The organism is Blattabacterium cuenoti (assembly GCF_014251595.1).
Lineage (GTDB): Bacteria > Bacteroidota > Bacteroidia > Flavobacteriales > Blattabacteriaceae > Blattabacterium > Blattabacterium cuenoti_Q.
Genome location: NZ_CP059192.1, coordinates 588,009 through 630,991 on the forward strand (window position 1 = coordinate 588,009; position 42,983 = coordinate 630,991).

The window sequence follows — 42,983 nt, forward strand, 5'->3', positions numbered from 1 at the left end:
TTGATAGTAATTCTAAACGTCATACTTCTTTTTCATCTGTATATATTTATCCCATGATTAATGATCATATTAATATAGATATTAAAATATCAGATATACAATGGGAAACCTTTCGTTCTAGTGGAGCAGGAGGACAAAATGTTAATAAAGTAGAAACAGGAGTAAGATTACGTCATTATCCTACAGGAATTATTATAGAAAATACAGAATCTCGTTCTCAAACACAAAATAGACAAAAGGCTTTACAATTATTGAAATCTAGATTATTTGAAATGGAAAGAGTCAAAAGAAATGAAAAAAAAGAAAAAATAGAATCTCAAAAAAAAAAAATAGAATGGGGTTCTCAAATACGAAATTATATTATGCATCCTTATAAATTGGTGAAAGATCTAAGAACCGGTTATGAAACTACAAAAATACAATCTGTCATGGATGGGGAAATAGACCTATTTTTAAAAAAATTTTTAATATATAATTATAATAAAGAAAATAAAAATACAAATTAAATTTTCTTACTTCATATTCAATGAAAATCCGTTATGCTGATCTTATAGATCAAACTTTTGATTTTCCCACTGAGGAATTTTCTATAAAAAATAATTTTTTAGAATTTCATGGAATTCCATTAATAGATCTTATAAAAAGATATGGAACCCCATTAAAATTTACATATTTACCGAAAATATCTAATAATATACAAAAAGCTAAAAAATGGTTTGAAAAAGCTATTCGTTCCAACCAATACAAGAACAAATATACTTATTGTTATTGTACGAAAAGTTCTCATTTTTCTTTTGTATTAGAAGAAGCTTTGAAAAATAATATTAGTATTGAAACTTCATATGCGTATGATATAGAAATTGTAAAAAATCTTTATCAAAAAGGAAAAACCACTAAAAATATTGAAGTTATATGCAATGGATTTAAAACTGAAAACTATATTGAAAATATATCAAAACTTATAAATAACGGATTCTATAATACGATCCCAATATTAGATAATTCAGACGAATTAGAAAAATTAAGTTTAGTTATTAATTATCCTTTCAAATTAGGTATACGTATTGCTTCTGAAGAAGAACCTAAATTTGAATTTTATACTTCTAGATTAGGAATTGGATATAAAGATATTATTGTTTTTTATTTAAACAAAATAAAAAATAACCCTAAAGTCGAATTAAAAATGTTACACTTTTTTATTAATACAGGAATAAAAGATACTGCTTATTATTGGAACGAACTTTTCAAATGTTTACATATTTATGCTCAATTAAAAAAAATAGCCCCAGAATTAGAAATTCTAAATATAGGAGGAGGATTCCCCATTAAAACATCCATGTCTTTTAAATACGATTATGAATATATGATCAATGAAATTGTTTATCAGATCAAACAATTTTGTCAAGAAGAAAATATTTCAGAACCTCATATTTACACAGAATTTGGAGCTTATACAGTAGGAGAAAGTGGAGGTATTTTATATCAAATACTTAATCAAAAACGTCAAAATGATAGGGAAAAATGGAATATGATCGATAGTTCTTTTATGACGACACTTCCTGATACTTGGGCAATAAGCCGTAGATTTATTATGATGGCAATTAATCGTTGGAATGATTGTTATGAAAGAGTTTTTTTAGGAGGATTAACATGTGATAGCGATGATTATTATAATTCAGAACAACATATGAATGCAATATATCTTCCTTGTTTTCAACAAAAAATTCCGCTTTATATTGGATTTTTTAATACTGGAGCTTATCAAGATACAATCAGTGGGTATGGTGGGGTTCATCATTGTTTAATTCCTCAACCTATTCATGTATTGATAGATCATGATGAAAAAAATAATTTTGTATATAAAATATTTCGTCAATCACAAAGTCCGGAAGAAATTCTAAAAATATTAGGTTATTGAAATTTTATCATCAAAAAAAAACTTTTGCAGGAATCCCTGAAAAATATGCAACATTGGATAAATCTAAAATTGTACTTATTCCTGTTCCATATGATTATACTCAAACATGGAAAAAGGGATCTAAAAAAGGGCCTAAAGCTTTTTTATCTGCATCAGAACACATGGAATTATATGATATTGAAACTAATTCAGAAGTATATAGAAAAGGAATTTTTGTTGTTCCCTCTATTATAAATTCTTCAACATCTACAAAAAAAATGATTAAAATAGTATATAATCTTACAAAAAAATATCTTAATCAAGAAAAATTTATAACACTTATAGGAGGGGATCATTCAATATCAATCGGTACTATTAGAGCTATTGGAGAAAAATATACAAATTTAAGTATTCTTCATATGGATGCACATACCGATTTACGTCCTATATATAAAGGAAGCCCTTATAATCATGCTTGTTCTATGTATGAAGCTTCTCAAAAACATTCTTTAATACAAATAGGAATTCGTAGTATGGATATTACAGAAAAAAAATACATTCAAAAAGGAAATATATTTTATATGCATGAAATTCATAAAAATGATTTATGGATGAAAAAAGCTGTTTTTAAATTATCTGATACTGTATTTATCAGTATAGATATAGATGTTTTTGATCCTAGTATAGCGCCTTCGACAGGGACTCCAGAACCAGGAGGATTATATTGGTATACTACACTAAAATTTTTGAAAAAAGTTTTTAAAAATAAAAATGTAATAGGATTTGATATTGTTGAACTTTTACCTAATCAAAAAGAATCTTCGACAGATTTTCTAGCTGTAAAACTTTATTATAAATTACTATCATATAAATATATAAATATGAACTAATTAATATGAATCAAAAAATTATTATAGCTATAGATGGATATTCTTCATCTGGTAAAAGTACTTTAGCAAAAGCCATTTCTAAAAAATTAAAATATAAATATATAGATAGTGGAGCTATCTATAGAAGTATAGCTTTATTTGCAATTCGAAAAAAAATTTTTGATAGTGATTTATGGAATACACAAAATTTTATTTCTCTTTTAAAAGAAATAAATTTAAAATTTAAATGGAACAAAAAATATAATCGAACAGATATTTTTTTAAATGAAGAAAATATTCAATCTAAAATTAGATCAGAAAAAGTAACAACTAAAGTCAGTTTAATAGCTCAACTTCCGGAAGTTCGAGAAAAATTAACTTTTATGCAAAGAAATATTGGAAAAAATAAAGGAATTGTTATAGATGGAAGAGATGTAGGTAATTATGTATTTCCTAAATCAGAGTTAAAAATATTTATGAAAGGATCTATAGAAATTCGTTCTTATAGAAGATATCAAGATCTAAAAAAAAGAGGAGAAGAAGTATCTTATGAAGAAGTCAAAAAAAATCTAATATATAGAGATATAATGGATACTTCACGAAAGATTTCTCCATTAAAAAAGTCTGCAGATTCTATAGAAATAGACAACACATTCATGAGTATGGAAGAACAATTAAATCTTATCTTTCAATTAATTCATAAAAAAAAAAATAAATAACCATATTTATCATTATATGAATAAACTATTAAATGGAAAAATAGCTGTGGTTACAGGAGGTTCAGGAGATATAGGAAAATCTATAGTTAAAACTTTTGTACAACATGGAGCTAATGTTATTTTTACATTCTTTTCCTCAATAAAAGAAGCAAAAAAATTAGAATTTGAATTTAAAAATTTAGTTGAAGCATATAAAATAGATCTATCGGATTTTAATTCATCAAAAAATTTAGTTCAAAAGGTAATAAAAAAATACGGTAGTTTGGATATATTAGTGAATAATGCAGGTATTATAAAAGATAATTTTTTGCTTAAAATTTCTGAAAAGGATTGGGATTTTGTAATTAGAACCAATCTATATTCTATATATAATTTAACCAAACATGCTATTCATCCTATGATGAAACAAAAAAAAGGAAGTATTATTAATATGAGTTCTGTTGTAGGATTAACGGGAAATACTGGACAATCCAATTATTCTGCGTCTAAAGCAGGAATTATCGGATTTACAAAATCAATAGCCAGAGAATTAGGAAAAAAAAATATCCGTTGTAATGCCATAGCTCCTGGATATATTTTAACCAAAATGAATTCTCATTTTAGATCTAAAATTAAAGAAGATTGGATAAAAAACATTCCATTAAAAAGACCAGGAACTCCTCAAGATATTGCTAATTCTACTTTATTTCTTGCTTCAGATTTATCAAATTATATAACCGGTACTGTATTAAATGTCAGTGGAGGGTTAATTTAAATTGTAAATGTATTCAAATAAAAAAATTGTACAAAGCTTAGGTGAGATTTTGAAAGCTAAATCCATATTCAACATAATTATATCTCCAGGATCTAGAAACGCTCCAATCATTATTCATTTTACTCAACATAAAAATTTTAAGACTTACAGTATTGTAGACGAACGATGTGCTGGTTTTTTTGCTTTAGGAATGGCTCAACAAATTAGAAAACCTGTCGTCATTAGTTGTACATCTGGATCTGCTGTTGTTAATTATTATCCTGCAGTTACAGAGGCTTTTTATCAAAACATTCCACTTATTTTAGTGACGGCAGATAGACCAAAAGAGATTATAGATATGTTTGAAGGACAATCTATTCATCAAGAAAATATTTTTCATAAACATGTAGAAACTTCTGTTCAATTAACAGAAGATGAATCAGAATCCGGAATATGGTATAATGATCGATTAATCAATGAATCTATAAACAAGTGTTTATTAAAAAATAAACCTGTACATATTAATATTCCATTTTCAGAACCACTTTATAATACCACAAACCGTTTACAAGTAAAACCTAAAATTATCAAAACTATACCTGTTAAAAATTATGTGGAAATACATAATTACAAAAAAGAAAAATATATATGGAAAAAATATAAAAAAAAAATGATCTTATTAGGATTATATTATCCGGATAAAAATATGGAAAAAATATTAAGAAAATTAAGTTTGGACCCTTCTATTGTTGTTTTTACAGAGACAACATCTCATGTGTATGGAAAATTTTTTTTCTCAAGTATAGATCAACTTATTTTTAAGATGAATCCTAAAAAATGGATAAGGTTTAAACCTCATATTTTATTGACTATTGGAGTAAATATTATATCTAAAAGAATAAAATTTCTTTTAAGAAAATATCCTCCAATATATCATTGGCACATCGGTGAACATTACGAAAATTATCCGGATACCTATCATAAATTAACAACTTATTGGCCTATCAATCCCGAATCATTTTTTAAAATTTTTTATAATTATAATCATATACGGATTTCTACTTCAGATTATAGAAAAAAATGGGAAAAATTGAGAAGAGAAAAAATGAAAAAACATCAATTTTTTTTAAAAAAAGAAAAAAGTTTTTCAGATTTAAAAGTTCTTTTTTTTGTATTCAAATCCATACCCAACAATACTATATTACAGTTAGGAAATAGTATGATTATAAGGTATTATCAACTTTTTAATGAAAAGAAATATTCTATTAAATCTTATTGTAATCGTGGTACTTCAGGAATAGATGGATGTGTTTCAACCGCTGTCGGTTCTGCTGCTATCATAAAAAAAACTGTGACACTAATTGTTGGAGATATCAGTTTTTTTTATGATAGCAATGCTTTGTGGAATAATTATATTCCACAAAGCTTTCGTATTATACTTATTAATAATGGAGGAGGGAGTATTTTTAGATATATTTCAGAAAAAAAACTTTCTAAAGAAATATTCAATTTTTTCGAAACAAAACATATTTTTTCTGCAGAAAAAATATGCGAGATGTATCATTGGAAATATGAAAAAGTATACGATCAGTATGCTTTAAAAAAAAATTTATCATGTTTTTGGAAAACATCAAGTCAACCTTTCTTGTTGGAAATAAATACTCAAAAATCTAATAATGCTACAATTTTAAAAAAATATTTATCTTATATTTCCTGATATTTCCTAATTTTTTTTTTAAAAAATATAATATCCCATAAAGCTTTAATTCTCGCAAAAACTTCTCTGACTTGTATTTTACTATCAAAAGTAAGACTTTTCGCATTAAAACCAATGACATCTAAACCAAAACAATTCGCTATAAAAATAGCTCTTTCATTATGAAATTTTTGAGATATAATCGTAAATTTTTTTTGGTGAAAAATTTTATGAACCCTGACAATAGAATGTAAAGTACTAATTCCATAAAAATCTTCATATATAAAATAAGAAGGAACTCCTTTCTTAATTAATTCTTTTTTCATCATTTTGGGTTCATTATAATTTTTTTCTCTATTATCTCCACTTACAATAATATAACGTATTTTTTTATGATGAAAAAGGAAACAAGCTGCATCTATTCTATATTTAAAATAAGCATTAATTCCTCCTCCATGTAAATATTTAGAAGTACCTAAAACAACACCAAATGTGTTATATGGAATATAATTAATTGAATTATAACTTTTTCTTATTGACCAAAAACTTATTCCAAAATAACAGAATATAATGAATGAAATAAAAAGAAAAAATATACGTTTAATTTCTAATTAACACAATCTAAAAAGAATCATCCTCAATAACCCATTCTCCTTTTTCTAAAAAAAATTCTATCTGTTTAAATTTAATATTTTTTTTTTCTCCTGTAATTAAATGACGAATATTAATTCTGTTATTTCTGCCTAATTTTTTTCTATCTTTCATCAAAAGATTTGTTTTAAAATTATTTTTCTTTTTTGGAAAAAACAAAATATCTCCTCTCATAATAATGGATTTAAGTAAAAAAGAAATAATCCTTTTATTGATATCATAAATTCTTTCTTGAAACAAATTGAAAGCATTTTGTTTATAAACAATCAGAGGATCTTTTTGTTCAAAAACAGCATTTTGTACAGAATACCGCAAACTATCCATTTCACGTAAATGTTCTTTCCATTTTTCATCCATAAAACATAATATAGTCTTTTTTTCAAACATTGATAATAAAGATTTTCCTTTTGTATGAAAGAATTCTTTCAAATCTGATACAATAACTATGTTTTGATATCCATCTGTGAAAATGACCCGTATTTGATAAAATTCAAAATTTTTATCTACAATATTTGATAAAATAGGTTGGATATTATGATCAATTATTTTTCCCTTCTTTTTTTCATAAAAATTAATAATTATATCATGAAGTTTATTGATACAATCATGTTCTTTGTAAGATAGATATTGATCTTCTTGTATAGGAAATTCGATTCCAAAAATTTGAACAAATTCATATTCCAAATTTTTAAAATCATTGATAGATTTATTGACAGTAATCATAACATCTAATAAAATATAAACCATATTAGAAATATCTAAACTTAATTCACTTCCACATAATGCATTTTTTCGTTTTTTATAAATAAACTCTCTTTGTTTATTGATAACATCATCATAATCTAATAAACGTTTTCGTATACTGAAATTATTATCTTCTATTTTTTTTTGTGCTTTTTCAATAGATTTTGTTAACAAAGGATGTTGTATTATGTCCCCTTCTTGATGTCCAAATCTATCCATTAATTTAGAAAGTCTTTCTGAATCTATAAATAAACGAATTAAATTATCCTCTAAAGACACATAAAATTGAGAACTACCTGGATCTCCTTGACGTCCTGATCTTCCTCTTAATTGATTATCGATTCTCCTAGAATCATGTCTTTCCGTTCCTAAAACAGCTAGTCCTCCATTTTTAATAACTTCTTTTGATAGTTTAATATCTGTTCCACGTCCCGCCATATTAGTGGCTATAGTAACAGATCCAGATAACCCTGCTTTTGCTATGATTTCTGCTTCTTTTTCATGTAATTTTGCATTTAAAACATTATGTGGTATTTTCATAAATTTTAAAGCTCTACTTAAAAATTCCGAAACTTCAACAGAAGTCGTTCCAACAAGAACTGGTCGTTTTTCATTTTTGGATAAAAAAATAATTTTTTCTATAACTGCATTATATTTTTCTCGTTTTGTTTTAAAAACGAGATCTTGTAAATCTTTTCTTTGTATTTTTTTATGAGTAGGAATTACTACGACATCTAATTTATAAATATGCCAAAATTCTCCGGATTCTGTTTCTGCTGTTCCTGTCATTCCAGATATTTTCCTATACATTCTAAAGTAATTTTGTAAAGTTATGGTTGCAAAAGTCTGACTAGAAGATTCAATTTGAACATTCTCTTTCGCTTCTATAGCTTGATGTAATCCATCAGAATAACGCCTTCCTTCCATAATACGACCCGTTTGTTCATCTACTATTTTTACTTTTCCATCCAAAAGAACATAATCAACATCCCTTTCAAATAAAGTAAAAGCTTTAAGTAATTGATTTATAGTATGAATTCTTTGCGATTTGATATAAAAATTTTTCAAAAGATTTTCCTTTTCCTTCGTTTCTTTTTCTTTTGAAAAATTTTTTTTTTCTAATTCCGTTAATTCGACATTAACGTCTGGTAAAACAAAAAAACTTACATCCTCCACATTTTTTGATAAAAATTCAATTCCTTTATCTGTTAATTCTACAGTATTATTTTTCTCATCAATCACAAAATAAAGATCTTGATCCACTTTATACATCTCTCTTCCATATTCTTGATAATACTGACTTTCAGTTTTTTGTAAAATTAAACGAGTATTATTTTCACTCAAAAATTTTATTAAAGATTTTTTCTTAGGTAACCCACGATGTGCTTGAAATAATTTAAATCCACCTAATTTTTTATCTCCATTCTTGATTAAATTTTTTGCTTCATTCAAAAAACTATTAACTATCAGATTCTGTTTTTTCACTAAAATTTTGACTTTTTCTTTGAATAATTCAAATTCTTCTTTATTATCTTTTTTAGGATCAACAGGTCCTGATATAATTAAAGGAGTACGTGCTTCATCTATTAATACAGAATCTATTTCATCTATGATGGCATAATTTAATTCTCTTTGAACCAATTCATCTTTAGAACAAGCCATATTATCACGTAAATAATCAAAACCAAATTCATTATTGGTTCCATAAGTAATATCTGCTTGATAAGCTTTTTTACGCATTATGACATCAGAAGATGAATAATTATCAATACAATCAACTTTTAAACCATGAAATTCCATTAAGGGAGCCATCCAACTTGTATCTCTTTTAGATAAATAATTATTAACTGTAACAATATGTACACCTCTTCCAGATAAAGCATTTAAATAAGCCGATAAAGTCGCAACAAAAGTTTTACCTTCTCCTGTTGCCATTTCAGCTATTTTTCCTTGATGTAAAACCACACCTCCCATAAGCTGAACATCATAATGAACCATATCCCAAATTATGCTTTTTCCATACGCATCCCAGTTATTTTTCCAAACTGCTTGATTTCCGTCTAAATGAACATAAGATTTTATTTTTGATAACTCTTCATCAAAAGAAGTAGATTGAACTATAAGTCGTTTTTTTTCTTTTAAACGTCTTGCTGTTTCTTTAATGATTGCAAAAGCTTGAGGTAAAATATCTATCAATACTTTTTGTTCTATTTTGTAACATTCTTCTCTAATATTTTCTATATCTAAGTATATTTTTTCTAAAATACTAATAGGATAAAATTTTTCTTGTATTTTTTTCAAAAATTTTTTTTCCTGTTCATGTAACTTTTTTGTAGAATTTTGTATAATTTTTTTTAAATCTTGAGTTTGATTTCTCAATTCATCGTCAGATAATAAGAATATCTTATTCTCTTCTTTTCTGATTTGAACCAAAAATTTTATAACCTCTTTAAGGTCTCTATCATTTTTATTTACTAATAACTTATTTAAAATTTTTCTAATAAAACTCATTAAATTCAAAAATATATCAATCTACCATAGAAAAAAAAAAAATTTAAAGTTCATATTCATCTCTATTCCAATAAAAATCTTCATCATCACGTGGGTAATCTGCCCATATATCTTCTATCGATTCAAAAACTTCTCCTTCTCCATTTTCTAATTGTTGTAAATTTTCAACTACTTCTAAAGGAGCTCCAGTACGAATAGCAAAATCAATCAATTCTTCCTTTGTAGCAGGCCAAGGTGCATCTTCTAAATGAGAAGCTAATTCTAAAGTCCAATACATATATTGATATTTTAATTATTAAAAAAATAAAAATATTTTAATTATTAAAAAATAAAAAAATGATATTTATTTTTATATATTTGATTCTCAAAAATCAATGAACTTTTTTACAAAATTACAAGATAAAATTAGTGAATTTAAATTACAAATAAATTACATGAAAAAGTTTCCCAGAATTGTATTCATAGGTTCAACTCATTTTTCTCTTTATACCTTAAAAGAATTATATATAAAACAATACAACATTGTAGGGATTATTACAAGTCCTGATAATTTTTTTTTTTTAGAAAAAAAGGTAAAAAAGCATTTACCCCTGTAAAAATATATGCATTAGAAAATAATATTCCTTTTTTACAACCTAAAGATCTTAAAAATCATTCTTTTTTAGAGATTCTAAAAATTTGGAATCCCGATATACAAATTGTTGTTTCTTTTCGAATTTTACCTAAAGAAGTATGGAATTTACCCAAAATGGGGTCTTTTAATTTACATGCATCACTTCTTCCACAATATAGAGGAGCTGCTCCTATTAATTGGGCAATTATGAACGGAGAAAATAAAACGGGGTTAACTACTTTTTTTATAGAAGAAAAAATAGACTTTGGAAAAATTCTTTTGCAAAAAGAAATTCAAATAGGAAAAGAAGAAACTGCAGGAGAATTGGAAAATAAATTAAAAAAGATTAGCGGTTCTATAGTCGTTCAAACTTTAGAATACATTATAAAAAATAAAATTAAACCTATTTCTCAAAATAAACTTAATTTTTATTTATTAAAATATGCTCCTAAAATATCTACTAAAGATTGCAGAATACAATGGGAAAATCCTTCTATAGAATCTATATATAATAAAATTAGAGGATTAAGTCCTTATCCTACAGCATGGACTTTTTTATTTTTTAATAAAAAAAAATTCGTGAGATTTAAAATATTTTTTGTTAAAAAAAAACGAGAAAAACATACTTTTCCAATTGGTTTAATATTTATCATTTCGTCACATGAAATGAAAATTTCCGTAAAAGAAGGTTTTATATTTATTATTGAAGGACAAATAGAAGGAAAAAAAAGAATGCATATTAAAAATTTAATTCATGGATTGAAAGTAAGAGAAAATCTTTTTGTTCGATAAACTAATTTTCATTATATATCCTATCCTTTATATATATATATTTGCTATTTTTATTGTCAATTATAAAATAATTTTATAATTAACTAAAATTAAATTAATTATTCATGAACAAAACGGAATTGGTTAATTCAATAGCTGAAAAGACTGGAATAACAAAAATAAAAGCTAAAAATGTTACAGATGCATTTATTGAAACAGTAATTGAATCTCTAAAAAGAGGGGATAAAGTTACTCTCGTTGGATTCGGTACCTTTTCTGTAGTAGAAAGACATCCAAGAAACGGAGTCAACCCTAGAACAGGAAAAAAAATACATATTCCAGGGAAAAAAGTAGCTAAATTTAAAATAGGGGCAGAATTAACAAAATTGTGATTTTAAACAAGAGAGATAAAGCTTTTATTGACATACTTTATCTCTCTTTTTCATGTTTTATGGGTTTCATGGAGATAATCGATATAAAATCCATTTTGTTTCTTTTTCTAAAATATAAACAAGTCTATCATGAAGTCTGTTAGGTTGTCCTTGCCAAAATTCCATTTTGTATGGTTTCACAATATATCCTCCCCAATAAAAAGGACGTTTAATTGTTTTTTGATGAAAAAAATTATTCCATTTTTTATATTGTTTCAATAAATATTCTTTCGATGAAATAATCATACTTTGTCGAGAAACCCAACTTCCAATTTGATTTTCTCTAGGTCTATTACGAAAATATTCATCTGACTTTTTTCTTTGTATTTTGGATGTTATTCCTTTGATAATAATTTGTCTTTCCATATTTTTCCAATAAAAAGAAATACATACTTTTGGTGTATTTTGAATAGCTATTCCTTTTAAACTATAATAGTTTGTATAAAAAATAAATCCATTTTCTGAATATTCTTTTAATAAAACAACTCTAGTTTCTGGACCTCCATCTTCTCCTATAGTAGAAATAGACATAGCATTAATCTCTTCGTTATCTTTTTTTTGATGAAATGATTTTTCCTGTTGAAACCAGTCATCAAATAACTGAAAAGGTTTTTTTGGAGCTTTAGATTCTAATAAAGGACTTCTTGTATAATTTTTTCTAAAATTACTCAAATTAACAGTCATAATATTAAATGTTAATATAAAGCAAAAATATACTAACTTTATTAATGATGATTTTATGTTTTACCTAACCTAGGTAAAGTCATAGGCGTGATAGCTCAGTTGGTTAGAGCGTTGGATTCATAACCCAGAGGTCGGGGGTTCAAATCCCCCTCACGCTACCAATAGTATCTATCGATATGTATTTTTCTGTTTCTAATTACTCTTTTTTAAGGAAACTACATACTTTATATAAAGTTATAAGTATTAATAATTTATCAAATTTAATTACTTTTATAATTTCGAAAAAAAATAAATTAAAAATTATATGGGGATTAGATTCAAAAAATATAATTTATACATCTGTTAATATAAATGTTAAAAGATCTTCCAAAGAACATGTTACTGTATCTATACAATTTCTAATAGATCTTTTAACCACATTTTCAAATGAAAAACTTTTTATCAAGAATCAAAAGAATACACTTAATATTTATTCTAAACAGGGAGTTTATGAAATCCCTACTTATTTTGATTCAAATCAAAATATTTTTGTAATATGTAATCAACCTTTTTTTACAAAAATTCATTTATATTCCAATATATTTTTAAAAATATTAGATAAAACTTTATTTTATACGGAAAATGAAGAACAAAAACCTATAAATGGCGTATTTTTTCAATTTTTTACTCATGAAGCAAATTTCATATCAACAGATACTTATAGATTTGTCAAATATACTATAAAGAATTTTAAAACAGATAAAAATGTACAATTTACTATATCCCGAAAATATCTTAATATAATTAAGGATATCATAAAATATGAAAAAAAAAATAATATTATTATTGAATTTTGTAATAAAAAAAATATTATTTTTTATTTTCAAGATCATATTTTTTCATGTCCGATAATGAATGAAAAATATCCGGATTATCATTCCGTTATCCCTAACAAGAAATGTCATATTTCTATCATTATTAATAAATTGTTATTACTCAATTCTATTAAAAGAGTTTCCATTTTTGAAAAAAATAGAAAAAATTTTATTGATTTTCATTTTAATCATAAAAAATTAAAAATTTGTAATCAAAATACGATTAATAATTATACTTCAAAAATAAAATGTCAAGTTGTTTACAACGACTTGAAAAAGTTTCAAATAGGTTTTAATTCTAAATTATTAATTGAAATTTTATCTTCTTTAGGTGAAGATTTTGTTTATTTTGAATTATATCATAAAATGGGAATTATCAAACCTTTATATCATAAAAAAAAAGAAGAATCAATTTTTGTATTGATCATGTCTACAATAAAAATATGAAAATATCATTGAATTGGCTGAAAAAATACATATATCCTCTTAACATGAATGAAAATGAAATATCCAATATATTAACAGATATTGGATTAACAGTAAATGGAATTAATAACATAAACAAGGATTTTGTTCTAGATATAGAAATTACACCTAATCGAACGGATGCTATGAGTCATTATGGAGTTGCACGTGATTTATATACTGTTTTAAAATTTAGAGGATATAAACTTGATTTGATAAAGCCAACAGTAGTAAATATAGAAGATAGTTTTCATCAAAAATCTTATATTCAGGTTTTTGTGGAAAAACATGAAAAATGTATCAGGTATTCTGGAATGTTTATTTCTAAAATAAAAATAGAACCATCTCCATATTGGTTAACTTATATATTAAAATCTATAGGCATAAAATCTATAAATAATATTATAGACATAATGCATTTTGTTATGTATGAACTAGGTCAACCTATCCATATTTTTGATATGGACAAAATAGAGGATAGAAAAATTGTAATCAAAAATGCGGAAAAAAATACACATTTTAAATTTCCAGATAAAAAAATAAGAGAACTTGATGAAGAAGACATCGTTATTTATGATGCTGTTAAACCATTATCTATAGCTGGAATCATCAATGATATCAAATCCAACATAAATATTAAAACTGAAAATATATTTATTGGAAGTGCTTGTTTTAATCCTACTATTATACGAAATATTAGAAAAAAATATTCTATAGAAACACAACATCTTTTTGAAAAAGATACAGATCCTAATCAAACCATATTTGCTTTAAAAAGGACCGCTTTTCTTATAAAAGAGATAACAAAAAATAAAATATTATGTTATGATATCATTGATTTTTATCCTAATCCTATATCTGTTTCAAAAATAAAACTTCGTTATAGTAAAATCCTAAATGTTATAGGAAAAAAGATATCGAAAAAAACAATAAAAAAAATTTTATCATTATTAGAAATAATAATTTATTCTGAAAATGATAAATATTTATTAATTAGTGTTCCTTCCTACAGAACAGATGTTAAAAGAGAAATAGATGTCATTGAGGAAATATTACGTATTTATGGAATTCAAAAAATTTCAATGTCCAATAAAAAAATTAAAATTTCAACTTTTCCGAAAGTTTTTTACAAAACAGAATATGAAATAGAAAAAGTTCTTTTTGAACAACTAGCTTGTTATGGATTTCAAGAAATTATATCTTCGACTATGATAAATAAAACGAAATATTCTTCTTTATTAAATTATTTTTTTAATAGAGAAGAAATTAAGATTATGAATCCAGTCAGTCAAAATTATCAATTTATGCGTTCTAGCTTATTATTCAGTATGATAGATAGTATAGAATATAATTATAATAATAACAGAATTGAATCTAGTATAAAATTTTTTGAATTAGGAAAAATATATTATAAAAAAAATAATTTTTTTTTAGAAAAAACCTATCTTGGAATAACAATTTCGCAAAAAAAAAAAACAGAATATAAAAATTCTACTTTTTTTTCTTTAAAAGGAATTATTGAACAAATTTTTCAAAAAAGTGGAATATATAATTACACTCAAGAACTTTCTAAACATCCATTATTGGAAAATGGGATTTCTATATTATATAATCATAAAAATTTAGTCGAAATAGGAAAATTAAAAAAAAATATTTTAAAAAAAAATGAAATATTTTATGCAGAAATTGATTGGAAATATTTAGTGTCTATTATTCAAGAAACAAAAATAATTTATATTCCGTTTTCGAAATATCCTTCTTCAAGAAGGGATTTATCTATTTTGGTAGATAAAACTATTTCATTTGAAAAAATAAATCAATTAATCAAAAAAAAAGAAAATCATATAATTAAAAAAATTAAAATATATGATTTATATGAAGGAATCAACTTACCTAGTTCAAAAAAATCTTATACTGTAAGTTTCTTTTTTGAAAGTCAAAAAGGAACATTAACTGATAGAATTATTAATAATTCAATGAAAGAAATTGAATTATTTTTGAATAAAGAATTAAAAGCTCAGGTAAGAAAAAAAAATTATATGAAATAAGACAATTTTTTTAAAACTTTTTTTAATCCAGTTTCTTTTTCTATAATTTTTGATATTTCTTTTATATGAATTCTTTTTTGATCCAAACTGTCTCTATTTCTCATAGTTACTGTATCTGTTTTGATGGTATCATAATCTACTGTAAAACAAAATGGAGTACCTATAGCATCTTGTCTTCTATATAATTTTCCAATAGATTCTTTTTCATCATAAACTAGTTTATGATGAATTTTTACATCATTAAATATTTTTTTTGCGATTTCTGGTAATCCATCTTTTTTAACTAATGGAAATATAGCAGCTTTAATTGGAGATAAATAATAAGGGAGTTTTAATACTATACGTATAGTTCCATTTTTTAATTTTTCCTTTTTTAAGGAAGAATAAAATAGAACTAAAAAAAGACGATCTAATCCTAAAGATGTTTCTATTACATAAGGAATATAATTTTTTTTTAATTCAAAAACTCTTAATTTTTTTTTAGAAAAAAATTCATGATTTTTTAAATCAAAATCTCTTCGAGAATGAATTCCTTCGATTTCTTGAAATCCAAAAGGAAAATTAAATTTTATATCCGATCCTGCATTGGCATAGTGCGCTAAATGATCATGTTTACATAATTTGTAATATTTTTTATATTCGATGTTTAATTCCAAATGCCATTTTAATCTATTTTTTTTCCAGTACTCATACCATTTTATTTCTTCTTCGGGAAGAATAAAAAATTGCATTTCCATTTGTTCAAATTCCCGCATTCTAAATAAAAATCTTCTTGCAATAATTTCGTTTCTAAATGATTTTCCTATTTGTGCGATTCCAAATGGAATTTTCATTCTATTAGATTTTATGATATTATGAAAATTGGTAAATATACCTTGAGCTGTTTCAGGTCGTAGATATAAATTTTTTTCATTTTCAATTTTGAACATCATATTAAAATGACGAATTTTTGTCCAATTTTTCGTTTTAAAAACAGGATCCGAAATACACAATTCATCAATTAAAATTTTTATATCTGTCAAATCCTTTTTTTCCAAAGACCTATATAAACGAGATAATGTTTTTTCTTTTTTTTTAGGATCATTGAAATAATTTTTTTCTACATATTCTTGAATTAAAATTTCAGGACGATATCTTTTTTTAGAATCTTTATGATCAATTAAAAATTCGTTAAATTTATCAACATGACCAGATGCATGCCAAACATCAGAATGCATAAGTATAGAAGAATCTACTCCTACTATATTCTCATAAAGTTGAGTCATTGACTTCCACCAAAAATCTTTTATATTATTTTTTAACTCCACTCCATGTGGTCCATAATCATAAATCGCATTTAATCCTCCATAAATTTCACTGGAAGGAAAAATGAAACCATAAATCTTTGCATGAGAGATTAAAAAATCAAAAAAACATTTATTCATATAAAGATAAATATTTTTCCAAATCTAATGCCGCCATACATCCAGTCCCAGCAGAAGTAATCGCCTGACGATAATCAGGATCTTGTACATCTCCTGCTGCAAAAACACCAGGCTTACTGGTCATGGTTTTTCCTTTTTTTACAATAATATATCCTCTTTTATCCAACTCCAACTCATTTTGAAAAATTTCTGTATTAGGAATGTGACCAACGGCAATAAATAAACCACTAATAAAAACGGTTTGAGTTGTTCCTTTTTTTTTGTTAAAAATTTTAATTCCTTCTAAAAAACTATCTCCAATAATTTCTGTTACATTAGAACAAAATAATATATTGATATTATTTTTTTTATAAATATGATATTGCAAAATTTTAGATGCTTTAAAATAATTTTTTCTAACTATTAAATATACTTTTTGACAAATTTTGGCTAAATAATTTGCTTCTTCTAAAGCCGTATCTCCGCCTCCTATTATAGCAACATCTTTATCTTTATGAAAAAAACCATCGCAAGTAGCACAACAAGAAACCCCTAATCCCATAAATTTTTTTTCTTTATTAATTCCTATCAATTTGGGACGAGAACCTGTAGCTACAATAATTCCTCTACTTTCTATACATTTTTTTTTATCCAAAAAAATACGATGTGTTCCTCCCTTTTTATTCGATAAAATAACATGATTGACTGATTGATTAATTATTTTAGTATTAAACCGTTCTGCTTGCTTTTTACAATTTTTCATAAAATCATTTCCATTTATTCCTTCTGGAAATCCTAGATAATTATCAACATCAGTTGTAGTTGTCAACTGTCCTCCTGGTTGAAATCCGGTAATCAAAATAGGATTCATATCAGCTCTCGCCGCATATATAGCGGAAGAATAACCAGCTGGTCCAGATCCAATGATGACACAATCTTGTATTTTTTTTTTGAATAACATAAGAATATTTATTATTTTTCTTTTATTCTCATATTTTTTTATAAAGAATTAATAATAACAATGTATGATTTAAATTTTTTTATAAAAAAACATTTATACTTAAAAGACATAAAAAATAGAACTCATATATTTTGCGTAATTAGAGAAAAATTTTATCTTTTTACTCAAGAAGAAGTAATACGACAATATATAATTTTTTCATTAAAAAAAGTAAAAAATTATAACAATTCTAATATATGGGTAGAATATCCTTTTAAAATCAATAAATTAAACAAGCGATTGGATATACTTGTTCAAGAAAATAATAAACCACACATACTTATCGAATGTAAAACACCAAAAATTCCTATTACACAAAAAACCTTTGATCAAGTTTCTATATATAATCAAACTATTAAAGCTCCATTTTTAATGGTAAGCAATGGAATAAAAAATTTTATTTTTAAAATTGATAAGTACAAAAAAAAATTTTCATTTTTAAACCATATTCCATAACTCACTATGACAAAGATGACATATAATGAATCATATCCAATAATTTACTGGAATAACCTACTTCATTATCGTACCAAGAAATTATTTTCAAAAAATTGGAATTTAACATAATACTAGAATTAGCATCAAAAATTGAAATTCTTTCATCTCCTATAAAATCGGATGAAACAACCGCGTCTTCTGTGTATCCTAATATTCCTCTAAACGTAGTTTCAGAAGCTTTTTTCATACAGGACTTAATTTGATCTAAATCAGTACTAGTCTTAAGATTAACTGTAAAATCTAAAACAGAGACATCTGGAATAGGAACTCTAAAAGCCATTCCTGTTAATTTTCCATTTAAACTGGGTATAATTTTTCCAACAGCATTAGCTGCACCTGTAGATGATGGAATGATGTTGATTAAAGAAGACCTTCCTCCTCTCCAATCTCTATAAGAAACAGAATCAACAACTTTTTGAGTTGCTGTAGAAGCGTGTATTGTCGTCATCAACCCTTCATATATTCCAAAATTATCATTTAATATTTTAACAATTGGAGATAGACAGTTCGTCGTGCAAGAAGCGTTAGATATAATATTTTGGTCTTTTCTTATATCTTTATGATTAACCCCCATAACAAACATAGGAATATCATCTTTAGGAGGAGCTGATAAAACTACTTTTTTAGCTCCTGCTCTCAAATGAGCATTAGCCAAATCTTTGGTTAAAAATAAACCAGTCGATTCAACGACATATTCTATATTCGAATTTTTCCAATTTAATTTTTCAGGATTTTTTTCATGGGTCACCTGGACTCGTTTTCCATTCAAAATGAGATAACTTTCGTCTTCAATACGAATATCTCCTTTAAAAAGACCATGAATGGAATCATATTTTAACATATAAGCTAAATACTCTATAGAGACTAAATCATTAATAGATAATATTTTAATATCATTTCTATTTAAAGATAATAATAAAACTAACTTTCCGATTCTTCCAATTCCATTAATTCCTATTTTGATCGACATATTATAATAATTTTTATTGTTATAAAATTAATTTTTAATTTTTAAAAAAGTTATAAAAGCGGATGGTGGAATTTCCACTTTCCCTATTTGACGCATTTTTTTCTTTCCTTTTTTTTGTTTTTCCAAAAGTTTTCTTTTTCTAGAAATATCACCTCCATAACATTTATCCGTTACATTTTTTCTTAAAGCTTTAATGGTTTCTCTTGCTATAATTCTTCCAGAAACAGAAACTTGAATAGGAATACTAAATTGATGTTTAGGAATTAATAAAGATAATTCATGACATATTTTTTTTGCTAAAAACAAAGCTTTCGTCTTATGAACTAAAAGAGATAAAGGTTCTATTTTTTCATAATTTATCAATACAGTTATTTTCTTTAAATCCGAATTTCTGTATCCAATAAAATTGTAATCAAAGGAAGCGTATCCATTAGAAATAGTTTTTAATTTATCATAGAAATCGAATATAATTTCGGATAAAGGCATTTCAAACATAATTTTTATTCTTTTTGAAGTCATATAATTATGATCTCCAATCATAATTCCTCGTTTTTCAATACATAATGACATTACATTTCCAATGTAGTTATCATTTGTTATAATAGAAACTAAAACATATGGTTCCTCTATTTTTTTTAATTTTTCTATTTCTGGAAAATCTGAAGGATTATTAATGAAAATTTCTTGATTATTATTTTTATAAATTCTATAAGAAACATTAGGAATAGTAAGAATGACAGAAATATTATATTCCCGTTCTAAACGATCTTTTACTATTTCCATATGAAGAAATCCTAAAAATCCACAATGAAAACCAAATCCTAATGCGGGAGAAGATTCAGAACTAAAAGAAAATGCAGCATCATTTAACTGTAGTTTTTCTATAGAAGAACGTAATTCTTCATATTGATCAGAATTTACGGGATAAATACTGGCAAAAACCATAGGTTTAAATTCTTTAAATTTTTGTATTGCTTTTTCTGCTGGTTTATGAGCATCTGTTATGGTGTCTCCTACTTTAACTTCGCTTGTATTTTTTATCCCCGATACAACATAGCCAACATCTCCTGTATTGATTTGATTTTTTGAAACACGTTGTAGTTTCAATGTCCCTATTTCATAAGCACAATAAACTTTTCCTGTAGACATAAACTGTAATTTTTGTCCTTTTCGGATATAACCATTTTTGATTCTAAATAACGCTTCAATTCCTCTAAATGGATTATATAAAGAATCAAAAATAATGGCTTGTAAAGGAGCTTTTGGGTCTCCTGTTGGGGGAGGAATACGTGTAATTATTTGATTTAAAACATTATTAATTCCTATTCCATTTTTTGCACTAACAGAAATAATATCATCTATTTTACATCCTACTAATTCCATAATTTCTTTCATGACATTTTCAGGAGTAAAATCTAATAAATCAATTTTATTTAAAATTGGAATAATCACTAAGTGATTTTTTAGTGCTAAAGAAAGATTGGATATTGTTTGCGCTTGAATACTTTTCGTACAATCCACAACAAGTAAAGCTCCTTCACAAGCTTCTATAGAACGAGAAACTTCATATGAAAAATCAACATGTCCAGGTGTATCTATTAAATTAAGAATGTATACCTTGTTCTTATATTTATATTCCATTTGAACAGCATGACTCTTAATGGTAATTCCACGTTCTCTTTCTAAATCCATGTCATCCAATAACTGATTCCGTTTTTTTCCTGAAACTGTTTTTGTAAATTCTAATAAACGATCAGCTAACGTACTTTTTCCGTGATCTATATGTGCAATAATACAAAAATTACGAATATCATGAATCATGATTAATTGAGTTTAAAAATAACCAAATAACCTTGATGGGAATCGAACCCATACCATAGAAATCGGAATCCTATATTCTATCCTATTAAACTACAAGGTTAATGACGATTGAACATATTCATTGTTTTTTGTAATCCATTTTTTATAAACGAAAATATTATTTTAATGCCTATATCCAATTTTAATAATAGATAATCAATCTCTTCATTTTTCCAATTTTCTAAAACGTAAGAATCTGTTTTTTTAGAAAAAAAATTATTTTTTTTAATTCCAAAACGAAGACGTGCATAATTAGATGTTTCAATTTCTTTTTCTATATTCTTTAAACCATTATGCCCTCCACTTCCTCCTTGACCTCTTAAACGAAAACTACCAAAATCTAAATAAATGTCATCAGATATGACAAGAATATTTTTTAATATAATTTTTTCTTTTGTCATCCAATATTTAACAGCTACCCCACTATAATTCATATAAGTAGAAGGTTTTAAAAAAAAAAGTAATTTATCCCCATACATAAATGATGAAATAAGACCTAATTTTTTCTTTGAAAAAGAAAAAAAATATTTTTTAGATATTTGATCTAAAATCATAAATCCCAAATTATGTCTCGTTTTTTTATATAAATTTCCTGGATTTCCTAATCCAATTATCAAAAATTTTTCTTTTTTTTGTAAAATATTCATCTTAATTTAATGAAGAACTTCATATACAGTTTTTCCTATATTAGCCGGAGATTTCACAATATATATTCCATTTTTTTCCATTATTTTTATTTTTTCCTGTGCTGTTTCTATTTTTTTTTCTATAATAGCCCCAGCATGTCCCATTGTTCTTCCTTTTGGAGCAGTTTGTCCGGCAATAAAACCTATTACCGGTTTTTTATTTTCTAATTTTTTTACCCATTCAGAAGCTTCAATTTCTAGTTTTCCTCCTATTTCTCCAATCATAACAATACATTCTGTTTCTGAATCATGTAAAAATAATTTCATAATTTCTTTTATATTCATTCCAATAATGGGATCTCCACCTATACCAATAGCAGTAGAAATTCCATAACCCCATTTTACAATTTGGTCGGCGGCTTCATAGGTTAAAGTTCCAGATCTAGAAATTATTCCTACATTTCCTTTTTTTTTAAATACTGAATTAGGCATTATTCCTACTTTAGATTCTTCCGGAGAAATAATACCAGGACAATTAGGTCCTATTAAACGCGATTGTTTTCCTTTCAAAAAATGTTTAATCCGAATCATATCTGAAACTGGAATTCCTTCTGTTATACATACAATAATTTGTATATTCATGTAAATAGATTCCAAAATAGCATCATAAGCAAAAGCAGAAGGAACAAAAATAACGCTAACATTTCCTCCTGTATGATTTACAGCTTCTTCAATAGTATTGAAAATGGGAACACCTAAATACATTTTTCCTCCTTTCCCTGGAGTGATTCCTCCTATTATAGTTGTTCCGTAATTTATCATTTGTTCAGTATGAAATAACCCTTCTTTTCCAGTTAATCCTTGTACAAGGACTTTTATATTTTTATCTATCAAAATACTCATAATTCTTAAATTAATTTTTTATGGCAAATCATTTTGAATTTTATTTTTGACTCTTTCTATATAAGATCTATTTTCTGTATTTATTTTGACAACATCTCCTATTTTGATAAAAGAAGGAGCTAATAATTTAGCACCTGTTTCTAAAATAACAATTTTATTGGTATTATTAATAGTGTCTCTTTTTTTTACAGATTCTGTATGTTTAATTTTTAAACAAACTGTGGAAGGCATTTTAAAAAATAAAAAAATTTTTTCTTTTTCATTTTTTACATGAAAAAAAATAGAAACTTTCATTCCTTCTTTTAAAAATTCTATATTTATGTTTTTTATTAGTTTTTCTTCTATTTGTATTTGGTTATAAGTGTTATCATTCATAAAATAAAAAATATTTTTTTCTTTATATAAATATTTATATGAGTAAGATTCTATTTTAACCTTTAAAAATTTATATTTTGCAGAAAAATTATTGTCTAAAACATGACCTGTTACCAAATTTTTTAATTTTGTCCTCAAAAAAGCATATCCTTTTCCTGGCTTCACATGAAGTAAATCAATAATTTTAAATATTTCTTTATTCCATTGTATGTATAACCCTTTTTTGATATTCATTTGAATGAAGTTGAATTAGAATTTTTATAACTTTTCATAGTTTTTAACTATTTTCGCAACAACTTCCCCTTCGACTACAAGTTTATTATTAACATAACCTTTCCCTTGCATGTGAACAATTCCTCTTTTCATAAATTCTAGTAAATAAACTTGAAAAATAATTATATCTCCAGGAATGATTTTATGTTTAAATTTTACTTTATCCATTTTTAAAAAATAGGTAGAATATAATTCAGGATGACTTAATTTATTTAATACAAGTATTCCACCTACTTGTGCGAGAGCTTCTATTTGTAAAACACCAGGCATAATTGGTTCTTTAGGAAAATGTCCTGTGAAAAAAGATTCGTTCATTGTTACATTTTTAACTCCTACAATACTATTTTCGGTTAAATCTATAATTTTATCCACTAAAAGAAATGGAGGTTTATGAGGTAAGATTTTCATGATACTTTTTATATCTAAAAGAGGTTTCTTTTTTAAATCAAATTCAGGAATATTCTTTTTTTTCAATATTTGAATTTGATTCATTAATTCCTTTAAAAATTGCATAATAATATGATTATCTGGATTATGAAAAATGAATTTACCTTTCAATTTAATTTCCATTAAGGTTAAAAAACCTATAATATCTAAAAGAATATGTTTGGCTATTTCATTAAATTTATGATCTTGATCAAAAAATGTATTATAAAATAAAGAATGCATGAAATTTTTTTTAATTTTCAAAAATTTTTTTTGTTTTTTTTTTTCATGAATACAATAAAAAATTTTTGAATTTGCCAACTTTGGAAATTGATATAGATCTTTAAGAATTGCATTTTGTGAAAAATATTTAGAATTATATTCTATAACAATCATGATTTCAAATTTTTTAGAAGGCAAAACTATAATTTCTCCTCCTGTTTTTTTATTCTCATATGAAATAATTTTTGTAATTGAATGATATTTTCTTATTTCATTCTGTTCTATAATTCCTACTTTTTGAATTGCTTCTACAAAAAATTTAGAAGAACCATCCATAATAGGAATTTCAATATTATTTAATTCTATAATTACATTATCTAAATCCATACCTGTTAAAGCAGCTAGAACATGTTCAATAGTGTAAATTTTTAATCCATTTTTCTCTAAAATAATCCCTTTATCTATGTTTTCTTTTATAAGAAAAGAATAATGAGCTTTGATAGATGGTTTTTCTTTTATATCTGTTCTAACAAAAATAAAACCTGTATAGGTTGGGGCAGGTTTGAAAGTAATAGTTACTTTTTTTCTAGTATATAAACCAAATCCTTGTAAAGAAAATTTTTTTGCAATAGTTTTTTGCTTTTCAAGCATATCATAATACAATTTTACATTATAATTTAATCCTTTATCAATTTTAAATTTTTAACCAAATAATATAAATTTTAAAAAAAAATACAAGAAAAATAAAAACTTTATGTAATTTATGTTTAAACCGTGTGATGGTTATTATATCATGAATTTTTCAAAACGGATTACTTTATTTTTTATAGGTTTTATTATTGGTATTTTAATTTTGTTTTTTTTTTTCATATACCTCTCAAAAAAAATCAATAAAGAAAAAAATAGTAGAAAAAAAAAGACATAAAATATTTTGATCATGTTAAAAAAAAGAAATTAAAATATGAAAAGAACTTATCAACCTTCAAATAGAAAAAAAATAAATGTTCATGGATTCATGAAACGAATGAATACAAAAACAGGTCGTTTAATAATATCTAGAAGAAGAAAAAAAGGAAGAAAGAGACTCGCTGTTTCTAATTTTAAAAAATGAAATTAATTATATAATTCTAAAATTTTCTATATTTCCAATTTTAGGAAAAGACTCCCCTTTTTCTCCATAAAATTTTTTTCCTGTTTCAATTGATTCTTCATAGGCAAAAAAATTGGATAAATCTCCTATATCTACTATTTTTTTATAAACAGAAATATTTTTTTTCATGAAATCAAATTTATCAAAATTCATTAATCCAATATCTACTAAAAATTTATCTTTATTTTTTTGTATTTCTACTTTTCTATATATTTTATCTAATAAAATGATTTCATTTTTTGGAATAGAAAAATAAAATTTATAATCTTTTTCAAGATTTTCTCCTTTATTATAAGAAATAAAATAAATTCCAGAAAGAATAGATAATACAGTATATTTTCTAATAATTTCCTTATGAAAATCTTGGGGATGATTTCCTGATTCAATTAAAATACAAGGATACCCTAATTTTTGTAACCGATCTCCAGTTGCTGTAGGATACAATTCATCAGAAAATCTTCCAATTGATCCAATATCAGGTAAAACTTTATAAAGTTCCTTTACTATAAAATTTATAATTCCCATAGATTTTTTTCTACTTATAGAAAAAATATCTTTTTCTCTAGATATAGAAGGTGATAAAAAAGATAAAATAGAAGGATTGAAATATTGATTTCCAACATTATAAATAGATCTTTGATCATGTAAATTAAATAAAATATTAGGTTTATTTTTTTCTATTTCTTTAAATAGAATCTGTATTTCTGGAGATTGTAAACGAATAGCATCTCGATTTAAATCTATATTTATAGCGTTTCTCCTTTGAAATATTTCAGATCCATCCGGATTTAACATAGGAATAAATAAAATGGTTAAATTTTTTTTTAAAAATTGAACCCAATCACAATTGGTTTTTTTTATAAAAAAACCCAAAACATCAAACATAGATTTTGTTCCAGTCGTCTCATTACCATGCATTTGAGACCAAATTAATACCTTTATTTTTCCTATTCCCCACTTTATTTTGAAAATTTTTCTTTTTTCTATTGATAACCCTATAGAAATAATAGAGCATGTATTTTTATACCTATTCATAACTTTCAATAGATCAGAATATCTAAAAATTTTTGAATGACTAATACTCTTATCCTTAAAAAACTCATAATTCTGAAATATAGATATAATATTAAAAAGCGACATAATAATTTTAATTTTACCTTAAAAAATCCTACTATTCATAAAATTGTTGTTATCTTTTAAAAAATAAAGGAAACTTTTACTAAAGTAAAAGATTTTCATAATATGAAATGTGGATCGATTAAAAAAAATATCAATAAAATTATTAAAATAAAAGACGAATTTTAACATTTATTATGAAGAATTATTTTAAAATAAATTATATCGAATCAATTTTACTAATATTGGGATTTACTACTTTAAATTTTTTCAATGTAATTTTAAGAAAATTATTGATTTATATTAATTTACCTGAAAGTATGATATTTTCAATATCATATACTCTTCCTTTCATTTTTTTATTTCTTTTTATATCTCATAAAGCTCAAAAAAAAAATCTTATTATAGATTTATCTATGAAATTATCTCCATGGTATATTTATTTAATTATTTTTTGTATGATGTTTTGTATGATCATTGTTAATGAATATATTTCTTCACTAGTTCCAAGAGAAGGACCGATATTAGGTAATATGTACAAAGAAATTGAAGAATTTTTAAAAGAAGAAATTAAAAACCCAATTCCTTTTTTTTCTACGACAGTATTATTAGCTCCTATATGTGAAGAAGTTCTTTTTAGAGGAATCATTTTAAATGGAATGTTAAAAAATAAAATACATCCTATCAAAGCTATTTTATTTTCCTCGTTTTTATTTGGATTAACTCATATGAATCCATGGCAATTTGTAGGAGGAATTATCATTGGAAGTTTTATTGGTTTCATTTATTTTATAACTTCTTCTATTATAAACTGTATATTATTACATATATTTAATAATGCTTTCGCTATATTCACTATGTTTTTATTGATGAAAAATGAAGATCCTACATTATCAAAAGAAGTAAGTATAAATATGGAATTAATATTAATAATTGCAACCACTATAATAATTAGTGGATGTTTTTTTCTTTTTAAAAAAAGAGGAAAAATATAAAATTCATTTTTTCATATTATACAAAAAAAACAAGATGAATTATAAAATTCATTAAAACAACTTTTCATGATGAAAAAGCCTTCATTAACTATTTTGGGATGTCATTCTTCCATCCCTACAAATCAGTTTCATCCCACGGCTCAAATATTGGAAATGAAAGGCTTTTCCTTTCTTATTGATTGCGGAGAAGGTACACAAGTTCAGTTAAGAAAAGCAAAAATAAAATTTAATAAAATAATACACATATTTATATCTCATTTACATGGAGATCATTTCTTTGGATTGATAGGATTATTGTCTACTTTTCATTTGTTAGGTAGAGAAAAACCAGTAAGTATTTATGCTCCAAAAGGATTAAAAGAAATCATAGATATTCATTTTAAATGGTCTTATACGAGACTTAAATATTGTATAAATTATGTTGAATTATCATCTAAAAAATTGGATAAAATTATGGAGAATGACAAAATAGAAATTTTTTCTATCCCATTAAAACATAGAATATATACAAATGGATTTCTTTTTAAAGAAAAACCTAGCCATAGAAAATTAAATATAGAAGAAATTAAAAAAATATCCGATATTAAAATAATAGACTATAAAAATTTAAAATTAGGAAAAGATTTTAAATCTCATGATGGGAGGATTATTCCTAATAACCAATTAACCTTTCCTCCCCCCAAAATATTATCTTATGCTTTTTGTTCAGATACCTCTTTTTACTTGCCTATCATTGAACATATAAAATATGTAGATTTATTATATCACGAATCTACTTTTCTAAAAAAAGAAGAGAATAGAGCTATCAATACAGGTCATTCTACCGCAAATCAAGCTGCGTACATAGCTAAAAAAGCTAAAGTAAAAAAATTACTGTTAGGCCATTATTCAAACAGATTTCCTAATATTAAAGAATTTGAAAAAGAAGCAAAAAAAATATTTTTTAATGTAGAAGCATCTGAACCTTTAAAAACTTATTATTTATAATAATAAATCATGTTATTCATTCTTTTTAAAGAATAAAAAGATATGATGGATCCTATTATTAGGATCATACAAATAACCATAAAAGAATCTTCTAGTGTAATTTTGACAGGAAAAGGTATTTCTTTTTCTATTTTAAATATTCTATATTTTTCTTGTACTAAAGAAGTAATATAAGATATAAATAGTCCACTTAAACAACCAAAAATAGTAATCATAAATCCAATATAGAAAAATATCATTTTAATTCTATATAAAGAAAAACCTAGACTCCATAATGTAAAAAGTTCTTTAACTTTATCTAATTGTAAAATAAAAATAGCACCAAATAAATTAAATCCAGTAATTAAAATCATTAATAGAAATAAAAAATATATAAATATCTTTTCTGTATTTATAATTTTATATAAAATTTTTTCTCTTTCTACACGTGTTATTACATCTAATTTTTTCCCTAATTTTTTTACTAAAATTTTTTTCAAATTATATACATTAGCCTTATCATGAATTTTAATTTCTAATGTATGAAAAACTTTTTTTTTCATTATATTTTGAAGTTCATATAAATCACAAAACAAATACTTTCTATCTATTTTAGGACTGAAATAAAAAATTCCTTTTATATAAACTTTTTGTTTCATAATAAATGAAGAAAAAACATTTTTTTTATTTTTTTGATGATCCAAAATAAATATTTGTAAAGGGACATTTATGTCATTATATAATATTGAAAAACATGAAATTAATGAAGACCATCCTACATATATATTTAAACAATCAAATCTATTTTTTTTAAAATCTATTTTTTTAAATTTATTCATTACTTTTTCGTATTCTATATCTACTCCTTTTAAAACAATAAAATATTCATGATTGTTATAACGAAAAAAAACTTTTTTTTCCATGGTTTTAGAAAAAGCTAGAATTCCTTGTATAGATTTTATTTTTTTTATAATATTATCATCAATCACAAAATCTTTTTCATTAGAATAGGAAATTGTAATATCCGGATAATGAATTTGATAAAATTTTTTATTTAAATTTTCTAATCCAGAAAAAATAAATAAAATCGTAGATAAAGAAAATGTGGAAACACTAATAGATAAAATGGATAAAAAAACAATAATGTTAACAAGGTTCGTCCTTTTTTTAGAAAAAAAATAACGTATAGATATATATAAAGAAGTATTCAAAATACTATTAAAAAGGATTATACAGATGGAAAAAAATCTAATTTTGGAATTTTTTTAACACGATATCTTAGTTTTTTAGAAAGTATCTTTCTATAAAATCTAGATCTATAACGAATAGATTTCAGTATACTTTTATCTAAAAAAGGATAAATACTAACATATACTTTGATTAAATTCATATCAGAAGTAATACATATTTTAATTAAAGTCACTAAAAATTTACTTTTATTTTGACTATAAAAAATTTCTTCATTAAGAATTTCCGCGATTTCCATAAAAAATATTGAAGATAATTTCTCATTTCTAATCAAACTCATTTTTTTCATAGTTTTGTTAATTAAATAACTTTTAGAAGTATGACATGAAAAAAATTAACAAAAAATTTGTAATAGGAAAAATAATGTTGTAAACTTGTACAGTTTCCATTCTATTGTATTTTAAGGTCCCATAGCTCAGTTGGTTAGAGCACCTGACTCATAATCAGGGAGTCGCTGGTTCAAATCCAGCTGGGACCATTGTGTTTGTTTTGTAACGGTTTGTAACCGGGGAGGGATTCGAACCCACAACTTACAGTTTAGGAAACTGTTGTTCTATCCTAATTGAACTACCCAGTCTCATTAGATAATGTCTCTATAACAGAAACAATTGATTTATTTTTTTTTACTTTCTTAAACGAAACATAACCATTTTTTTTTGCGTATAAAGTATGATCTTTTCCTATCCCTACATTATTTCCAGGATAATGTTTTGTTCCTCGTTGACGAAGTATAATATTACCAGAATTTACATATTGGTTCCCATATATTTTTATACCCAATCTTCTTCCTATAGAATCTCTTCCATTTCTAGAACTTCCAGAACCTTTTTTATGAGCCATATATTATTTTATTGTTTTTTTTCTAAAAAAGAAATAATTTTGATTTTGGAAAATAAAGGTCTAAATCCATTCTTTACTTTATAACCCTTTCTTCTTTTTTTTTTAAAAATAAATATCTTTTTCCCTTTTATATGTTGTAATATTTCGATTTCGATACTTATTCTATCTAAAAAAGGATATCCTAAAAGAAGTTTTCCTTCTTTATAAAACAAAAAAACTTGATTTAATAATATTTTATCACCTATTTTTGCAGAAATATGAGGAACATAAATATATTTATTTTCAACAAGTTTAAATTGTTTATCTTTTATATTGACAATCGCATATATCATAAATAATTTTAATAATTTATTTTAGTAATATTTTTTTTGCTTTTAAAAGACCTTCAAATAAATAATCGATTTCTTCAAAAGTATTATATATAGAAAAACTAACACGAATCATTCCTGAAACTTTAAAAAAATTCATAAGAGGTTGTGCACATAAATGTCCTGTTCGAACTGCAATTCCTAAACGATCTAAAATAATACCCACATCAAAACAATGCAATTCATATAAATTAAAGGAAATAATTCCAGATTTATCAGATATTTTTTTATCATCTCCATATAATTGAATTCCATCTATTGAAGATAAACGTTTTATGGCATACATCAAAAGCTTTTTTTTGTAAGATTGAATATTTGATATTCCTATTTCTTCTACAAAATCTATTGCATGTCTCCATACAATAATTCCTTCTATATTTGGGGTTCCTGCTTCAAATTTGAACGGTAAATCGGAATAAGTTGTTTGATCAAAATTTACATTTTGAATCATTTCACCTCCAAATTGATAAGGATATAATTTTTCCAATATTTTTTTTTTACCATACAATATACCAATTCCAGTAGGTCCATACATTTTATGAGCCGAAAAAACATAAAAATCAACATTTAAATTCTGTACATTTAAATCTAAATTAGAAGGAGCTTGAGCCCCATCAATTAAAACTAAAGCTCCATATTGATGAGCTTTTTCAATAATATATTTAATGGGATTAATAATCCCTAGTACATTAGATATATGACTAATAGACACTATTTTGGTTCTATTTGAAATCAAAAATTTCAAATCTGTTAATTTTAAAAAACCATTATCGTAAATGGATATGATTTTTAAAATAGCACCTTTTTTTTTACAAAGAATTTGCCATGGAACAATATTTGAGTGATGTTCCATACAAGAAATAATAATTTCATCTCCTTTTTTTATAAAAGATTCTATACTAGAGGCAACCAAATTGATTGATTCTGTAGTTCCTTTTGTAAATATAATCTCAGAAGAATGTCTTGCATGAATAAATTTTTGAATTTTTTTTCTAACATTTTCGACATGTAAAGTTGCTTTATGACTGAGATAATGCAATCCTCTATGAACATTAGAATTCATAGTAGAGTAATAATTTTGAGAAGCTTGAATGACCTTTAATGGTTTTTGAGTTGTTGCTGCATTATCCATATAAATTAAAGGATTAGAATATATTTTTTCTTTTAAAATAGGAAATTGATTTCTTATTTTTTGTATTTCTTTTTCTGACAACATATTATATATTACAAATATTTATCTAATTTTTCCTTTATTTTTTCATGTATATATTTTTTCAATTCCAAAATATGAATAGAAACTAACATTTCCTCTAAAAAAGAAGATAACAATAATATTTTAGCTTTTTTCTCAGGAATTCCTCTTGATTGAAGATAAAATAACTCAGATTCTCGTATATTACCAACCGTGCAACCATGTGAACACTTTACATATTCAGAATAAATTTCTAATTGAGGATTGGCATAAATACGCGCATCATTGGAAAGAAGTATATTATGATTTTTTTGAAAAGCATTTATCTTTTTTATAAATTCATTCACAATTATTTTTCCATTAAAAATTCCTTTAGATTTTTCACATAAAATATTTTTATACAATTGGAAACTATAGGAATCTGAACATAAATGATTTATAGAGGTATGATGATCGACAAATTGTTTTCCTGACAACAGAGAAATTCCATACAAATAAGAATAAGTTTTTTTTCCATTAGAATAGAATTTTAAATTATTTCTTATAAAATTTCCTTGTAAAGAAAATGTATAAATGGTACATTTACTATTTTTGTTTTGTTTAAAAAATGTATTATCTATTACAGAAGTTTCTTCTAAATCATTTTGTACTTTGTAGTAGTCAATTATACTATGATTCATAGCATAAATCTCACTCACATAATTTATAAAGGCAAAATGTTTCCTTAAAGATTTATAATGTTCTATAATTTTAACATGTGAGTATTCTCCTACTACAATCAAATTCCTATGATTTAACATAATTTTAGATTCTATACCTGTAGAAATATGTAAAATTTCTATAGGTTTTTCTAAAAAAACATTATTAGGGATATAAATATAGGCTCCATCTTCTAACAATAATGTATTTAAAGTATAAAATGCATCATATTGATATGATAATTTTCCATAATAATCTTTAATTTCATCATCATCTAATGATACTATATTTGATATATAAATATTTTTTGTATGTTTCTCAGAAAGAAAAGGGTTATATTTTCCATCTATAAAAATTAAAATAAAAGATCTTTCTTTTTTAAGAAAAGTTAATTTCTCTATTTTTTCTTTTTCTACTTTTTTTATTTTTTCATGTTGAGAAATAATATTATAATCTTGGTTAACAATTGAATTAATATCCGTGTTTTTCCATTCTTCGTTAATCGACGATGGAAATCCATTTTTATGAAAAAAATCAAAATGTTTTCGTTTTAAAAAAGACATATAAGAATCTTTTTTTCTTGAAAAAGAAAATTTATTAATTAATAAACTTATTTTTTCTCTTAACTGCATTTAATGATAAAGATAGAATTAAATAATTACTTTTTATACTTTATTTTATGTATTTATTTATGATCCAGTCATATCCTTCTTGTTCTAACTTTTCAGCTAATTTTTGATTTCCTGACTGAATAATTTTTCCATTATATAAAATATGTATGATATAGTCTGAAAAGATGTAATCTAGTAATCTTTTATAATGAGTTATAATTAAAATAGAATTTTTATTGTTTCTAAAAATGTTAATTCCTTTAGCAACAATACGTAAAGCATCTATATCTAAACCTGAATCAACTTCATCTAAAACAGATAATAAAGGATCTAACATCATCATTTGAAATATCTCATTACGTTTTTTTTCTCCACCTGAAAATCCATCATTTAAAGAACGATAAAAAAAATTTTTTTCAATATTCAATAAAGAAGATTTTTCCTTTATTTTTAATAAAATGTCTTTAGCGGATATTTTATTTATCTTTTTTGCTTCACAAACAGAATTTAACGCTGTTTTAATAAAATTCACAATAGAGACTCCTGGTATTTCTATGGGATGTTGAAAAGAAAGAAAAATTCCTAAATGTGCCCGATCTTCTGGTGAAAGATTTTTTAAATTTTTATTTAAAAAATAAATATTTCCTTCAGTTATGATATACTCTTTTTTTCCTGCTATGACAGAAGCCAGAGTGCTTTTTCCAGAACCATTGGGCCCCATAATAACATGACTTTCTCCTGCATTTATTTTTAAATTTATTCCTTTCAGTATTTTTTTGTTTCCTATAGAAACATGTAAATTTTCTATACTTAACATACAATTTGATTATTATCCGACAGATCCTTCCAAAGAAATTTCTAAAAGTTTTTGGGCTTCTACTGCAAATTCCATAGGAAGTTTTTTCAAAATATCATTACTAAAACCATGAACAATTAAAGAAATTGCTTTTTCTGTATCTATTCCTCTTTGATTACAATAGAAAATTTGATTTTCTCCAATTTTTGAAGTTGTTGCTTCATGTTCAACTTTAGAATTAGAATTACATACATCAATATATGGAAAAGTATGAGCTCCACATTGGTTTCCAATTAATAAAGAATCACATTGAGAAAAATTACGAGAATGAATGGCTTTAGAATCGATTTTAACCAATCCTCTATAATTATTTTGAGCTTTTCCAACGGATATTCCTTTTGATATAATAAGACTTTTGGTATGTTTTCCCATGTGGACCATTTTAGTTCCTGTATCTGCTTGTTGAAAGTTTTTAGTTAAAGCTAAAGAATAAAATTGTCCTATGGAAAAATCTCCTTTTAAAATACAAGATGGGTATTTCCAAGTGATTGAAGAACCTGTTTCTACTTGTATCCAAGATATTTTGGCTTTTTTTTCACATAAACCACGTTTTGTGACAAAATTCAAAACACCACCTTCCCCATTTTTATTTCCGGGAAACCAATTTTGAACAGTAGAATATTTAATTTCAGCATTCTCCAATGCTATTATTTCTACAACAGCAGCATGCAATTGATTTTCTTTTCTTTGTGGAGCCGTACATCCTTCTAAATAACTAACGTAAGAGTCTTTATCTGCGATAATTAAAGTTCTTTCGAATTGTCCCGTTTTACTTTCATTAATGCGAAAATAAGTGGATAATTCCATAGGACAACGTACTCCTTTTGGAATGTAGCAGAAAGAACCATCTGAAAATACAGCTGAATTTAAAGCTGCATAAAAATTATCTTTTTTTGATACAACTGAACCTAAATATTTTTTTACTATATTGGGATATTTTATCACAGCTTCATTGATAGAACAAAATATAATTCCTTTATCCTTTAACTTATTCTGAAATGTAGTGGCTAAAGAAACGGAATCTAATACTATATCCGTGGCTATTCCTGAAAGTGTTTTTTGTTCTTCTATAGGAATTCCCAATTTTCTGAACGTATCTATTAATTCTGGATCTATTTCTTCTAAATTGTTTAAATCTATTTTTTTTTTAGGAGCAGAATAATAACTTATTTTTTGAAAATCTGGAACTTTATATTTTATATTGGCCCATTTTGGGGAATTCATTTTTTTCCATATATGATAAGATTCTAATCTCCAATCTAACATCCATGTAGGTTCCTTTTTTTTTTCCGTTATTTTACGAATAACATCCTCATTTAATCCCTCTGCTATTTTATCTGATTCAATGGAAGTATAAAATCCATATTTATATTCAGATTCATAAAAACTTTTTAGTATTTTATTATTTTTTCTCATTATGATGAAAAACTTTTTCCGCACCTACAAGTATCTTTGGTTTTAGGTTTTTTAAAATAAAATCCTTTTCCATTTAATTCATCGGAATATTCTAATGTCGTTCCTTCTAAATAAGGGATGCTATTTTGATCTATCAAAATTTTCATTTCTTTTTGATGAAAAAGTTGATCTCCTTTTTGTTTTTTTTGATCAAAAGTAAGTTCATAAGATAGACTTGAACAACATCCAGTTTTGACTCCAAATCTTACGAAAGATTCATCATGAGAAAATCCCTCTTTTTTCATAAGATGAATTAATTTATTTTTAGCTTTTTCAGATATTACAAAAACCATAATATTTATAATTTTTAATTATATTTTAATTACAAAAGATAAAGATAATTTTTTTACAGGATTAATTATTTCATAAACCAGTCAATTTTTGTGATTCCTTCTTTTATCCCCCATTTATCTGACATTCCAGCATTAATTTCTAAAATATACTTTATATTTGAAGTGAAATTAATTATTTCTATACTTTTCATTGGACTTACATGTTTATTCACGAAAACAACAATACCAAACTGATTTATATATACAATATCTAGAGGAATTCGTACATCTTTCATTGTTATATTTTGATATTCTTCTTGATTTTTGAATGAAAATAACATACCTCTATTCTTTTTCAAAGAAGACCTATATTTTAATCCATTTATTTTTTCTGAATCTTGATCGGCTAATTCTATATCTATTTTTTTGATGATGTAATTATTATTTTTTAAATATAATTCTCCATCTTTAATAAATTCTATTTCTAACATATTTCCGATATCTAAAAACATATCATAATTATAATCAACTCTTTCAGAAGAATTTATAAAAATGCATATCATAATAAAGATCCCTGTAGGGAAAAAAATATTTCTTTTTTTCATTATGAAAAAAAATATTTTTTAATTTTTGATTGATTCAGAAGAAAAAATCCAAAAAAAATGAAAGGAACACTGAGCCATTGTCCTGTATTTATAGATAGAAAATTAATCAACTCTTCTCCTTGTGGTTCTTTCATAAATTCTATTAAAAAACGGACAGACCAAAGTAAAATGAAAAAGATTCCGGATAAAAATCCATTATAATTTTTTTTGTCTGTTTTATAGAAATACCAAAGTAATAAAAAAATCACGAAATAACCAATAGATTCATATATTTGTGCAGGATGTCTAGGAACGATTTCTCCATATTCTGTATCCATTTGTACAAATTTCACCGCCCAAGGTAATTTATCACTACATGGCTTTCCGACTATTTCAGAATTAAAAAAATTTCCTACTCTTATAAAAACAGCAGCTATCGAAACAGGAAGACATAATCTATCACATAACCAAATAAAAGATCTATTTTTTAGTATTATTTTATTATAAAAAAAACTAGATAAAATAATTCCTATAGTAGCACCGTGACTGGACAAACCTCTATAACCAATAAATTCGTAACCTTTTATAAATCCTAACAAAAAACTATTATTATTTTCTCTTATAGGAAGAAAAGCTTCAATCCAATGATCTGAAAAATATGAAAAATCATAAAATAAAACTTGACCCAATCTTGCTCCTATAAGTGTTCCAAGAAAAGTATATATAAATAAAGGGTCCAAATATTTTTTATCTATATTATCATTTTGATAGATATACTGCATAATGTACCATCCTAATGAAAAAGAAATCACAAACATTAGACTATAAACATGAATAAAAAAACCTTTCCACAAACTAAATTTGTGAATAGGATCCCAATGAATCATATATTCTAATATTTTCATGATTGATTCGATTTATTTTATAGGATCATAGCCCCATGCTCCCCATGGGTTACATTTAATGATTCTTTTCACACTTATAAATATTGCTTTAAAAAAATGGAATTTTTTTAATGATAAAATCATATAGTTTGAACACGTAGGAATATATCTGCAATTATTTCCTATATATGGAGATATTACGATTTGATAAAATTTTACAATTTTTATGAAAAAAATTCTTATAATTTTCATTTTATTGGTTTTTTATAAAATTTAAGGAAGAACCAGCTTTAAACCATTGAATCTGTTTTTCATTATAAGAATGATGAGCTATAATTTTTTCTTTATTTCCATTTTTATGAATTAATTCTATTTTTATATTTTTATTAGGGCATATTTTATTTATATAAAAATGAAAGATGTCTTCTTCTTGAATTTTATAATAATCATTAGAATCTAAAAAAGTTAAAGCTAAAATTCCTTGTTTTTTCAAATTTGTTTCATGTATTCTAGAAAAAGATTTAACAAGAACAACACGAACTCCTAAAAAACGTGGTTCCATAGCCGCATGTTCTCTTGAGGAACCTTCTCCATAGTTATCCTCTCCTACAATCAAACTTTGTATATTTTTTGACTTATAGAAGTTACAAACCTCATAAATACTTCCATAATTTCCTGTGATAGGATTTTTTATTTTATTTTTTTTATGATTAAAAGCATTTACAGCTCCTATTAACAAATTTTCAGAAATCTTTTCAAGATGACCCCTATATTTTAACCATGGCCCCGCCATTGAAATATGATCCGTTGTACATTTTCCTTTAGTTTTAATTAAAAGTCTAATGTTAAACAAATGATTTCCATCCCATGATAAAAATGGAGATAAAATTTGTAATCTTTTAGAATTCTTTTCTATAAGAACGGGTAAATTTTTTTTATTTTCTTTTTTTGAAAAACTTTTATATCCTAATTCTTCTTTATTAAAATTTTTTATAGGAATTTCCATTGATTTAGGTTCTTCAAACTTCACATACTCACCTATTTCATTTTTCAACATATCTTTTCTAGGATCAAATGTTAAATCTCCTGCAAAGATTAAAGCCGTAACAATTTCTGGAGAAGCTATAAAAGCATGTGTATTTGGATTTCCATCATTACGAGATGAAAAATTTCTATTAAAAGTATGAATAATTGTATTTCTCACGTTTTTTTTATTTTTTTTTCTAACCCATTGTCCAATACAAGGACCACAAGCATTAGAAAAAATTTGAGCTCCAATTTCTTTAAAAAAAGATAAAAACCCTTTTTCTTTGATAAGAGAATAAACTTTTTGTGATCCAGGTGACACCATATATTCTGAATGAATTCTCAATTTTTTCTTCTTTGCTTGTTGAATTATTGATATGGCCTTTGAAAAATCTTCATAAGAAGAATTTGTACATGAACCAATTAACCCCACCTCAATTTTAGTTGGCCAATTATTTTGAATGGCTTCCTCTTTCATTTTAGAGATCGGAGTGGCTTTATCTGGAGTAAAGGGACCATTAATATGTGGTTCTAAAACTTTTAAATCTAATTTTATGACTTTATCATAATAATTATATGGTTGTTGATAAACTTCTGGATCCGCTTTTAAAAAATCTTTTATCTCTTCTATCATTATAGATACCTGATTTCTTCCATTTTGATTCAAAAAATTTTTCATGTTCACATCATAAGGAAATAAAGAAGCGGTTGCCCCTATTTCTGCACCCATATTGCATATGGTAGCTTTTCCAACACAAGAAATACTATCAATTCCTTCTCCAAAATATTCAATAATATGATTTGTCGCTCCCGAAACTCCAATCATGCCAGATAATTTTAAGATTATATCTTTAGGAGAGGTCCATCCATTAATTTTTCCTATCAAATGGACTCCAATGATTTTAGGAATTTTTAATTCTAAAGACGATCCAGACATCACTTCAGCAGCTTCAGATCCACCAACTCCTATAGCAAGCATCCCCAATCCTCCAGCGTTAGGGGTATGAGAATCTGTTCCTATAATCATACCACCAGGAAATGCATAATTTTCTAAAATAACCTGATGAATAATTCCTGATCCAGGTTTCCAAAAATCGATACCATATTTATAAGATGCGGATTCTAAAAAGTTATAAATTTCTTTATTTTTATCTATAGCATTTTTCAAATCTATGTTGTATCCATACTGAGCAGATATGAGATGATCACAATGAATAGAAGCAGGAACACATGTTTTGCATTTTTTAGTTTGCATAAATTGTAATAACGTCATTTGAGCTGTAGCATCTTGCATAACAATACGGTCTGGTAAGAAATTCATGTAAGATTTATTACTTAAATTTTTATATTCAATTTTTATTTTTTCTTCTAAATGAGCATACAAAATTTTTTCCGAATAAGTCATAGGATGATTAACAAAATTCCGAATTTCTCGAATTTTAGACATAAAATTTGAATAAAAATCTCGAATCATATCAAGATCAAAAACCATAAATTTTTTTAATTAAAAAATAATATACATAAATTATATTTCGTTTAAAAAAATACTTATTTTTTGATAAAAATCTATAGGATTATCTATATGAATCCAGTGATTAGATTTTTTCACAGTAAAAATTTTAGATTTGGGAAATAACTTACGTATATCATTGTAATCTTTATCAAGAATATAATTTGAATATTCTCCTCGTAAAAAAAGTGTAGGACCGTGGAAAAATCCATCTTTTATTTCTTGACGAATTAAAGAATTATAATTTTTTTCGATGTTCAATAAAGAAAAAGAAAAACATAATTTTCCGTTTTTTTGTCTTTGAGTACATTTCAAAAAAAATAACCTTATTTTGATATCATCAATCCATGTTTTTAAAAAAAAATCTAAATCTTTTTTAGTATGAATAACATTAAAATCTACTTTTTTTAAAATATGAATTAATTTATCTTGATTAAAATTATTGACATAAGCCTTAGGACTAATATCTACAATTATAATTTTTTTTGGAATCATAGGATAATTGATAGAAAATTTCATAACAGCTCTTCCTCCCATAGAATGCCCTAATAATACAGGATGATTTAATTTATGATAATAAATATATTTTAATATATCTTTTGAGATAATATTATAATTCATTTTATCGGAAACAAAACTATTTCCATGATTTCTAATATCTAATAGATGAATTTGATAATTTTTTTCAAATTTTTTTGCAAAAGAAATCCAATTATTTCCATTTCCAAATAAACCATGAAAAACTAAAATAGGATAACCAGATCCGTAAATTTTAGAATGTAATATCATTTTCAGATTTACTTGCTTTACAAATTCTTTTCAAATAAGTTTGTATTGTGTTTTCGAGTCCCATATATATAGATTCGTTAATTAAAGCATGTCCAATTGATACCTCTGATATATTTGGTATTTTATCAATTAAAAAAGAAATATTATCTAAATTTAAATCATGTCCAGCATTAATAAACATATGATTTTTCACGATATTTTTTGCCGTATCAATATACGAATCAATACAATTCCATTTTCTATTTGCATATCCTATAGCAAAATATCCCGTATATAATTCAATTACATCGGCTCCAGTCCGAGCTGCATATGAAACCATTTTTGGATTGGGATCCAAAAAAATAGAACTTCGAATTCCTTTATTTTTTAATTTTTTAATTTTTTGGGTTAAAAAATCTTGATATAAAAAAGTATCCCATCCAGAATTCGATGTTATTGTATTCTCAGAATCCGGGACTAAAGTTACTTGTGACGGTTTCACATCTAATACTAATCTCATAAATTTTTCAGTGGGATTTCCTTCAACATTTAATTCTGTTGTGATGACAGAACTGATATCATAAACATCTTTATAGGTAATATGTCTTTCATCTGGACGCGGATGTACAGTAATCCCATGACACCCGAAACTTTGAACATCTGCTGCTACTTGCAAAACATTAGGGATATTTCCTCCTCTTGCATTTCTTAATGTAGCAAATTTATTTAAATTTACGCTTAATTTTACCATTTTTTTAAAATTTCTTTTTTAGTCACTTGTGTTACTTCTAAGTCAAACTCTTTTGCGGCTGTCAATAAATGATCAAAAACACTTGCTTGTATCTGTTCGTACTGAATAGATTCAGAAGTATTTGTAAAACAATATAACTCTACAGGTAATCCATAAGGAGTTGTTTCTAAATGTCTAACCATCAAAGTTTCTGTCTGTGATATTTTTGGATGTTGTGACAAATATTCCAATGCATATTGACGAAATAGACCAATATTTGTTAATCTTCTTCCATTAATACTAATGGTTACATCAATATTTTTTTCTTTATTAAAAATATCTATTTCCTTTTGTTTTTTTTGAATATAATTTTTTATTAAATAAACATCTCGAAATTTTTTTAATTTATCTGAATTACAAAAATGGAAAGATTGTATATTGAATAATATAGACCTTTTAATTCTACGTATATTTTTCTGACGCATAAATTCAAAATTAGTAACAGCTGTGGAAATTAAATCATAAGTCGGAACACTGGTAATAGTTTTATCAAAGTTCTCTATTTTTGCAGAAGTTAAATTGATTTCAATAACCGTTCCTTCTATATTGTATTTAGGAATTCTAATCCAATCTCCTACTTTAATCATTTTTGTAGATGCCATTTGCACTCCTGAAACAAATCCTAGTATTGTATCTCTAAATACTAATATAACAAAAGCAGTTATAGCCCCTAAACTGGTTAAAATAGTAATAAGATCATTCTTTGTAAGAATAGCAATAATCACCAAAATACAAAATATAATGGAAATAATTTTTAGTAATTGTGAAAAAGAACGAACTGCTATTGTTTGATGATTATTTTCACTTGTAGCTATTCTCATAATCGAATTCACTACTCGTATTAAAAACTGCAGAACGATTAAAACAAATAATATATCAAATGTTTTTTCTAAATAGATGATAATTGTGTGATAATCTTTAAAAAATGGTTCAATTAATATTAAACCAATAGACAAAGGAAAGAAATGAGCTAAACTATCAAAAACTTTATTTTCATATAAAATGTTATCCCATATAAAATGAGTAGAACTTACTATTCTTCTACCTATAAAACGAACACTCCTATTAAAAATAAATTCTAAAATGACTACAAAAACAGTGAAAAATAACATTTTTATAATTATCACAAGAGTGATAGTCCCCCATTTTTTTAGATCTAAATTATGAACAAACTCATAAATTCCTTGAATTTGAAATATAATTGAGAATACTTCTTCAATAAAAATTTTATAATACATAAACTAAAATTCCTTACTGTAAAATTGAATAATTCACTGTGAATTTTGAGTTATTTTTTCAACAATTTTTTTAGATTTTTATTTTTTATGTTTTGTAGATTGAATAATATAATAGATATTGAGTTTATTAAAAAAATAAAAGTTTTGACTCAATTTTTTAAAATTTTATATTT

At 24.7% G+C, this 42,983-nt stretch carries 43 protein-coding genes and 4 tRNA genes (1 of these 47 only partly in view); 16 read left to right on the forward strand and 31 right to left on the reverse strand.

What is annotated here, in order from left to right:
* The 6 genes in view from prfB to menD are tightly spaced (at most 20 nt apart) and all read left to right on the forward strand, a layout consistent with a single transcriptional unit that may run on beyond the window.
* Positions 1-506: the end of a peptide chain release factor 2 gene (gene prfB / locus H0H66_RS02855; RefSeq protein WP_185857920.1), read on the forward strand. 601 nt of this gene lie to the left of the window's left edge; the window shows 506 of its 1,107 coding nt (coding positions 602-1,107); its start codon lies off the left edge, out of view; the stop codon is at positions 504-506.
* Positions 507-526: 20 nt separating this feature from the next.
* Positions 527-1,918 (forward strand): type III PLP-dependent enzyme domain-containing protein, encoded by a 1,392-nt coding sequence (locus H0H66_RS02860; RefSeq protein ID WP_185857921.1) that lies wholly within the window; start codon positions 527-529, stop codon positions 1,916-1,918.
* On the forward strand, positions 1,915-2,787 hold the full coding sequence (speB, locus tag H0H66_RS02865; protein WP_185857922.1) for an agmatinase: 873 nt from the start codon (positions 1,915-1,917) through the stop codon (positions 2,785-2,787). The genes H0H66_RS02860 and speB overlap by 4 nt, the downstream gene beginning before the upstream one ends.
* A gap of 5 nt (positions 2,788-2,792) precedes the next feature.
* Positions 2,793-3,485 (forward strand): (d)CMP kinase, encoded by a 693-nt coding sequence (cmk, locus tag H0H66_RS02870; protein ID WP_185857923.1) that lies wholly within the window; start codon positions 2,793-2,795, stop codon positions 3,483-3,485.
* 16 nt (positions 3,486-3,501) lie between these two features.
* Positions 3,502-4,239: a 3-oxoacyl-[acyl-carrier-protein] reductase gene (gene fabG, locus H0H66_RS02875; RefSeq protein WP_185857924.1), complete on the forward strand. Its 738-nt coding sequence runs from the start codon at positions 3,502-3,504 to the stop codon at positions 4,237-4,239.
* Between the two features lie 7 nt (positions 4,240-4,246).
* Positions 4,247-5,935 (forward strand): 2-succinyl-5-enolpyruvyl-6-hydroxy-3-cyclohexene-1-carboxylic-acid synthase, encoded by a 1,689-nt coding sequence (gene menD / locus H0H66_RS02880; RefSeq protein WP_185857925.1) that lies wholly within the window; start codon positions 4,247-4,249, stop codon positions 5,933-5,935.
* Here menD and H0H66_RS02885 read toward each other — a convergent pair.
* The 3 genes from H0H66_RS02885 to H0H66_RS02895 are packed head-to-tail and all read right to left on the reverse strand — an operon-like array spanning position 5,923 to position 10,097.
* Positions 5,923-6,519, reverse strand: a complete 597-nt coding sequence (locus tag H0H66_RS02885; protein ID WP_317167875.1) for a SanA/YdcF family protein — start codon at positions 6,517-6,519, stop codon at positions 5,923-5,925. The genes menD and H0H66_RS02885 overlap by 13 nt on opposite strands.
* A gap of 16 nt (positions 6,520-6,535) precedes the next feature.
* Positions 6,536-9,820: a preprotein translocase subunit SecA gene (gene secA, locus H0H66_RS02890; protein WP_185858257.1), complete on the reverse strand. Its 3,285-nt coding sequence runs from the start codon at positions 9,818-9,820 to the stop codon at positions 6,536-6,538.
* Between the two features lie 43 nt (positions 9,821-9,863).
* Positions 9,864-10,097 (reverse strand): DUF2795 domain-containing protein, encoded by a 234-nt coding sequence (locus H0H66_RS02895; RefSeq protein ID WP_012821710.1) that lies wholly within the window; start codon positions 10,095-10,097, stop codon positions 9,864-9,866.
* Between the two features lie 342 nt (positions 10,098-10,439).
* On the opposite strand from H0H66_RS02895, the gene H0H66_RS02900 reads away from it, so the two are divergent.
* Both H0H66_RS02900 and H0H66_RS02905 read left to right on the forward strand, forming a co-directional pair.
* The gene (locus tag H0H66_RS02900; RefSeq protein ID WP_238785073.1) at positions 10,440-11,225 is read left to right on the forward strand and encodes a methionyl-tRNA formyltransferase; all 786 of its coding nucleotides are present in this window, start codon (positions 10,440-10,442) and stop codon (positions 11,223-11,225) included.
* A 104-nt stretch (positions 11,226-11,329) separates the two neighbouring features.
* Positions 11,330-11,596, forward strand: coding sequence for an HU family DNA-binding protein (locus H0H66_RS02905; protein ID WP_185857926.1), 267 nt, complete (start codon positions 11,330-11,332; stop codon positions 11,594-11,596).
* A gap of 66 nt (positions 11,597-11,662) precedes the next feature.
* On the opposite strand, the gene pdxH is transcribed toward H0H66_RS02905, so the two are convergent.
* Positions 11,663-12,319: a pyridoxamine 5'-phosphate oxidase gene (gene pdxH, locus H0H66_RS02910; protein ID WP_185857927.1), complete on the reverse strand. Its 657-nt coding sequence runs from the start codon at positions 12,317-12,319 to the stop codon at positions 11,663-11,665.
* A gap of 84 nt (positions 12,320-12,403) precedes the next feature.
* Between pdxH and H0H66_RS02915 the strand changes: the two genes are divergently transcribed.
* The 3 genes from H0H66_RS02915 (at position 12,404) to pheT (ending at position 15,686) form a co-directional block, all read left to right on the forward strand.
* A tRNA-Met gene (locus tag H0H66_RS02915) sits at positions 12,404-12,480 on the forward strand.
* A 15-nt stretch (positions 12,481-12,495) separates the two neighbouring features.
* Positions 12,496-13,620, forward strand: a complete 1,125-nt coding sequence (locus H0H66_RS02920; RefSeq protein ID WP_185857928.1) for a DNA polymerase III subunit beta — start codon at positions 12,496-12,498, stop codon at positions 13,618-13,620.
* A gap of 44 nt (positions 13,621-13,664) precedes the next feature.
* The gene (gene pheT / locus H0H66_RS02925; protein ID WP_238785055.1) at positions 13,665-15,686 is read left to right on the forward strand and encodes a phenylalanine--tRNA ligase subunit beta; all 2,022 of its coding nucleotides are present in this window, start codon (positions 13,665-13,667) and stop codon (positions 15,684-15,686) included.
* Here the strand turns inward: pheT and H0H66_RS02930 are convergent.
* Both H0H66_RS02930 and trxB read right to left on the reverse strand, forming a co-directional pair.
* A complete protein-coding gene (locus tag H0H66_RS02930) occupies positions 15,674-17,110 on the reverse strand; it encodes a glycine--tRNA ligase (protein ID WP_185857930.1) in 1,437 nt (478 codons plus the stop codon). The genes pheT and H0H66_RS02930 overlap by 13 nt on opposite strands.
* Entirely contained in the window at positions 17,103-18,050 is a 948-nt protein-coding gene (gene trxB, locus H0H66_RS02935; RefSeq protein ID WP_185857931.1) for a thioredoxin-disulfide reductase, read from the reverse strand. Before trxB ends, H0H66_RS02930 begins: the two co-directional genes overlap by 8 nt.
* Positions 18,051-18,110: 60 nt before the next feature.
* Between trxB and H0H66_RS02940 the strand changes: the two genes are divergently transcribed.
* The gene (locus H0H66_RS02940; protein ID WP_185857932.1) at positions 18,111-18,545 is read left to right on the forward strand and encodes a type I restriction enzyme HsdR N-terminal domain-containing protein; all 435 of its coding nucleotides are present in this window, start codon (positions 18,111-18,113) and stop codon (positions 18,543-18,545) included.
* 4 nt (positions 18,546-18,549) lie between these two features.
* Here the strand turns inward: H0H66_RS02940 and gap are convergent, their stop codons facing one another.
* The 7 genes from gap to fabZ form a co-directional block, all read right to left on the reverse strand.
* Complete coding sequence (gene gap / locus H0H66_RS02945) at positions 18,550-19,557, reverse strand: type I glyceraldehyde-3-phosphate dehydrogenase (RefSeq protein ID WP_185857933.1); 1,008 nt, start codon at positions 19,555-19,557, stop codon at positions 18,550-18,552.
* Between the two features lie 27 nt (positions 19,558-19,584).
* Positions 19,585-21,375 (reverse strand): translation elongation factor 4, encoded by a 1,791-nt coding sequence (gene lepA, locus H0H66_RS02950; protein WP_185858258.1) that lies wholly within the window; start codon positions 21,373-21,375, stop codon positions 19,585-19,587.
* A gap of 30 nt (positions 21,376-21,405) precedes the next feature.
* Positions 21,406-21,478 (reverse strand) — tRNA-Arg (locus H0H66_RS02955).
* Positions 21,477-22,064, reverse strand: a complete 588-nt coding sequence (gene pth / locus H0H66_RS02960) for an aminoacyl-tRNA hydrolase (RefSeq protein ID WP_185857934.1) — start codon at positions 22,062-22,064, stop codon at positions 21,477-21,479. The genes H0H66_RS02955 and pth overlap by 2 nt, the downstream gene beginning before the upstream one ends.
* Positions 22,065-22,070: 6 nt before the next feature.
* On the reverse strand, positions 22,071-22,946 hold the full coding sequence (sucD, locus tag H0H66_RS02965; RefSeq protein WP_185857935.1) for a succinate--CoA ligase subunit alpha: 876 nt from the start codon (positions 22,944-22,946) through the stop codon (positions 22,071-22,073).
* Positions 22,947-22,964: 18 nt separating this feature from the next.
* Positions 22,965-23,555: an elongation factor P gene (locus H0H66_RS02970; protein ID WP_185857936.1), complete on the reverse strand. Its 591-nt coding sequence runs from the start codon at positions 23,553-23,555 to the stop codon at positions 22,965-22,967.
* A 24-nt stretch (positions 23,556-23,579) separates the two neighbouring features.
* A complete protein-coding gene (gene fabZ, locus H0H66_RS02975; RefSeq protein WP_185857937.1) occupies positions 23,580-24,893 on the reverse strand; it encodes a 3-hydroxyacyl-ACP dehydratase FabZ in 1,314 nt (437 codons plus the stop codon).
* A 310-nt stretch (positions 24,894-25,203) separates the two neighbouring features.
* Between fabZ and rpmH the strand changes: the two genes are divergently transcribed.
* Entirely contained in the window at positions 25,204-25,353 is a 150-nt protein-coding gene (rpmH, locus tag H0H66_RS02980) for a 50S ribosomal protein L34 (RefSeq protein WP_185857938.1), read from the forward strand.
* Between the two features lie 6 nt (positions 25,354-25,359).
* On the opposite strand, the gene H0H66_RS02985 is transcribed toward rpmH, so the two are convergent.
* Complete coding sequence (locus tag H0H66_RS02985) at positions 25,360-26,427, reverse strand: M14 family zinc carboxypeptidase (RefSeq protein WP_317167869.1); 1,068 nt, start codon at positions 26,425-26,427, stop codon at positions 25,360-25,362.
* 278 nt (positions 26,428-26,705) lie between these two features.
* Here H0H66_RS02985 and H0H66_RS02990 point away from each other — a divergent pair, with 278 nt between their 5' ends.
* Both H0H66_RS02990 and H0H66_RS02995 read left to right on the forward strand, forming a co-directional pair.
* Positions 26,706-27,503, forward strand: coding sequence for a CPBP family intramembrane glutamic endopeptidase (locus H0H66_RS02990; protein WP_185857940.1), 798 nt, complete (start codon positions 26,706-26,708; stop codon positions 27,501-27,503).
* A gap of 69 nt (positions 27,504-27,572) precedes the next feature.
* Positions 27,573-28,490: a ribonuclease Z gene (locus tag H0H66_RS02995; RefSeq protein WP_185858259.1), complete on the forward strand. Its 918-nt coding sequence runs from the start codon at positions 27,573-27,575 to the stop codon at positions 28,488-28,490.
* On the opposite strand, the gene H0H66_RS03000 is transcribed toward H0H66_RS02995, so the two are convergent.
* Both H0H66_RS03000 and H0H66_RS03005 read right to left on the reverse strand, forming a co-directional pair.
* Positions 28,481-29,680: an ABC transporter permease gene (locus H0H66_RS03000; RefSeq protein ID WP_185857941.1), complete on the reverse strand. Its 1,200-nt coding sequence runs from the start codon at positions 29,678-29,680 to the stop codon at positions 28,481-28,483. The genes H0H66_RS02995 and H0H66_RS03000 overlap by 10 nt on opposite strands.
* Before the next feature lie 17 nt (positions 29,681-29,697).
* Complete coding sequence (locus H0H66_RS03005) at positions 29,698-30,006, reverse strand: ribosome-binding factor A (protein WP_185857942.1); 309 nt, start codon at positions 30,004-30,006, stop codon at positions 29,698-29,700.
* A gap of 115 nt (positions 30,007-30,121) precedes the next feature.
* On the opposite strand from H0H66_RS03005, the gene H0H66_RS03010 reads away from it, so the two are divergent.
* Positions 30,122-30,195 (forward strand) — tRNA-Ile (locus tag H0H66_RS03010).
* Between the two features lie 24 nt (positions 30,196-30,219).
* On the opposite strand, the gene H0H66_RS03015 is transcribed toward H0H66_RS03010, so the two are convergent.
* From H0H66_RS03015 to H0H66_RS03085, 15 genes are all read right to left on the reverse strand, one after another.
* Positions 30,220-30,294, reverse strand: a tRNA-Arg gene (locus tag H0H66_RS03015).
* Entirely contained in the window at positions 30,285-30,557 is a 273-nt protein-coding gene (rpmA, locus tag H0H66_RS03020) for a 50S ribosomal protein L27 (RefSeq protein ID WP_185857943.1), read from the reverse strand. The genes H0H66_RS03015 and rpmA overlap by 10 nt, the downstream gene beginning before the upstream one ends.
* An 8-nt stretch (positions 30,558-30,565) precedes the next feature.
* Positions 30,566-30,889, reverse strand: coding sequence for a 50S ribosomal protein L21 (gene rplU, locus H0H66_RS03025; RefSeq protein WP_185857944.1), 324 nt, complete (start codon positions 30,887-30,889; stop codon positions 30,566-30,568).
* 16 nt (positions 30,890-30,905) lie between these two features.
* Positions 30,906-32,141, reverse strand: coding sequence for an aminotransferase class V-fold PLP-dependent enzyme (locus H0H66_RS03030; RefSeq protein WP_185857945.1), 1,236 nt, complete (start codon positions 32,139-32,141; stop codon positions 30,906-30,908).
* 8 nt (positions 32,142-32,149) lie between these two features.
* Positions 32,150-33,448 (reverse strand): Fe-S cluster assembly protein SufD, encoded by a 1,299-nt coding sequence (gene sufD, locus H0H66_RS03035; protein WP_185857946.1) that lies wholly within the window; start codon positions 33,446-33,448, stop codon positions 32,150-32,152.
* 40 nt (positions 33,449-33,488) lie between these two features.
* Positions 33,489-34,244 (reverse strand): Fe-S cluster assembly ATPase SufC, encoded by a 756-nt coding sequence (sufC, locus tag H0H66_RS03040; protein ID WP_185857947.1) that lies wholly within the window; start codon positions 34,242-34,244, stop codon positions 33,489-33,491.
* Between the two features lie 12 nt (positions 34,245-34,256).
* Positions 34,257-35,699 carry a Fe-S cluster assembly protein SufB gene (sufB, locus tag H0H66_RS03045; RefSeq protein ID WP_185857948.1) on the reverse strand — a complete coding sequence of 481 codons (1,443 nt, stop codon included), beginning with the start codon at positions 35,697-35,699 and terminating at the stop codon, positions 34,257-34,259.
* Positions 35,699-36,031 carry a HesB/IscA family protein gene (locus H0H66_RS03050; RefSeq protein WP_185857949.1) on the reverse strand — a complete coding sequence of 111 codons (333 nt, stop codon included), beginning with the start codon at positions 36,029-36,031 and terminating at the stop codon, positions 35,699-35,701. The genes sufB and H0H66_RS03050 overlap by 1 nt, the downstream gene beginning before the upstream one ends.
* Before the next feature lie 65 nt (positions 36,032-36,096).
* Positions 36,097-36,615, reverse strand: coding sequence for a DUF192 domain-containing protein (locus H0H66_RS03055; RefSeq protein ID WP_185857950.1), 519 nt, complete (start codon positions 36,613-36,615; stop codon positions 36,097-36,099).
* Complete coding sequence (gene lgt / locus H0H66_RS03060; RefSeq protein WP_185857951.1) at positions 36,615-37,499, reverse strand: prolipoprotein diacylglyceryl transferase; 885 nt, start codon at positions 37,497-37,499, stop codon at positions 36,615-36,617. Before lgt ends, H0H66_RS03055 begins: the two co-directional genes overlap by 1 nt.
* Positions 37,500-37,511: 12 nt before the next feature.
* On the reverse strand, positions 37,512-37,730 hold the full coding sequence (yidD, locus tag H0H66_RS03065) for a membrane protein insertion efficiency factor YidD (protein ID WP_185857952.1): 219 nt from the start codon (positions 37,728-37,730) through the stop codon (positions 37,512-37,514).
* A 1-nt stretch (position 37,731) separates the two neighbouring features.
* The gene (locus tag H0H66_RS03070; RefSeq protein WP_185857953.1) at positions 37,732-39,996 is read right to left on the reverse strand and encodes an aconitate hydratase; all 2,265 of its coding nucleotides are present in this window, start codon (positions 39,994-39,996) and stop codon (positions 37,732-37,734) included.
* A gap of 33 nt (positions 39,997-40,029) precedes the next feature.
* Positions 40,030-40,803 (reverse strand): alpha/beta fold hydrolase, encoded by a 774-nt coding sequence (locus H0H66_RS03075; protein ID WP_185857954.1) that lies wholly within the window; start codon positions 40,801-40,803, stop codon positions 40,030-40,032.
* Entirely contained in the window at positions 40,787-41,533 is a 747-nt protein-coding gene (locus tag H0H66_RS03080; RefSeq protein WP_185857955.1) for a pyridoxine 5'-phosphate synthase, read from the reverse strand. The genes H0H66_RS03075 and H0H66_RS03080 overlap by 17 nt, the downstream gene beginning before the upstream one ends.
* Positions 41,527-42,810: a mechanosensitive ion channel family protein gene (locus H0H66_RS03085; protein ID WP_185857956.1), complete on the reverse strand. Its 1,284-nt coding sequence runs from the start codon at positions 42,808-42,810 to the stop codon at positions 41,527-41,529. The genes H0H66_RS03080 and H0H66_RS03085 overlap by 7 nt, the downstream gene beginning before the upstream one ends.
* Between the last annotated feature and the right edge of the window lie 173 nt (positions 42,811-42,983).

Coding starts and splice junctions, on each gene's coding strand:
- H0H66_RS02860 (WP_185857921.1), top strand. CDS start 527: ATGAAAATCCGTTATGCTGATCTTATAGATCAAACTTTTGATTTTCCC.
- cmk (WP_185857923.1), top strand. CDS start 2,793: ATGAATCAAAAAATTATTATAGCTATAGATGGATATTCTTCATCTGGT.
- fabG (WP_185857924.1), top strand. CDS start 3,502: ATGAATAAACTATTAAATGGAAAAATAGCTGTGGTTACAGGAGGTTCA.
- menD (WP_185857925.1), top strand. CDS start 4,247: ATGTATTCAAATAAAAAAATTGTACAAAGCTTAGGTGAGATTTTGAAA.
- secA (WP_185858257.1), bottom strand. CDS start 9,820: ATGAGTTTTATTAGAAAAATTTTAAATAAGTTATTAGTAAATAAAAAT.
- H0H66_RS02895 (WP_012821710.1), bottom strand. CDS start 10,097: ATGTATTGGACTTTAGAATTAGCTTCTCATTTAGAAGATGCACCTTGG.
- H0H66_RS02905 (WP_185857926.1), top strand. CDS start 11,330: ATGAACAAAACGGAATTGGTTAATTCAATAGCTGAAAAGACTGGAATA.
- pdxH (WP_185857927.1), bottom strand. CDS start 12,319: ATGACTGTTAATTTGAGTAATTTTAGAAAAAATTATACAAGAAGTCCT.
- H0H66_RS02920 (WP_185857928.1), top strand. CDS start 12,496: ATGTATTTTTCTGTTTCTAATTACTCTTTTTTAAGGAAACTACATACT.
- pheT (WP_238785055.1), top strand. CDS start 13,665: ATGAATGAAAATGAAATATCCAATATATTAACAGATATTGGATTAACA.
- H0H66_RS02930 (WP_185857930.1), bottom strand. CDS start 17,110: ATGAATAAATGTTTTTTTGATTTTTTAATCTCTCATGCAAAGATTTAT.
- trxB (WP_185857931.1), bottom strand. CDS start 18,050: ATGTTATTCAAAAAAAAAATACAAGATTGTGTCATCATTGGATCTGGA.
- H0H66_RS02940 (WP_185857932.1), top strand. CDS start 18,111: ATGTATGATTTAAATTTTTTTATAAAAAAACATTTATACTTAAAAGAC.
- gap (WP_185857933.1), bottom strand. CDS start 19,557: ATGTCGATCAAAATAGGAATTAATGGAATTGGAAGAATCGGAAAGTTA.
- pth (WP_185857934.1), bottom strand. CDS start 22,064: ATGAATATTTTACAAAAAAAAGAAAAATTTTTGATAATTGGATTAGGA.
- sucD (WP_185857935.1), bottom strand. CDS start 22,946: ATGAGTATTTTGATAGATAAAAATATAAAAGTCCTTGTACAAGGATTA.
- H0H66_RS02970 (WP_185857936.1), bottom strand. CDS start 23,555: ATGAATATCAAAAAAGGGTTATACATACAATGGAATAAAGAAATATTT.
- fabZ (WP_185857937.1), bottom strand. CDS start 24,893: ATGCTTGAAAAGCAAAAAACTATTGCAAAAAAATTTTCTTTACAAGGA.
- rpmH (WP_185857938.1), top strand. CDS start 25,204: ATGAAAAGAACTTATCAACCTTCAAATAGAAAAAAAATAAATGTTCAT.
- H0H66_RS02985 (WP_317167869.1), bottom strand. CDS start 26,427: ATGAATAGGTATAAAAATACATGCTCTATTATTTCTATAGGGTTATCA.
- H0H66_RS02990 (WP_185857940.1), top strand. CDS start 26,706: ATGAAGAATTATTTTAAAATAAATTATATCGAATCAATTTTACTAATA.
- H0H66_RS02995 (WP_185858259.1), top strand. CDS start 27,573: ATGAAAAAGCCTTCATTAACTATTTTGGGATGTCATTCTTCCATCCCT.
- H0H66_RS03005 (WP_185857942.1), bottom strand. CDS start 30,006: ATGAAAAAAATGAGTTTGATTAGAAATGAGAAATTATCTTCAATATTT.
- rpmA (WP_185857943.1), bottom strand. CDS start 30,557: ATGGCTCATAAAAAAGGTTCTGGAAGTTCTAGAAATGGAAGAGATTCT.
- rplU (WP_185857944.1), bottom strand. CDS start 30,889: ATGATATATGCGATTGTCAATATAAAAGATAAACAATTTAAACTTGTT.
- H0H66_RS03030 (WP_185857945.1), bottom strand. CDS start 32,141: ATGTTGTCAGAAAAAGAAATACAAAAAATAAGAAATCAATTTCCTATT.
- sufD (WP_185857946.1), bottom strand. CDS start 33,448: ATGCAGTTAAGAGAAAAAATAAGTTTATTAATTAATAAATTTTCTTTT.
- sufC (WP_185857947.1), bottom strand. CDS start 34,244: ATGTTAAGTATAGAAAATTTACATGTTTCTATAGGAAACAAAAAAATA.
- sufB (WP_185857948.1), bottom strand. CDS start 35,699: ATGAGAAAAAATAATAAAATACTAAAAAGTTTTTATGAATCTGAATAT.
- H0H66_RS03050 (WP_185857949.1), bottom strand. CDS start 36,031: ATGGTTTTTGTAATATCTGAAAAAGCTAAAAATAAATTAATTCATCTT.
- H0H66_RS03055 (WP_185857950.1), bottom strand. CDS start 36,615: ATGAAAAAAAGAAATATTTTTTTCCCTACAGGGATCTTTATTATGATA.
- lgt (WP_185857951.1), bottom strand. CDS start 37,499: ATGAAAATATTAGAATATATGATTCATTGGGATCCTATTCACAAATTT.
- yidD (WP_185857952.1), bottom strand. CDS start 37,730: ATGAAAATTATAAGAATTTTTTTCATAAAAATTGTAAAATTTTATCAA.
- H0H66_RS03070 (WP_185857953.1), bottom strand. CDS start 39,996: ATGGTTTTTGATCTTGATATGATTCGAGATTTTTATTCAAATTTTATG.
- H0H66_RS03075 (WP_185857954.1), bottom strand. CDS start 40,803: ATGATATTACATTCTAAAATTTACGGATCTGGTTATCCTATTTTAGTT.
- H0H66_RS03080 (WP_185857955.1), bottom strand. CDS start 41,533: ATGGTAAAATTAAGCGTAAATTTAAATAAATTTGCTACATTAAGAAAT.
- H0H66_RS03085 (WP_185857956.1), bottom strand. CDS start 42,810: ATGTATTATAAAATTTTTATTGAAGAAGTATTCTCAATTATATTTCAA.